Annotated in this window: 40 protein-coding genes (1 of these 40 cut by a window edge); 20 read left to right on the top strand and 20 right to left on the bottom strand. The window is 50.6% G+C overall.

The features are described 5' to 3' along the window. Nucleotides 1-1,338, bottom strand: the 5' portion of a protein-coding gene (locus tag SH451x_RS05755; RefSeq protein WP_479361491.1) for a sensor histidine kinase. Its footprint begins 330 nt before the window's first position; 1,338 of the gene's 1,668 nt are visible here — the first part of the coding sequence; it begins with the start codon at nt 1,336-1,338; its stop codon lies beyond the left edge, outside the window. Nucleotides 1,339-1,439: 101 nt separating this feature from the next. Continuing rightward, the gene (locus SH451x_RS05750) at nt 1,440-1,754 is read right to left on the bottom strand and encodes a DUF202 domain-containing protein (RefSeq protein WP_479361490.1); all 315 of its coding nucleotides are present in this window, start codon (nt 1,752-1,754) and stop codon (nt 1,440-1,442) included. 174 nt (nt 1,755-1,928) lie between these two features. On the opposite strand from SH451x_RS05750, the gene SH451x_RS05745 reads away from it, so the two are divergent. Beyond that, entirely contained in the window at nt 1,929-3,125 is a 1,197-nt protein-coding gene (locus SH451x_RS05745; RefSeq protein ID WP_479361489.1) for an LptF/LptG family permease, read from the top strand. A 3-nt stretch (nt 3,126-3,128) separates the two neighbouring features. Here SH451x_RS05745 and SH451x_RS05740 read toward each other — a convergent pair whose 3' ends face one another. Then, nucleotides 3,129-4,439 carry a PP2C family protein-serine/threonine phosphatase gene (locus SH451x_RS05740; RefSeq protein WP_479361488.1) on the bottom strand — a complete coding sequence of 437 codons (1,311 nt, stop codon included), beginning with the start codon at nt 4,437-4,439 and terminating at the stop codon, nt 3,129-3,131. A 252-nt stretch (nt 4,440-4,691) separates the two neighbouring features. Between SH451x_RS05740 and SH451x_RS05735 the strand changes: the two genes are divergently transcribed. Beyond that, nucleotides 4,692-5,315: a PEGA domain-containing protein gene (locus SH451x_RS05735; protein ID WP_479361487.1), complete on the top strand. Its 624-nt coding sequence runs from the start codon at nt 4,692-4,694 to the stop codon at nt 5,313-5,315. A 78-nt stretch (nt 5,316-5,393) separates the two neighbouring features. Then, the gene (miaB, locus tag SH451x_RS05730) at nt 5,394-6,866 is read left to right on the top strand and encodes a tRNA (N6-isopentenyl adenosine(37)-C2)-methylthiotransferase MiaB (RefSeq protein WP_479362886.1); all 1,473 of its coding nucleotides are present in this window, start codon (nt 5,394-5,396) and stop codon (nt 6,864-6,866) included. A gap of 84 nt (nt 6,867-6,950) precedes the next feature. Here the strand turns inward: miaB and SH451x_RS05725 are convergent, their stop codons facing one another. Beyond that, the gene (locus SH451x_RS05725) at nt 6,951-8,675 is read right to left on the bottom strand and encodes a sensor histidine kinase (protein WP_479361486.1); all 1,725 of its coding nucleotides are present in this window, start codon (nt 8,673-8,675) and stop codon (nt 6,951-6,953) included. 748 nt (nt 8,676-9,423) lie between these two features. On the opposite strand from SH451x_RS05725, the gene SH451x_RS05720 reads away from it, so the two are divergent. Continuing rightward, a complete protein-coding gene (locus SH451x_RS05720; protein ID WP_479361485.1) occupies nt 9,424-10,506 on the top strand; it encodes a hypothetical protein in 1,083 nt (360 codons plus the stop codon). Between the two features lie 128 nt (nt 10,507-10,634). Here the strand turns inward: SH451x_RS05720 and SH451x_RS05715 are convergent, their stop codons facing one another. The 3 genes from SH451x_RS05715 to SH451x_RS05705 form a co-directional block, all read right to left on the bottom strand. After that, nucleotides 10,635-11,759, bottom strand: a complete 1,125-nt coding sequence (locus SH451x_RS05715; protein ID WP_479361484.1) for a hypothetical protein — start codon at nt 11,757-11,759, stop codon at nt 10,635-10,637. A 931-nt stretch (nt 11,760-12,690) separates the two neighbouring features. Then, nucleotides 12,691-13,839 (bottom strand): trans-sulfuration enzyme family protein, encoded by a 1,149-nt coding sequence (locus SH451x_RS05710; protein ID WP_479361483.1) that lies wholly within the window; start codon nt 13,837-13,839, stop codon nt 12,691-12,693. Between the two features lie 78 nt (nt 13,840-13,917). Next, on the bottom strand, nt 13,918-15,177 hold the full coding sequence (locus SH451x_RS05705; protein ID WP_479361482.1) for a trans-sulfuration enzyme family protein: 1,260 nt from the start codon (nt 15,175-15,177) through the stop codon (nt 13,918-13,920). Between the two features lie 446 nt (nt 15,178-15,623). Here SH451x_RS05705 and SH451x_RS05700 point away from each other — a divergent pair, with 446 nt between their 5' ends. Further along, nucleotides 15,624-17,003: a hypothetical protein gene (locus SH451x_RS05700; RefSeq protein ID WP_479361481.1), complete on the top strand. Its 1,380-nt coding sequence runs from the start codon at nt 15,624-15,626 to the stop codon at nt 17,001-17,003. Between the two features lie 42 nt (nt 17,004-17,045). On the opposite strand, the gene SH451x_RS05695 is transcribed toward SH451x_RS05700, so the two are convergent. Continuing rightward, on the bottom strand, nt 17,046-17,900 hold the full coding sequence (locus SH451x_RS05695) for an HAD-IIB family hydrolase (protein ID WP_479361480.1): 855 nt from the start codon (nt 17,898-17,900) through the stop codon (nt 17,046-17,048). A gap of 174 nt (nt 17,901-18,074) precedes the next feature. Between SH451x_RS05695 and SH451x_RS05690 the strand changes: the two genes are divergently transcribed. Beyond that, nucleotides 18,075-20,231, top strand: coding sequence for an HAD-IIB family hydrolase (locus SH451x_RS05690; RefSeq protein WP_479361479.1), 2,157 nt, complete (start codon nt 18,075-18,077; stop codon nt 20,229-20,231). Continuing rightward, nucleotides 20,218-22,179 (top strand): alpha-amylase family glycosyl hydrolase, encoded by a 1,962-nt coding sequence (locus tag SH451x_RS05685; protein WP_479361478.1) that lies wholly within the window; start codon nt 20,218-20,220, stop codon nt 22,177-22,179. Before SH451x_RS05690 ends, SH451x_RS05685 begins: the two co-directional genes overlap by 14 nt. 3 nt (nt 22,180-22,182) lie before the next feature. Here SH451x_RS05685 and tsaD read toward each other — a convergent pair whose 3' ends face one another. The 3 genes from tsaD to SH451x_RS05670 are packed head-to-tail and all read right to left on the bottom strand — an operon-like array spanning nt 22,183 to nt 26,778. Then, the gene (gene tsaD, locus SH451x_RS05680; RefSeq protein WP_479361477.1) at nt 22,183-23,247 is read right to left on the bottom strand and encodes a tRNA (adenosine(37)-N6)-threonylcarbamoyltransferase complex transferase subunit TsaD; all 1,065 of its coding nucleotides are present in this window, start codon (nt 23,245-23,247) and stop codon (nt 22,183-22,185) included. A gap of 3 nt (nt 23,248-23,250) precedes the next feature. Continuing rightward, nucleotides 23,251-25,779 carry a DUF4159 domain-containing protein gene (locus SH451x_RS05675; RefSeq protein WP_479361476.1) on the bottom strand — a complete coding sequence of 843 codons (2,529 nt, stop codon included), beginning with the start codon at nt 25,777-25,779 and terminating at the stop codon, nt 23,251-23,253. 45 nt (nt 25,780-25,824) lie between these two features. Beyond that, on the bottom strand, nt 25,825-26,778 hold the full coding sequence (locus SH451x_RS05670; protein ID WP_479361475.1) for a lysophospholipid acyltransferase family protein: 954 nt from the start codon (nt 26,776-26,778) through the stop codon (nt 25,825-25,827). A 350-nt stretch (nt 26,779-27,128) separates the two neighbouring features. On the opposite strand from SH451x_RS05670, the gene SH451x_RS05665 reads away from it, so the two are divergent. Both SH451x_RS05665 and SH451x_RS05660 read left to right on the top strand, forming a co-directional pair. Then, nucleotides 27,129-32,198: an Ig-like domain-containing protein gene (locus SH451x_RS05665; protein ID WP_479361474.1), complete on the top strand. Its 5,070-nt coding sequence runs from the start codon at nt 27,129-27,131 to the stop codon at nt 32,196-32,198. Nucleotides 32,199-32,424: 226 nt separating this feature from the next. Next, nucleotides 32,425-33,351 (top strand): sugar phosphate isomerase/epimerase family protein, encoded by a 927-nt coding sequence (locus SH451x_RS05660; RefSeq protein WP_479361473.1) that lies wholly within the window; start codon nt 32,425-32,427, stop codon nt 33,349-33,351. A 78-nt stretch (nt 33,352-33,429) separates the two neighbouring features. Here SH451x_RS05660 and SH451x_RS05655 read toward each other — a convergent pair whose 3' ends face one another. Next, complete coding sequence (locus SH451x_RS05655) at nt 33,430-34,356, bottom strand: AAA family ATPase (protein ID WP_479361472.1); 927 nt, start codon at nt 34,354-34,356, stop codon at nt 33,430-33,432. A gap of 147 nt (nt 34,357-34,503) precedes the next feature. Here SH451x_RS05655 and SH451x_RS05650 point away from each other — a divergent pair, with 147 nt between their 5' ends. Continuing rightward, nucleotides 34,504-36,204 (top strand): glycosyltransferase family 39 protein, encoded by a 1,701-nt coding sequence (locus tag SH451x_RS05650; protein WP_479361471.1) that lies wholly within the window; start codon nt 34,504-34,506, stop codon nt 36,202-36,204. Between the two features lie 32 nt (nt 36,205-36,236). On the opposite strand, the gene SH451x_RS05645 is transcribed toward SH451x_RS05650, so the two are convergent. Further along, entirely contained in the window at nt 36,237-36,851 is a 615-nt protein-coding gene (locus SH451x_RS05645) for a methionine-R-sulfoxide reductase (protein ID WP_479361470.1), read from the bottom strand. Between the two features lie 395 nt (nt 36,852-37,246). On the opposite strand from SH451x_RS05645, the gene SH451x_RS05640 reads away from it, so the two are divergent. From SH451x_RS05640 to SH451x_RS05625, 4 genes are all read left to right on the top strand, one after another. Continuing rightward, complete coding sequence (locus tag SH451x_RS05640; protein ID WP_479361469.1) at nt 37,247-38,356, top strand: hypothetical protein; 1,110 nt, start codon at nt 37,247-37,249, stop codon at nt 38,354-38,356. Beyond that, nucleotides 38,343-39,737, top strand: coding sequence for an MBOAT family O-acyltransferase (locus tag SH451x_RS05635; RefSeq protein WP_479361468.1), 1,395 nt, complete (start codon nt 38,343-38,345; stop codon nt 39,735-39,737). The genes SH451x_RS05640 and SH451x_RS05635 overlap by 14 nt, the downstream gene beginning before the upstream one ends. 26 nt (nt 39,738-39,763) lie before the next feature. After that, nucleotides 39,764-40,888: a GNAT family N-acetyltransferase gene (locus tag SH451x_RS05630; protein WP_479361467.1), complete on the top strand. Its 1,125-nt coding sequence runs from the start codon at nt 39,764-39,766 to the stop codon at nt 40,886-40,888. Nucleotides 40,889-41,012: 124 nt separating this feature from the next. Beyond that, nucleotides 41,013-41,678: a hypothetical protein gene (locus tag SH451x_RS05625; RefSeq protein WP_479361466.1), complete on the top strand. Its 666-nt coding sequence runs from the start codon at nt 41,013-41,015 to the stop codon at nt 41,676-41,678. A 115-nt stretch (nt 41,679-41,793) separates the two neighbouring features. Here SH451x_RS05625 and tsf read toward each other — a convergent pair whose 3' ends face one another. Both tsf and rpsB read right to left on the bottom strand, forming a co-directional pair. After that, nucleotides 41,794-42,777: a translation elongation factor Ts gene (gene tsf / locus SH451x_RS05620; protein WP_479361465.1), complete on the bottom strand. Its 984-nt coding sequence runs from the start codon at nt 42,775-42,777 to the stop codon at nt 41,794-41,796. A 201-nt stretch (nt 42,778-42,978) separates the two neighbouring features. Further along, on the bottom strand, nt 42,979-43,761 hold the full coding sequence (gene rpsB / locus SH451x_RS05615; RefSeq protein ID WP_479361464.1) for a 30S ribosomal protein S2: 783 nt from the start codon (nt 43,759-43,761) through the stop codon (nt 42,979-42,981). A 350-nt stretch (nt 43,762-44,111) separates the two neighbouring features. Between rpsB and SH451x_RS05610 the strand changes: the two genes are divergently transcribed. Next, the gene (locus tag SH451x_RS05610; RefSeq protein WP_479361463.1) at nt 44,112-44,696 is read left to right on the top strand and encodes a DJ-1/PfpI family protein; all 585 of its coding nucleotides are present in this window, start codon (nt 44,112-44,114) and stop codon (nt 44,694-44,696) included. A gap of 23 nt (nt 44,697-44,719) precedes the next feature. On the opposite strand, the gene mqnE is transcribed toward SH451x_RS05610, so the two are convergent. Both mqnE and SH451x_RS05600 read right to left on the bottom strand, forming a co-directional pair. Further along, nucleotides 44,720-45,880, bottom strand: a complete 1,161-nt coding sequence (gene mqnE, locus SH451x_RS05605; RefSeq protein ID WP_479361462.1) for an aminofutalosine synthase MqnE — start codon at nt 45,878-45,880, stop codon at nt 44,720-44,722. A gap of 28 nt (nt 45,881-45,908) precedes the next feature. Then, nucleotides 45,909-46,829, bottom strand: coding sequence for a UbiA-like polyprenyltransferase (locus tag SH451x_RS05600; protein WP_479361461.1), 921 nt, complete (start codon nt 46,827-46,829; stop codon nt 45,909-45,911). Between the two features lie 292 nt (nt 46,830-47,121). Between SH451x_RS05600 and SH451x_RS05595 the strand changes: the two genes are divergently transcribed. After that, a complete protein-coding gene (locus SH451x_RS05595) occupies nt 47,122-47,892 on the top strand; it encodes a metallophosphoesterase family protein (RefSeq protein ID WP_479361460.1) in 771 nt (256 codons plus the stop codon). A gap of 36 nt (nt 47,893-47,928) precedes the next feature. Here the strand turns inward: SH451x_RS05595 and SH451x_RS05590 are convergent, their stop codons facing one another. Further along, complete coding sequence (locus SH451x_RS05590) at nt 47,929-48,876, bottom strand: alpha/beta hydrolase (RefSeq protein WP_479361459.1); 948 nt, start codon at nt 48,874-48,876, stop codon at nt 47,929-47,931. 378 nt (nt 48,877-49,254) lie between these two features. Between SH451x_RS05590 and SH451x_RS05585 the strand changes: the two genes are divergently transcribed. The 4 genes from SH451x_RS05585 (at nt 49,255) to folE (ending at nt 54,260) form a co-directional block, all read left to right on the top strand. Beyond that, nucleotides 49,255-49,641: a CBS domain-containing protein gene (locus SH451x_RS05585; protein ID WP_479361458.1), complete on the top strand. Its 387-nt coding sequence runs from the start codon at nt 49,255-49,257 to the stop codon at nt 49,639-49,641. 500 nt (nt 49,642-50,141) lie between these two features. Next, nucleotides 50,142-50,456 (top strand): histidine kinase, encoded by a 315-nt coding sequence (locus tag SH451x_RS05580; protein ID WP_479361457.1) that lies wholly within the window; start codon nt 50,142-50,144, stop codon nt 50,454-50,456. A 347-nt stretch (nt 50,457-50,803) separates the two neighbouring features. After that, nucleotides 50,804-53,107: a TolC family protein gene (locus SH451x_RS05575; protein WP_479361456.1), complete on the top strand. Its 2,304-nt coding sequence runs from the start codon at nt 50,804-50,806 to the stop codon at nt 53,105-53,107. 535 nt (nt 53,108-53,642) lie between these two features. Beyond that, a complete protein-coding gene (gene folE / locus SH451x_RS05570) occupies nt 53,643-54,260 on the top strand; it encodes a GTP cyclohydrolase I FolE (RefSeq protein WP_479362885.1) in 618 nt (205 codons plus the stop codon). 69 nt (nt 54,261-54,329) lie between these two features. Here the strand turns inward: folE and SH451x_RS05565 are convergent, their stop codons facing one another. Together SH451x_RS05565 and SH451x_RS05560 are read right to left on the bottom strand one after the other, a co-directional pair. Continuing rightward, the gene (locus SH451x_RS05565) at nt 54,330-56,714 is read right to left on the bottom strand and encodes a serine/threonine-protein kinase (RefSeq protein ID WP_479361455.1); all 2,385 of its coding nucleotides are present in this window, start codon (nt 56,712-56,714) and stop codon (nt 54,330-54,332) included. A 174-nt stretch (nt 56,715-56,888) separates the two neighbouring features. Beyond that, a complete protein-coding gene (locus SH451x_RS05560) occupies nt 56,889-57,617 on the bottom strand; it encodes an RNA polymerase sigma factor (protein ID WP_479361454.1) in 729 nt (242 codons plus the stop codon). Nucleotides 57,618-57,671 lie beyond the last annotated feature (54 nt).

Below are 57,671 nucleotides of genomic sequence, written 5' to 3'. Positions count from 1 at the left end.
CATTGCATCCAGCGAATTAGTAAGCAAGTTCAACACGACTTGCTTCATTTCTTGCGGCGATGCCCACGCAATTGCTTCCTCTGCGTGTTCAAAATCAATGCGACAATTGCGATACTGGCCAAGGTGCCGTACAAGTTCGATAACGTCCTTTACAACTTCAACCATATCGGTCGCTTGCTTGCGTTCCGCTTGACTAAGGCGCGAGAAATCGAGCAGCCGTTCGGTAATACCCTTACAACGAAATGCTTCGTCTTGAATCCGACGCAAATACGTTTTCAGCGTTTCAAGCTCAGGCATCTCTTCGCCAGTTTGCTGGGTAATCGGATGCAAGATTTTGTGAAGCCGTGATTCGAGCGCTTCTGCGCTCCAGGCAATCGAAGCGAGCGGATTGTTGATCTCGTGCGCAACCCCTGCGGCTAAAAAGCCGACGCTTGCAAGTTGTTCGTTACGTATCACTTCACGCGATCGTTCCATCACTTCCTGATTCAGGTCGTTTTGGATACGCAAGAATTTTTCAGTTCCACGATTGATTACCGAAGCAAGCTCTGCAATCTCGTCGTTCGATTCAATATCGATTTTGTGATCGAATACTCCCGAAGCGACCATCCGCGCACCTTCAAGCAACCGCTTGAACGGGCGAATCACTGCCAGTCTCGCATAAACAATCAGCCCAGTGAGCAAGCAAGCGGCGATTGCAAAACTCAACCACATCAGCGCAATGATTACGCGGTACTGCGAGCGAACTTTCTCGCGGAAACTCGCCATCCTTTTCTGCAGCAGAGTTGGCAAGCGATGAACTTCGTCAGACAACTCCCCAAGATCATGCAACTGCATTGATGCGGTTGTTGGGTCCATCATGAGACTGTCGCCACGATCACGCTTCGTAATAATGTCCAGCCGCCGCTGAATCGACTTAACCAGTTCTTTCTCTTCAGCGTTTTCAGCTAGGTACGGATTCTCGATAGGCGTCGACTGAAGTCGCGACTGATACCGGCTGAGCGTTTCTCGGGCCGACTGCAATGCTAGGCTGTACTGCATTCGTTCCGCCCACTTGTCGGTCGGCGGGAAGATCTCGGCCACGACCACGTGTTCGTTATGCAGTTGACGGAAGGCGAATCGCAAATCGTCGACTTGTCGCGTCAGATCTGTTGTGATTGGGATTTCGGCCGCGCGATGACTTAACGTCGCTGCCAAATCGCGGTACGAATAGACACCGCGAAACCCCGTGTAGCCTAAAATTGCGACGACAATACCCAGCACGATCGTACCGATCAGCAGTTTCTTGCGAATCGTTCGACGATTGTCGTTGATCTTGGACTTTGCCGTATCGTTGGACATGGCTAGCCGATGCCGCTAGGTATTGTTGTGCTGATTAGGGAATTCATCACGTCAGAACGTGTGCTACCGTCTCTAACAAAACAGGCCCAGCCAGCAACAGATCAGTTCGCTGGTAGCTGAGGAGTTCCGTCTGGAGTACTGACGGGAACGGCGATCTGTCGCAAACGATTTGCTATCGAGATAAAACGATAGATCCCGCCGACAAAGATCAGAATTGCCAGAGTACAAAGCGCAATTCCTAGTGATAGCAATGCGGCATCGTTCGGAAATAGTTGCAAAAGCGTCGCCCCGGCAGCCCCAAAACCCAAAGCAGTACGTAAATATGCTAGCAATGTTCGTTCGTTCGCCAGCACCGTACGATCGCGCGCTAGCAAATCACGAAGTATCAGTTGATCGGAAGAAAATTTCGAATACATGTTGTTCGTGTACCTAGAGTTCCAAAGTTTACTTTTGCCATCAGGCCCGCCGCATAAATTCATGCGAGCCTCACACGACGTCAACGCTCTTGCGACATTGGGATCAAATGCTCTAGAACTAACCGTCATTACAGCAGCCTGATCTTATACGTTCGCGAACATCAAAGCAAAAGTATGTGGCCTCGACAATTCTCCCGCTACATTCTCAGCGAAGTAATTATCCTCTCCACGATTACGTTGCTCGCTCTGACGACTGTCATTATGTTGGGCGTCGTCATGCACCAAGTCATCGCAGAAGGGCTTGGTCTACCTGCATTTATCAAGATGCTGCCCTATGCGACGTTGGTCTCGCTGCAATTTGCAACGCCCAGCACGCTGCTGTTCGCGGTTTGTAGCGTCTACGGAAGAATGTCGGCAGACAATGAGATCATCGCCGTCAAAGGCGCGGGCGTGCATCCCTTTCGAGCTATTACTCCAATCTATATATTTGCCCTCATTTTGAGTCCGATGGTGGTGCTCTTGATCGATGTCGCCGTTTCATGGGGACAACCTGGCTTGAAGCGAGTCGCCTTACATTCGCTCGAAGAAATCGTCTACGGCTACCTCAAGACCAACGGCTCGTACGGGTCCAACAGTGGCTTGCTAATTCACGTCGAAGATGTTCAAGACCGTTGGCTTATTCATCCAACAATCATGATTAATGGCGGAGCCGAAACGAACACGATTGTTGCTGAAAAAGCTTCGATCAGCCTGAATGAAGAGAACGAGACGCTCTCAATTGAACTTGTAAACTGGGAATCCGACAGCGGAAGTCGTTGGCAACTGGATGGTGGTGACGATTCCATTCGGCTAGAACTACCGCTCGAAAAAGCTGCCCGAAAGGGCGGTTCAGGTTCGCAAAGCATCGGGCAAATCGCACTGAGCGACATGCCGGTGGCGCGGGCCGATCTACAACGGGAGGCGCAATTGCATGAGCAAGCGCTGTTGTCTCGCAACTCGGTCGCCATGCTTTCCGGACGATTTGCATTGCTCGAAGACGGCATCAACCACGACCATAATTTCTATATTGGCGATGTAGCCAAGCGTCAGGCGAGACTGAAAATGGAGCCCTGGCGTAGATGGGCGTTGGGATTCAGCTGTTTCAGCTTCGTCTTTATGGGAGTGCCGCTGGCAATCATCAAAAAATCAGCCGACTACTGGACCAGCTTCGGTGTCTGCTTCCTGCCGGTCCTTATTCTTTACTACCCGCTGTTTGCGTTGGGGGTAGACCGAGCGAAGAACGGCATCTGGCCCGCTTACACACCCTTTCTAGCAAACCTTGTGATGATCGTTGTCGGCTGCTTTTTGCTGCGTAAAGTTTATCGATCGTAGGGTCTATGTCCGCAGCGGACCAGTATCTTCGTCAGGCTTTAAACGCGGAATTTGACTAACAATCTCGCTGACCTTGAGAGCATAACATCGTATTGCCTTCTGAAAGTCGCGATTCTTCAAAGCGACGTTGGCTTCACTTTGTTCGTCATCCAAAATCGACCAATCCAAATTCCAATTATTTTCTGTCGCCGCCTCACGCAAACCTTGCAATGTTCCTGCAAGCCCATCGGCCATCGTTTTGTCAGGTCGACAATTGAATCGTCGATAAGGCCCTTTGCCATATCGACCGTGATAGTCGCTGGACCGATTCCGATTGCTCATCATCTGAACAATGCCCGCAAGCAACGCCAAGGCAGCTAAGGCAGTGCTGATGATTGCCAACGACGCTTGGTCAAGCAGCAATAGAAAGATTGCAGCCAGCGCGCAAATGGCACAGGTGATACCAAATGCTAAGGAAAACCGGATCGGCTCATGGCTGCGCATTTCACTGGCTAGCGCGGTCGGATTGGACGCAATACAATCGTTGACCACTTCGGCCACAACTGCCGTGATGTTGTCGGGACCCCCGCGTAAGTTGGCTAGATCGATCAAAACTTTTGTCGCTTCGTCCGGACTTAGCAACGACATGATCACGCCGATTTCCTCGTCCGACAACTGCCCCGTCAATCCGTCGGAACAGAGTAAGAACTTGTCCCCGATTCGCAGCGGAAAGGGGCCTTCCAAGTCGATCAGCACTGACGCATTGGGACCTAAAGATCGCGTAATCACATTTTTGGGAATGACAGACGCGCTCAACGCCTCTTCGCTCAGATCGCCCGACGCCTGCATCTCCCACACCAAGGAGTGATCAAATGTCAACTGCTCGAGCACAGCGTCACGAAGCCGGTAGACACGCGAATCCCCCACGTGTGCACAGACGGCTCCCTCGGGAAGCATCATCAAAGTGCTAACCGTGGTCCCCATGTTACGAAATTCAAAGTTCGCTTGCCCGCGCCGAAAGATCTCATTATTTGCATCGATCACCGCGCGATGCAAACGTTCAACGGCCAGGCCTTCCTTTTGCTTTCCAAAGTGATGCGGAATGCCTTCGGTCGCCATCTTGCTGGCCTTTTCGCCCGCCGCATGAGCGCCCATGCCGTCGGCGACGATCAGCAGGTGACCATTCTTGCGCCAGTTTTGCTGCCCGTCACTCATTACGCCTACGTACGAATCTTGATTGGTACGTCGGCGCATACCAATGTTAGTCAACGCCGATACGCGAACGGCTTGTGCGTAGATATCGTCGCTTTGATAGATCGATAAATGCTTCGACAATGCTGCACTTCTCACCGAGACGCCAATTCGACTGCGAAGCGAACTCGGTTGCTAAGAATGGAAATCTGGGGCAAATAGGAAACGATTCGGCGAGGTTTTAACCCGTTCCAAGGTGGATTTACAACTATACACCATCCAATTGCCCTAGGCTTGGGACTAAGGGAAATTCTATACAGGATTCTGACGAACTCATTACTCAGTCGTGGCCAGTTTTGACCTCCGATCGAAACGCAGTCCAACCTGTCCCATCGCATGAAGAATCAAAACATCACGCTCCTGCTGATTGGAACCTTGTGCCTGACAAGTCTAACCGGTTGCGTTCGCCGCCGATTAACTGTGCGCACAAGTCCGCCGGGTGCAATGGTGTATGTCGATCGCCAACCGATCGGAATGACGCCTGTTTCTACTAATTTTACCTACTACGGTACGCGTCACTTCGAAATTGTCAAAGACGGTTACCGCACCGAAAAATTCCTGCGACGTTTTAACCCACCTTGGTACGAATTTCCCGGCGTCGCGTTCGTAAGTGAGACGCTTTGGCCATTTGAAAAACGCGATGAACGCGTCGTGGACGTCCAGATGTCGGTCGATCCCGTCGTCGCAACCGAAGCGATCATCGCAAGTGGACAAGAGCTGCGCGACCAATCGCGAATGGGTGTGGCCATTACTTCGCCTCCACCTCTGGCGCCTTTGGGAGCCCCTATTACCGTACCCTCGACCAGCCCGAGCGACTTTCCGACTAACAATGGTCTAATAAACGCCGACCCGACCAATCCTGATAACTCAAGTCCCTTCACTTTCCCGATCCCCAATCGAATACCGGCGACCGAAGTTACGCCGGGCGGATCGTTCCGACCTGTCGAAGGCTACCAGTAGAAGACAACTCGTTATCATCGCCGCCGCCGCAATTTTTGCTGCTTTCACAGTCGCCGATTTGCCGGTAGAATCGGCATGATGAACAACGAATTCTCAAACAACGATAGCCAAAGCCTGCCAGCCAAACATCTTTACATCGAAACGGTCGGATGTCAGATGAACGTGCTCGATAGCGAGATGGTTGTGGCTGCGCTGCGCAAAAAGGGCTACGAGCTCACATCGGACCCAGCGCTGGCCGACACGATCCTGTTCAACACGTGCAGTGTTCGGGAGCACGCCGAAGAGAAAGCTTACAACAATCTCTATCGCCTCAAGCAACTGAAGCTGGCGAACCCCGAGAAAATCATCGGCGTGATGGGCTGCATGGCTCAGAAGGATCAACGACAAGTCTTTGAGCGTGCGCCGTTTGTCGATCTCGTTGTTGGGCCCGGCCAGTTGCATCGCATTCCAGAACTGATGGAAAGCGTCGGCCGCGGCGAAGGCCAGCAACTTGCCGTCAGTCTTTCACGCAAAGATGGCTCGCAAGAAGACATCCGCCGCAGTCATGAGACATTCGATCCGCTGCGAGATCCGCAAATGCGGCCAACACCTTTTCAAGCGTACTTGCGCATTCAGATCGGTTGCGACAAGTTCTGCACGTATTGCATCGTGCCAATGACACGCGGGCCAGAACAAGGGCGTGCACCTGATGAGATCATTGCGGAAGCTCATGAGCTCGCTCGTCAAGGTTGCAAAGAGATTGTGCTCTTAGGCCAGACGGTGAACTCCTACCGTTATCGCCAAGGCGACAAGACGACGCGCTTGGCCGACTTGATCGAGCGTTTGCATCCTATCAACGGGATCGAGCGGATCAAATTCGTTACGAACTATCCCAAGGATATGACATCAGAACTGTTGCGGACTGTTCGAGATTTACCTAAATGCTCGCCATACTTACATGTGCCAGCGCAAAGCGGCAGCGATGCCGTGCTTCAGCGGATGAAGCGTGGTTATACGACGGCTGAATATTATGACATGATGGATCGGATTCGTGACATCATGCCAGACGCTTCCGTAGCAAGCGACTTCATCGTTGGCTTCTGTGGCGAAACCGAGGATGATTTCCAACAAACGATGGACATGATCGAGCGTTGCCGATTCAAGAATTCATTCATCTTCCAATATAGCGTTAGGCCCGGAACCAAGGCTGCGGGTTTGTTGCCCGACGACGTCCCTGAAGAGGTCAAGCATGACCGGAACCATCGTCTGTTGGAGGTCCAGAACCGCGTCAGCTTGGAAGAGAACATGCGTTTTCTTGGCCAAACGGTCGAAGTACTGGTCGAAGGTCCCAGCAAATATTCGATCCGCAAGAAAGAGGAAGGCCCAGTCCGCCAGATGACCGGCCGGACTCCGTGCGATCGAATTGTTGTGTGGTCAGGAAACGAGCGTCAAGCTGGCGAGTTGCTTCCAGTTGCGATCCATGACGTATCTGCCTTTACAATGTTCGGCTCAGTTGTAACTATCGACAGTACACCAGAGCTCGTCCCCTTAACACTCAGCCGGAGTGTTTGAGCCGAAATTGGTCTAACGATGTGCTCTTAAGCGGCAAGAGCCAGAGCGGCTCGCGCGGCTTCTGTTCGCACAGCTCCGATCACACTATTTGGTTGCGGCGCGAAGCGTGAACCAGAAAGTAGCCCCCTCATTCGTTCTGCAGTACACACCGACCGTGCCGCCCTGTTTCTCGACAAGCCGTCGGACTATCGATAGGCCAAAACCGCGAAGGGGTCCTCCATCACAAAGCTCCTTTGGCTCAACACGAAATAGAGATGACTGCTGTTCGGGATCGATGCCCAATCCATTGTCCGTCACCACGAACTTTATGAAGTCCCCCTCGAATTCGTATCCGATCCTAATGCAAATCTTATCTTGATTTCCATGCTCAACGGCATTGTTTAATAGATTATTGAAGATGACGTCGATGAGTGCCGCCTTGCCGAGTACCATTGGCCAGTGTTCATCGCCGCATATCTCGATTTTCGCGTCCTTCCTCGTAATCCCAACGCGTTCCACTGCAGCGAGGACCAACTTCTTGACATCCACTACATCGTTGGTCTGTTTCTCACCGTGATCTAAACGACCGACCAACAAGAGATCGCTGATGATAGAATTCATAGTATTTGCAGCCCTTAGAATTTCTTGATGAATCTCATCACTCTGTGCATCTCGAGTTCTCAAACTAAGCACTTCGCAGTAAGTGATAATCGCAGACAAAGGATTCTTCAGATCGTGGGCGACCGTAGTCGAATAGGCGTGAAGGTCATCGATGAGCTCATATAGTCGAGTTTGATCACGGCATACCAGCAGAGAACCTTGACCAATTCCGCTTGCGAGCGAAACCACTTGTATGTCGAGAATCTGGCGCGGAGCAGACTCCCTGACTACCATTTGATACTTTCCAGACTTAGGAGCTAGTACGAAGGGACGCAATTCTGATTCTTCGTTAAGCATTTTATCTAGCCTACGATTCAGAACGCTCGACGTCGTTTTGCCTTTCGGAAGTTGCGTTGATAACAGGTTGAGTCCATTTGAGTTAGCTTCTGTTAAATATCGATGGTGGTCGAACGCCAAGATTGAATCTGGGATCGTATTCAAAAGTGCATTAAGCAGCACCGGAGTGGAACGCATAAATCCGTGCTTGAACAGAGCTATGGCCAGAATCGACACTGTCACAGGCATCGCAAATACTGATTTATCGAGCGTCGGGAGTCCTAGCACTCCGTAGCCGTTGAGGAATGCGAATAAAGTCAAGAAAGCGACGCCTCCCACGAGTAAGAGTATTTGTCGTCGGCCGTGGGGAGCAACGTGGTAAATATAGATTGCCAAGACACACATGCCGAACAGACTGCACACAAGCGGAAAGTAGAAAAAGAAGTCGTACCACGGGCCAGTCACTCGCGTTACCGGATGCCAAAGCCATCTGTGTGGTTCAAACTTAAGTTCTGCAAATATTTTATGCTGCAGCGGAGACCACATGAGGATGGCTAGCCCACCAGCGACGACCGACGTCGCGACTACGGCGAGTCGTCCCCAGAGCTGCGAATCGCAACGTGCATAGTGGAGGCAAAAAGAAACCCAACAAGCACTCGCCGCACAGATGGCCGTTGTTCTGACATTTGCAAACCAAAATCGACACCATTGCTCCGTGGGTCCCAATAGCTCAAGCACATCCGCTATAGACCAAACGGAAAGACAGGCCACAAATTGTATGAACCGCGAAGATGCATGGTGGGAACTCAGTGCGAAGATGGCAAACCCGAGCAGGATGAGCAGGATCGTCGAAGTACTACCGAAGAACAGATACGCATTCAAGAAATCAAACATTGGCTTTTCGTTCGTCGGTAAATTTTTAGCCTCTTGATCAGATGGACGCATAGCAGGATGCAAGTTCAATCGTTATCCGAACATTTTAGCCTGTGTCTAACCACAAGCTATTCTGCCTAGTGAAAACACGATAAAAATTCAAACCGACTGAGAGATGGAGCGATTGCCTTGGAAAAGCTCACAACACTGCAGTATTAAATCGAGCGATCAGACACGATGACACACAAGGTTTGAGGTTGAGCTTAGCCACTGAAGAAACTGAGACGGCTGGGCATCATCGTTAGTGGGGCCGACATAATGACAAAAGAATGATTCATAATCCATTCTTCTGCCTTAATTCTTTTTGCCAACTGAGCTCACGTGAGGTTGAGCTGTTCTGTCCGAGAGTCAGGCCGGTGCGAAAAGATCTGGAAAACTTCTGATGATTGGCTCCACCGCCAATTCGCGAACCGCCGCCCGTCCTCTTATTTCTACCTAGCATTATGCACGAGCAATCCTAGGGGAAGAACATAGGTTTCCACTGAAATGACTTCTGGAATCAAGCCATTCACAAAGCCATAGTTGACTCAAGCGTAACGATTTATCGACCGCAACGACACGGTAGAGCAACTTTGGATTTCTCCTCGCGAGGAAGACCTTAATATGCGCTGTCAAAACGCTCAGTGTCGAACGCTCGAATTGCTGATCGACTTTATGGTACAATATGCTCTTCGCGTTCAGCGTCAATTTGCGTTTCGGAGATCTTTTTGTGTCATTCTGGGACTTGCATTATCGTTGTATTTTCTTGTGCTGTTTCTTTCTGATTGGGCTTGAGCCGGTCTTTTCTTCAGATCCACTCATCCCAGCCGATGTTATTGCCGCTCATCAGCAGTTGAAGCGTTACAGGGAAAGCATTAGCGGCCAAATAAAGCGTTATCGAACAGAGAAGATAGTTACGTTGCTTGATGTGAATAATTTCTCAGAAGCATTCACTGACGAAGAATTGCTCGTTACCGGACACTTCTGGAGGGATCGCAATTTTTTCCGAACCGACTTTATTTCTTTGGCGCAATCCAAGGTAAGTCCGTACGTCCAGTCATATGGGATAGACTTTACAGCTAACAAGACTTTTTTCTATACACCAATGCTGATGGACCCTACCAGGGCGGTGCTTTCGGTCGAAGATTTCCACAAGGAAAACGGCGTTCAGATCTCGGTTGAAGTAGACTACTTGAGAGCTATTGAATCCCTCTGGAAATTGAACGGCGAATCAATCGCCGATTTACTGCAGCGTCCTGGCACAACTCTGGAATCGGTCGAAAGCGATGGCGTAAGCAATGCTATTTTGTTGAAGGTTTTTTATGACGACAACGCTGAATCGTCAATCATTCTCGATCCCGCAAGAAACTTTGCTGTCAGGATCGCCCGTTCTGTGACAAAAATTGGCAACTATCAAGTAAAGCAGAATGTTCAGATTGAGTTGGCGGATGTCCCTGCCATCCTTCCGGCGAGCGTTTTCGAGACGGTGGAGATCAATGCCTCTGGCGTAGGGTCATACTCCACTTTCACAACTTTTGACTGGGCAGTGGATCAGGAGCAAAAGGAAAAGTTTAGTGCAGGTTTGTCCGAAGATTCTTTTCGTGACTTGAAACGTGACATCGAGGTTTATCGAAAAGAGCGTCAGGATATAGTCGATCCACCGACGAATATTTCCATAGCCGAAAAAATTCGCCGAAGCTTTGAGCAGTTCAGTCTATCTTTCCTCTTTAATTCAACCGTGGTCGCATTGGGGATGCTCGCGGCTTTGGCCTGCGGACTGATGCTTGTTATCCGAAAACCACGGCATAGCTGACAACCGGAACATGAAGCTAATTCCAGTGACGCAATTCACTTAAAAACTGACGTTCCGCGAGCTTTTACTTCTGACCCTGCTAATCCTGCTCCCTCTTCGTCGCTGCTTTTTGAACCTAAGCCAGGGAACTAGTCCCGACTCTTTTCATTCTCGTGGCGTAGACGCATCACGATCTTGAGCGTGGATCGTAACTTGTACTGGTAATACACGATTGCGCCGGTTAGACCACATGCGAGTGAAAGGGCTATGGTGCGCCATGATATAAAACGTCCACTCGGATTATTATCAATCGTGTGTTCTGACATGCTTTGATTAACCAAGAACGGATCAAAATGCCGCATTCTGATTGTAAACAATTGCTCGTTCTGAAACCTGTCGGCTAGAAGCGGCTGATGGTACGCAGCGATCTTCCAATAGCGCTTCGTTGAATCAACCGGCAAAATATCTAACTCGCTCAACTCGAACCGTTTATGTCCGTCGATTTCTATAAAGACGCCACCAGATTTTTCAAATCCGGGGAGGCTTCGATTTAAGGTAAAAACTCCTGCTTTTTCTTCATCCGGAGCAAGTATTTGCATTTTTTGCAGCCAGGGTTCGTCAAACTGGAGAACGAATCCTTTCGAAAGCAACTGATTGGCAAGATACTCGCCGCTATCGTAGTCGTAACCTTCGCTGGTGTTTTCCAGCACCACTTTGTCGTGGACATGAATTCGCGTTGTTGAAGTCCTCAGCAAAAGTTTTGGAGCAAATTCTAGATTTAGAATTCCGTCGTTAAAATCCTTGTAAAAGAAATCACGGTTGCAACGGAACCCGTCATGCATCGCAAACTTTTCGAAACAGCGCGCGCTCTGAAGCACGGTAGCAAGGATCGCTTCGTGTTGATTTCTATTCACTTTCCACTTGCTTCTGCCATGCTTTTCACGAACCCAGTTTATGGTTAAGACATCTAGTTTTGCTTCAAAGAAAACGCCAGCAATTGTGACATCGGTTAGCTCTATCTGAGATTCACTGTGGTCGCGAGAAATCTTTTCGAATTCACTTTGAGCAGTAAACTCGCATTCGAAAAGCAACTCGATTTCCTTCGCAATAATGTCATCCAACTTTAAATCTTGATAGAACAGTTGCTCCGCCCCATCTCCCGATGCGAGGATGATGTCATCGCCACTCTGAATGCATACGACTCCTTGCCAGGCAATTGCCGCGTTGACTTGAACCGAGACGCTATGCAGCAAAACGAAACAGAATAGCAACATTATGCATAAGCATTTTTCTCTTAAACTACTACACGTTCGCACGATAAGCTCCTTCATATTTCCTACCCAAGCTGAGAAAAATGAGACGACTGAGGAATGTAGGACGGCGGTAAAATTGACGAGTGTCTGATCATTTGTCATTTGACCAGCCTCTCCCTATTTCTCGGCCACTCAACACGGCTCATCGTGAATAAGAGTCCAACCTCTTTGCCACCTCGACCGTTCTAAGACCGCCAGCAAAAAGTTGTCCTCGTTAGCTCAAGTACAAGTGAAGGCTAGCTACTTTTCAACGTAAGGTTCAGTAACATGCTGAATCGAGTTAAGTGAACGGTCAATCCGCGGTGGCGTAATGATCTTGGCAAAAAATTTCGTTGAACAATTACTTCTCTAAACGGCGAAACTGCAGCCGAGCAGTCATTCTAGCAAAAAACCAATCCGATGCACTCAGCCCCAAGTGATGAATTTTAAGAACTTAGCCTCGCAGTGGGCACACAGAAAATCGCTCGGCCTGCTCTCGGCGTTTTTATTTTGGACAACAGGAATACTCAAGGGCAATTGAAGTGCATTTGTCCGTTGCTACGCTGCCGAACCACGCATCCCGCTTCCCGAATCTTTGTGCCACTCTGGCATTCCAATTCAGAGACGGACGAGCATCATCGTCAGTTGGTCCGAAAAAATGAGAATGGGCAAGTGAATGTTACACGATCCATTCCTTTGGCTTCATTCTTCTGCCAGCAGAGTTCGCGCGGTGATAAGCGATGCTATCGGAGACGCGGCACTATGCGAATCGACCTTGGAAAGAACTTCTATTGTTCGAAGCCATCGCCGACCTGTGTATGTGGTCCATCCCATTCGTTTTAATTCTAAGGTCGGAAATTCAATTGTTCAACTCGACCGCCAAACGATGAAAAGTTGACCGCCCCATTCCTACTTAGCTATAGCTTCCAATTGCTTGATCAAGGTCTTCGATAAGATCTTCAGGATGCTCTAAACCAACGGATATGCGAATAAGTGAATCGGTGATCCCAAAGGCAGCGCGGGCTGCGGGATCGTAGCTCGCATGCGACATCGATGCCGGTTGCTCAATTAGCGACTCCACAGCGCCCAGACTGACGGCTAAGCCAAAGAGTTTAGTTGATTCGCAGACTTGCTTCGTTGCTTTTAAATCGCCATCAATCTCAAACGATATCATGCCACCGCAGCCATTGGGCATCTGCTCATGCGCAAGCTCGTATTGAGGATGCGAAGGCAGGGCCGGGTACAAAACACGCTTGACTTTGGAATGCGATTCCAAAAACCGAGCTACCTCTAGCGCATTCTTGCAATGCTCGCGCATACGCAATGAAAGTGTTTTCAAGCCGCGCGACAGTAGAAAACTTTCCAACGGGGACAATACCGCGCCGGTTGCGTTCTGTACAAAATAAAGTTTGTCTGCAAGCTCTTTGTCCTTGGCCACCAGAACACCTGCCAAGCAATCGCTATGACCGCCAAGGTACTTTGTTCCAGAGTGCATAACGATATCAGCGCCCATTTCCAACGGTCGCAGTAACGCGGGAGTCGTAAACGTACTATCAATCCCAAACAAACAGTTGTGCTTCTGAGCTATTTGGGATATCGCAGGAATATCGGGAATTGTCATCCGCGGGTTCCCAATCGTTTCAGTCCAGATCATCCGCGTTTTGGAAGTGATAGCGTCTTCGATCTGAGTTACGTCGGTTCCATCAACTAACGTGACGTCAATGCCGCTGCGATTGCAGATCTTGTGTAGCAGTCGATAGCTGCCGCCGTAGATATCGCTGCTAGCAACCAAATGATCACCAGTGGAAAGCAACATCGTCGCGCAGTGAGTCGCTGCCATTCCCGATGCAAACGCCAGCGCGCGAACTCCACCTTCGAGGTCTGCTAACGTCTTTTCAACGGCAGCGCGTGTCGGAGATCCGCTGCGCGCGTAGTCGAATTCGCCCCACGTCCCAGCGCCAGGCTGAATAAACGTCGTTGCCAAATGGATTGGCGTAACAACAGCTCCGGTCCGAGCGTCCGGTTCGTTCCCCACATGGATTGCGCGCGTCTCAAACTTCATAGCTCAGCCAACTAACAACAGATAAAGAAAATAGTTTGGTGCCGCTTTTCGCACAGGAAAAGCGTCTTGCTTGGAAGCTTAGCCTTCGAGGGCTGCTTCCAAATCTGCAATTAGATCCGCAGTGTCTTCAATCCCACACGCCAGCCGAATCATATTGTCGGGAATACCAAATCGTGCACGCTGATCCGCCGGGTAGCTAAAATAACTCATAACATACGGTTGCTCAATCAGCGACTCGACGCCTCCGAGCGACGGGCCGATGCGTGGAATTTTGCAACGATCGACAACGTCCGCTGTTGCACGCCAGTCTGCATCCTTGACCACAAAGGTAACTAAGCCGCCGAAGCCACGCATATACTTCTTGGCGATCTCATGTGTCGGATGCGTTTCCAAGCCAGGGTAGTAGACATGTTCTACACGAGGATGCTTCGCCAAAAAGTGGGCGATCTCCATCCCATTGCGGTTATGCTGCTCCATTCGCAACGCGAACGTCTTCAGCCCTCGCTCGAGAAGATACATGTTATGCGGCGAATTGACCGATCCCATAATCCCACGCAAATTGCGCACAGATTCAAGTTTCTCTTTGGAGCCAACGATTGATCCTGCCAGCAAGTCGTTGTGACCGCCTAGGTACTTTGTCGCTGAATGCCAGACATAATCGACGCCCAGATCGAGCGGCTTGAGATTGTAAGGCGTCGCCAGCGTGGCATCGATCAAGGTTTCGACTTTCTTTCGACGCCCGATGTCCGCAAATCGTTCGATGTCAATGCACGTCAGATGCGGATTGGTCGGCGATTCGCTGATAATCATTTTCGTCCGCGAGTTGATGGCGGCTTCCATCGCGTCGTAGTCACCCGTGCGCACTTGATGCGTTATGACGCCAAAACGCGACAGATGTTTGCCGCAAAATTCGCGACTCCGGTGATAACATTCATCAAAGAAAACGATCTCGTCGCCCGAATTCAGCTTGCTCATAAACAAGCCGACGACCGCCGCCATACCGCTGGAGAAGATCACAGCATCTTCCCCATTGTCGATAGCGGCCAGCTTTCGTTCGCACACTCGCTCGTTAGGATTCCCGTAGCGACCGTACTCTTCGCGAGCCTGACCTTGCTCGATGAAATCAATGACGGATTGTGTCGAGGTGAAGGTGTAAGTGCTAGTGCAACAGATTGGATCAGTGATTGCGTCGGCGTTCTTCTGCCTCGCTTCACCGGCATGGACACTCTGAGTACTACGGCCCAATGGCGTACTGGGGCCCGATGACGAAGATGAAGCTGACGTCCCAGCTGTTGCGGATGTGGTCGATGGATCTGTCTCGGTCGGTTTCGTTTTCATCGCGTTAAACCAAAAGGCGGCACGTGGCAATCAATAAAAGTTGAGCCTGTATGCGAGAAAGGCGGAACCGCCGTTGCAGAGCCAGCGTAAATGGTCCAAGCTTGAAACGCTTTGAATTCATTCATCGACGCGGAGAATTATCTGTATCTTTTCAGGCCAAACGCGGCAGGGATACAGTACAATTCGTGTAGGCTCTTTAGCAGTGTTGGCTGCAAGCGGCCGCAAATCCCAGTGCTGCTATTGTATCTGCAGTCGACCGCAAGGCGAGGGGGATGTGGCTCTTTTGTTACGATTGTTTCTACCGTTCGCCAATGATAAAAAGGCTGTCCCGAATATTCGCAACCGTTGCTGAAGAGCCTCTCCATTCGCTAGCTTCGACGCCACGAATGCATTCGCCCCGCTCAGATATTTTTAGACTTGCCGGAATTCGCCTTACCAATCTGACCATGCATAGCAATCGTTACACGGCACAATCACACGGAATTAGCCAGTCCGTCACCTGCTTTAGCCTGTTCCGCTATGCCGTCATCACAGCATTATTCATTGCTCAGTCCACTGTGGTGAGCTTTTCCCAAGACGCCACAACTGCGGAGGAGAATCCTCCGACGTCGGCCGACACCCCCAGCGAAGCAAGTCCTCCCGAAGATTCTCTGCCCGGTGACGTATTAGAACCGCTAAACGACGTGGACACCTTGGATGAGGACTTGGACGAAGCAGGCGGATTAGACGATGAAGAACTGGCCGAAGAGAAGGAACCAAAGGTTAATCCGGCCATTGAAAAGCTTGTTCAGCAACTGGGGGATAATAATTTCGAGAAACGCGAGGCGGCCACCAATCAACTTGTCTTGATGGGCATGGAAGTCGTTCAACCTCTAAAGGCTCACCAACGGAATTCAAGCGACCCGGAAGTAATCGCTCGGATCGCCATGATCGTGCAAACGCTGGAAACCTCCGAATTGCCAGGTCGCATTGATGCTTTCATGCAGCATCCCGGCAAGTTGGACGATCATGAATTTTTCGGGTGGCCGGAATTCTCGAAATATGTCGGCACCAATCGCGCGTCGCGGAGATTTTTTCTCCAAATGCTCGAAAACCACCCGAGGATTTGCTTTGAGAATTTGCAAGACCCAGCAGTCTTGAAAGAAGTTTCAGAAGCCACCATAAAATCTGTGCTCGAGAGATTTAGCTCACGCATGGAGACAACCGTCGGCGATGCAATCGCACTCCAATACATGATGTTACTCCTGAGCGACCAAAGTACTGGCGACCTAGAGACCGCCGCAGTCGCGCTAGTTGGAACCTATCCGTATACAGCGGAACTTAAAGACGAAAGAGTTTCCAAGGTCGCCAAGCGATTTACTGGAAACTGGTTAGCCACCATCAAGCTTGATCCTGTGCGTCCGCTTCTAATTGGACTAGAGTTTAAGGTCCCAGAAATCAAAGACTTGGCTAGTCGCTTGTTACAAGACAGGCAAGTCGGCATTGACGCCTACACGCTCGCCATGCAAACACTCCTAGTGTTTGGCAACGAAGAAAACTTGCCACTCGCAGAGAGTTGGCTCAAAGACGATCGCTCAATTTTCAAAATGAACACAATCGAAAACAACGAAGTTGTTATGCTCGAGCAGAAATTCCAAGACTTAGCTTTGGCCGCGTGTGTCAGCATTCGCGGGCTGGAAATGCGTGAATTTTTCCCTACTGCCCTCCCACATCCAATTCGTGGTTACATGCCTAACTCAATCGGTTTTACCGAACGGACGGGAGAACGGATAGGCGCTTTTGCAAAATATCAGGCCATCGTGGATGCCGAGCAGTCTTCAAACTGATTTTTCTTAAGGCAACTTGTTTCGAGGTTTCGCCACTCTCCGTCAAGAAGCTTTTGACTTGTCCAAAAAGTGCCTCACGCCATCAAGGACTCCGCTGGTAGCCGGCAGTTTCGAGATGTGCAAACGTTGTGTACTGCTGAACTCTTTCAAGTGCTGTTCGGTCACGACTTTTTTCAGGTCGTCCGCTGCATTGCCCACGACAACCGCGTTAAATCCAGAGATCAACGCGTGCAGGTCATTCCCGGAATCCCCCGCGTAGATGATCTGTTCTTGATCAAACGCTTGCTCCTTCGACCACCATTCAACAGCAAAGCTCTTGTTGACTTTCGATGGAAGTAGATCAATCAGGCCATCTCCCGTAAACGGATCAACGCTTGAAACAATTTCAAAATTGTGGTTTGAAAGCCCCAGTCGTCTCTCGATCTGGATGACGTAGTCTTCAATCTGGGCTGCATCACAATAGTAACTCAATTTATGGTGGCCTTGCTTTGCCTCCTCCTGCACCTGCAGGCCAGATATTTCGCTAAGCCCCTCGCGAAGTGTACCGGCAGGCACATTGCCAGTGATTGCATCCAAGCACCATCGGTAGTCTTCCACAAGCTGGTAACCACATCCGGAATCACCAACATGTTTCATACGAACGGCACTATTTGACTCTGTGACGTCAACCTTTCGATAGAGTTCAGTTCCGACGTTGGCAAATATGTAATCGGCCAGTGGAAGTTCTGCTGTGGCGATCACGTCGACCACAGACTCAATATGCCGGCCCGTAACAAAGACTAGCACCATTTTTTCCGAATCAAGCAGACGGCTTAGTAGTCGCAGATCGTCTCGATTTCTAGACTGCCCAACAAGGGGCAATAAAGTTCCGTCTAAATCGGTGGCTAGGACTTTCATAGGATTATTTTTAAGCATGAACTACGTAAGGCATGAGGGTTGCTTCATCATAGCGTTGGATGTTCTGCGAACAATCCATAGTTTTGATGTAGCAAGTGCCGTCAACTATTGAAAAAAGAGTAACGCTGCGACTTTTCTGAATAACTCGACGACTGTAGCAAATTCGATGAAGCAATGAGCCAAGCACCACGTGAAGCTGGACTTCACATCGTCCTGATAAGTTTGCACGGATTGATTCGTGCCTCAAACCCTGAACTTGGCCGCGACCTTGACACTGGCGGACAAGTAAAATACGTCTTAGAGCTCGCTGCGGAACTTGGTCGCCGTGAAAACGTCAAGCAAGTTGACCTTGTTACACGTCAAATTGTTGACGACCGTGTTAGCCCTGACTATGCCCAGCTAACAGAGCCGATCAACGATAAGGCGAGGATAATCCGCATTCCGTTTGGGCCACGCAGATATCTACGCAAGGAAAAGCTCTGGCCGTACATGGATATGTTCGTCGACCAGATGACACAACACTTTCGCCGGACGGGCCTGCCCGATCTACTCCACGGACATTATGCAGACGCAGGTTACGCCGGAGCTCAGCTGGCGAGAATGCTGCACATTCCTTACGTGTTCACTGGACACTCTTTAGGGAGAGTCAAGCGGCAAAGGATGAGCGCGGCAAAATATGATGAAACTGAACTTGAAGAAAAATACCGCTTTGGAACACGTGTTGAGGCTGAAGAATTAGCCCTTGAACTCGCTTCGATGGTCGTCGTAAGCACCAATCAAGAGATCGAAGAACAGTACGAACTCTATCAGCACTACACGCCAGAGCGCATGGAAGTCATTCCGCCGGGCGTCGACCTGACACAGTTTCGACCAGCCAATAACGGCGATTGCAACAAAGCGATTGCCGCGAGTCTTGCACCGTTTTTGCGAGAGCCGGAAAAACCGATCATTCTTGCAATGGCAAGGCCCGACGAACGCAAGAATACCAAAATGCTGGTCAAAGTATTCGGTGAAAGTAAGGAACTGCAGGATCTGGCAAACTTAGTCCTGGTCATTGGCACACGCAAGGACATAGGTCAGATGGCTCCGGCGCAGCGGTCAGTTCTCACGGAATTGCTGATCTTAATCGACAAATATGACTTGTACGGCAAGGTTGCCTATCCTAAGAACATCCTTCCCGAATTCGGTCCCGACCTTTACCGTTACGTTGCTCATACCAAAGGCGTGTTTGTCAATCCTGCCTTCACCGAACCCTTCGGGCTAACGCTCCTCGAAGCCGCAGCGTCCGGCATCCCGATTGTTGCGACTAACGACGGCGGCCCGCGTGATATCATTGCGAATTGCCAGAATGGAGAACTTGTCGATCCGCTAGCCCCAGATGAAATCACTCGCGCGCTGCTGATTCCACTAACCGAGCCCAAACAATGGGATGAGTGGTCGAAGAAAGGTGTCGCCGGTGCTACGAACTACTACTCATGGGCAACCCACGTCGATAGATATCTTCGGGACGTGAGCGAGATCATCAAACTGGCAGCCAAACCCGCCCTAGCCGAGAGAGGGCGTAATAGACGCCTGCCAGAATTTGATCGCCTGATTATTTGCGATATGGATTGTACGTTAACGGGTGATGACGATTCCCTTCGTGAATTTTGCGAACTTATTAACAACGAACCGCGAGTCGGTTTTGGTTTGGCAACAGGTAGGGGATTGGAAGATGCCATGAAAATGGTTGAAACCTTACAGCTGCCTGCACCTAACCTATTGATCACGAGTGCCGGCACAGAACTTTACTACGGTACCGAGCTCACACCTGATACTTCTTGGCAAAAACAGATTGGTTTTTCCTGGGAGCCAGACCGCGTTCGAGAAGTACTGTCGGCCATAAAAGGCTTGTTTCCGCAAGACGAATCTGAGCAGTCCGCTTATAAAATCAGCTATACGGTGGACAATGAAATCGCGCCGTCAGTTCCCGAGATCCGCCGCATGCTGCGCGAGGCAGGGCTGCGGACCAAGGTGATTTTCTCGCTCGGACTATTCTTGGACATTTTGCCTGTCCGAGGGGGCAACGGTGTTGCCCTGCGACATCTGCTGTTCAAATGGGGATTCCCTCCTGAGCAAGTCTTGGTTGCTGGCGACTCCGGAATCGACGAAGAGATGCTACGCGGGAGAACGCTGGGAGTTGTAGTGGGCAATCACGGCCCCGAACTTAAGAAGCTGCGTAAACAACCACGGATCTACTTCTCTCAGGCCCACCACGCGCGCGGAATATTGGAAGGCATCGAGTTTTATCAGTTCACTAAATCAATCACTATACCGAATGACCAGCCCTAGGACAGCAAAGGAAAAGTCTCGCTACGAAGCACAACTATCTCTCAAACGTCTGATGCCACGTGTCGTCGCCTTTTGGGATAGTATTGATGCCCCCGAAGGCGAACGCGAACTTTTCTCAGAACGACTCGACCGGCATTTTGAATCGCTCTTTCTGTTGCTGCGCGAACTTTACAGTGACCGCTTCGACTTTTTCTTTCATCTGGAAGAGACGATTGCAGGCTTGGCGAACGCCTCGCTCCAACGGCCGAGTGAACTGAAGGACCAGGACAAGTTCCGGCTGAATCACCCGCAATGGTTTCTGTCGCAAGAGGTAGTTGGCGGGGCTTTGTACGTCGATCTGTTTAGCGAAAATCTTGGCAAACTTCGCGAGCATATTGGGTACTTCCAAAAGTTAGGCTTGACCTATCTGCATCTCATGCCGCTCTTCGCAGTTCGACCTGGCAACAGCGATGGCGGCTATGCGATTAGCAACTATCGGTCGGTCGACCCACGTATCGGGACAATCTCAGACCTACAGTTGTTAGCGAACGATCTACGAGAAGTCGGCATTTCCTTGGTACTTGACTTTGTCTTCAACCATACCGCGGATGATCACGTGTGGGCTCAACGTGCGCTAGCCGGTGAGTTCGAGTATGAAGAATATTATCGAATATTTCCCGACCGCGAAGTGCCAGACCAGTATGAACGCACTCTTCGTGAAATCTTCCCGACAGTTCGTCGCGGGAACTTTACGTGGCACGACGGAATGAGCAAGTGGATCTGGACAACGTTCAACAGTTTTCAGTGGGACCTCAACTATTCTAACCCGGCAGTGTTTCGCGCTATGATGGAAGAGATGCTCTTCTTGGCAAACATGGGTGTCGATATCTTGCGTCTAGACGCGGTCGCATTTATTTCGAAGAAGATGGGCACTAACTGTGAGAATTTGCCTGAAGCGCACACCCTGATTCAAGCTTTCAATATTGCTGCGCGCATTGCATCGCCAGGCCTGCTTTTCAAATCGGAAGCGATCGTCCACCCTGATGAAGTCGTGCGTTATGTTAGCAGCCACGAATGTCAAATTTCTTACAATCCGACCCTTATGGCGCTCCTCTGGGAATCCCTGGCCACACGCAATGTCAAACTTTTGAATCAATCACTCTCACACCGCCATCATCTACCACAGCTCACCACGTGGGTCAATTACCTTCGCTGCCATGACGATATTGGCTGGACATTTGACGATGCAGATGCTAGCGCCGTAGGTATTAACGCTTACGACCATCGACAATTCCTGAACAAGTTCTACACGGGCCAATTTGAAGGTTCGTTTGCGCGCGGAGTCCCGTTTCAACATAACCCCAAGACGGGCGACATGCGAATTTCAGGGACGATGGCTTCTTTAGCAGGGTTAGAACAAGCTATTGAGGCCGAGGACCCTTATTTGATCGATATGTCTTGCCGTCGCATTATCTTGTTGCATGCGATGGCACTGAGCATCGGAGGAATACCGCTCGTTTACCTAGGCGAAGAGTGGGGTATGCTCAACGACTACGACTTCGTGAAAGACCCAGCCAAGGCGGGCGATACGCGATGGATTCACCGACCAAAATTTCGTTGGGACTATCTCGAACAACTTGAAGACGGCGATGCGACAAGGCGGCGACTTTACACTTCGATCAGCAAGATGATTAAGTTGCGAAGGCAGACCGAAGCATTTGCGGGGCTGGAGATGGAACTGATTCACCAGGAAAATGATAGTGTCCTGAGCTTCATCCGAACTAATGGCGGTCACCGAATGTTGGTGGTGGCAAACTTTAGCGAGCAAGCTCATGCGATCGACGGCAATAAGCTTCGACTACGCGGACTAGGACGCTTCTTCCAAGACATCGTAACAGAGCGTACCTTCAGCACGTCCGTAAATGTCACGCTCGATCCTTATGAATTCCTCTGGCTCAAACGTGTGTAATAGCTAACGACGAACCAGTCCTGGTGTTACATCTAGATCCAGGCCATCGAATACACCTGCTTTGACTTTCTCCCATGCAATCGCGCCCATAATGGCGTTGTCCGTGCATAATTCCGGTTCAGCAATAAGAAGCTCGAAGCCTCTTTTCGTCGCCAACTGCTGCAACGCGGATCTGAGCTTTCGATTGGCCGCAACACCGCCTCCGACACACAAGCGGTTGAGTTTACTTCGTTTCATCGCCAGCGCACACTTCCCCACAATGCAGTCGACGACTGCTTGTTCGAAGGACGCGGCAACATCGGCCTTTTGCTGAACACTTAGATGGCTAGAGTCGACAGTGGCTTGCTGTGGTGCTGAGATTTTGTACCGCACGGCTGTCTTCAGTCCAGAGAAACTAAAGTTCAGCGTTGTAGAATCGTTCATCATCGGACGTGGAAAGTCGAATGCCGCCGCATTACCGTCCATCGCTAGCTTTGAAAGTTGTGGGCCGCCTGGGAACGGCAAGCCTAGCATCGCAGCAACTTTGTCGAACGCCTCGCCCGCCGCGTCATCGATCGTGCAGCCTAGCAAGGTCCAGTCTGTTGACGTCTCGCACTGATAAAGGTGCGTGTGGCCGCCACTCACAACTAGCCCAACACAAGGAAACACCTTTTCCGCGTTACCTACGCCGCATGCATAGATGTGAGCATGCATATGATTTATTGCCACCAGAGGTTTATCCCAAGCCAAACACAGTCCCTTTGCCGTCGACAGTCCTACCAAAAGTGAACCAGGCAGCCCAGGCTGTGTAGCAACCGCTACCGCGACTAAATCTTCAATCGAGATATTGGCGTCGTGAATTGTCTTGCGAAGAACGGGAAGGAAATTCTCTAAATGTGCACGAGCAGCAATTTCGGGAACAACTCCCGAGAACTCTTCATGCAATTTTTCCTGAGTCGCTAAAGCACTTGCGAGCACCTTTCCGTCACGACGAATTATTGCCGCCCCAGTTTCGTCACAGGTGCTTTCAAGTGCTAGGATGCACTGTCGCTTGGGAGGAACTTTTGAAATTGCATTAGGAAGGGACAATTATTACTCGCTCATGGCTGCAAGGATCATGTTGATGCCGATCCGAGCGGCGTCTTCGCGAACATAACCTCGGCATTGTGTCACGCCGCTCGATTCCAACGCACAACTCAAATCGTACGGCGAAAATATACACACTGTCCGTCCGTTGTAAATCAAACGCTCTAGAACCGGAGGGCCTTCGCGCTTCGCAATCGCGACCGGCCCACCTGCCGTCGACGGGTCCAGCATGGTAACGCTACGAATATCGAAACCTTGGAACTGGTTCGTCAGCATGCGATCATTCGCGGAGACCTGCTCCCAAGCGGCGTCTGGCAAAATTTGTGCAAGTTCGGCTTTTAACGAAGTCGAAAATGATTCGTTGGCGCAGATACTGTCACCCAATAGAACTCCGCCATTTTGGAAATACTGGCGGAGCGCTTCACGATCAGCATCGGAGTACTCAAATGCATTCCGGCCATGAATATAGACGACGACGCATTTTTTGAGATCATCGCTAGTCGGTGTAATGAGTGGAGCTGTCGTATCGATTTGCGTCGGCACGCTCGCTTCAAACGCAGTTAGTAGTCGCGGAATCGCCCGCGGAGTTTCATCGTCTCCGCCTGCATGTCGCAGTCGTGGCAACCGCAAAGTACCGCGATCGACTTCAATCCCCTGAGATTTCTCAAGCGCAACTTGGGGGACTTCCAGTCGCTCTTTCAATTCACGGCCGGTTGCGTACGTCACAACGTTGATCCCTACCGCCGTCGCCTCATCCAGTTCCGCCAATACTTTCGCACTTACCTTGGGGGGAAGACCGTATGGACGATTTAGTTCCCAACGGCAAGCCAGCGAGATGGGAGAGTAGACTACGGCAGTGCGACAACATGCTTCGACGCCGTAGAGCCAAAAATCTTTGGGCAGGTTTTTTACATCGATTGGAATCTGCGCCGACCAAACTGGGTGCGTCGTGCTCAACTTGTGCATTTCAGATTCGAACAATTCAGCCATTAAGGCCGCAAACGATTTTTCAAATTCTTCGCCATTACAACCGTTCCCGTTTCGCGCCTCGGCAAAAATGAAGCCCCCATTTTCTACGTATTCTTTAATCACGGCTTTGGTACGGTCATCTAACAGCAGTCGCTGAGAGCCGCTGATGAACAGCACAGGACTCTCCATCAGGTCGGTCACACTCGCCTCGGTTAATGCAATGCTCTGCCACGAAAGATCGCGTTTCCAGGCCTTTTCGATGTGACCGTTCAAATGGTTGACGGCGTGATCGTGAAAAGTGAAGGAGAACTGATTGGTTAGTTGCGGAACATCATCTTCCGGCAGTTGCGCTCGAGCGATGACAATTTGTCGTTTGCCTTTGGAAAGAAACAGCACTCCCAGCGCAGTGGACGTAACTGCGTCTCCTGAGGTCGGGTCATTAAAAAAGCCTTGAAAAGTGCTTTGCCGGCTTACAATCTCAGCACTCCCTTCGCGGTACCAGTCGTGACCGCCGATCAAACGTTGCCCCGTCAAGCGACCTACACGCTCAATACCGTACAAATAGTAGAACAAGTATCCGCCACCAGGATTCTGACTGCTCGAGAAGTTTCGAGCTAGCCACTCTAGTCCATATTGTGCATCGCGAACTCGGTTGTCTTGCCCCCCACAACAAACTAATTGGTCGTCTTGAGCCACGACGTCGGCAATGTTCGCTGCGTCTTCGGCCATTAGCAGCGACGCAATCCCGGCCGCAGTCATGGAGCCGGAAGCACCGCCATCGTTGTACCCCCAACCGCCACTGTTTTGAGCGAGACGATCCCCTGGGTTCCCCGGATCCTGTTTCTGCCTCGCGCGCCAATACGCAGCTATGCCCCGGAGTGCATCTGTTGGGATTTTGATTCCAACGCGCTGCGCCTCCCACAAGGCTAGAGCAGCAAACTGGCTGTTGGATTGGTCTGGTCGATTGCTGAATTGGTCGTAGGCCCAACCACCAACCCCATTTCCTTTCTTCACTTGTGCGTCCAGCAACCATTGGACGTTACTTCGGATCAGCGGAAGATCCTGCTCAGGTTCCGCCGCACAGTAGACCATCGTTTGCAAGGAAGCTTCGTACACATGCGTTGGCTTGTTCGATCGCAGGTAGTTCAGCGATTTGGCAACTACTGGGTCGTCGGGCTCTCGTCCGGCATTAAGTAGCGCCAAAACGACAAGCGCCGTTTGGCCCGTCGCTTGACCTTCATAGCCGCTCCAACTGCCATCATTTTTCTGTGAAGCTGCGAAGAAATCGTAAGCACTGTTCAACGATCGCTCGACCATTTCCGCCGTGATCTTTTTGCGATCTTGAGCCTCGCTGGGCATTGCCAAACCGACGACGGCGGCAAACATGACTAGCAGCTTGCGCAGCATCGATTTTCTCGTGATTTTTAAGATGAATACTACAGCCATTTTAAGCACGGCCGTCGCACCTACAGTTGTTCCATCCAATCGAGGGACCTCAGCGTGTTTATGAAAAGATTCGCCCTCCAGACGTACGACTTTTATTCTACCATCGTTCGTCTTCTGCATGCTGTCACTAAAAGGTCGCTGACGAGACTTTTGATGCTCAAGCAATTAAGCCGCAACTTGCTTGGCCTTCTTTCGTAGGCGTGCTGGCGGCTCTCTCCAACGGCGATGAACCCACCAATATTGGTCAGGGTATTTCCGAATGCTCGTTTCCAGGCATCTGTTATACCAGTTCGTAATGGCTTCAACACCTGCCAGCCGATCATCAGCTTCGTTTTTGGGATCAATTCGGTCAATCCACTGCAACTCGAACTGCAAAGGGGCGTTCAGACGGCGATTCGAGACGACCATTGTCGGAGCGCCGCTTGACAGGGTGAAGAGCGCGAGAGCTTTGTGGCAAGAGGCTGGATGCCCCAGAAAATCGACCCACACACCGCGCACTCCGGCGTCTTGATCCGCCAACAACGCGAGGGTCCCTCCGTTATTAAGGAGTTCTTGAACTGGTTCGGCACCGCTGTTTTTCGACAGAAAGTGCTGGCCCCCTGTGGAGCGAAAGTTGGTGATATAGTCATGTAAAAAGCCGTTGTCCAACTCGCGAGCGATCGTTGTTGAGGGTAGTCCGAACACGCCGTTTACAAACCCTGCTAGCTCGAAATTCCCCAAATGCCCAGTCACCAGCAGTTTTGCACGAGAATCGAAGACATGTCGCAGAATTTCGCCGCGGTTGGGAATCCGGAAGTGCTGGTACCAGTTCGTCCGATGGATCTTGCGTTTGGCGTGTGCGATTTCACATACCATCAAGAGCAAGTGAAACCACATCCGCTCTTCTGTCTGTTCAATCGCAGCCGTTGACCAATGCGGAAAAACTCGCTTCAGATTCTCACGGATCAGACGCCGACGAAGCTTGAGAGGCTTGGCCAGAACAAAGGCCATCAGCCGACAAATGCGTTCCGTCCGCTGCAGATCTGTCGATTGGATTAAACACATCAACAAGCGGAATGCTAGAAAAGCGAAATAATCCACCCACGTCCGTGTCTGTTTACCGTTGGCTCCATCCTGCATGTAAAACCGCTTGTCCTTCGTATTGTGAGTGCGAGTTCCCGCCGCTTGCAGGTCTAGATTCTGCCGAGCGGCTGTTGTGGCATTGATGCGAAGTATCGAATTTCACGTGTATCGATGTCTGTGTCTAGACCATTTCGCCGCCGCAACTTAACTCGCTGGCTCACATTCCAAGCGGAATCCTGCTTTCCAAGGAATTAGAGTCACAGGAGCAAAAACTGCTTTAGTCTGGGAACTTTGCGCGCCCCAAAGTCGTCTTAGCGGCGGAGCTTCGTTGACACACGTAATGCTCCAACTAGAATCGAACTCGCTCTTTTCCTTGTCAAACCTTTGATCTCTCCAGAACTACCCCGATGGTCAAGAACAACAAAAACGTCGAAAAATCCCGCGGAAACCGCTCACTTTTGCGACGTTTGCTACGGCAAGAAAACGAGTCCGGGGCGAAGCGAGACAAGCCCGGCTTGCAGATCGAACAGCTCGAAGACAGAAAGCTTTTAGCCGGAATTTTTATTCCTGCGATTGGCGTCCAGACGGGTTATTTTAAGGATGCGGCCGCTTACGAAGAATACTCGACGCATCTCACGAGCTACTACGGGGAATTATACAACCCCTACGGTCCAGAATACGACGGCGGTAGTGGAAGTGGCAGCGGTTATGGCCCTGGTTACGGCAATCCGAGCTACGGAGGCAGAAGTGGGCTGCAAGCCGAGGGAGCTTCGAATTCCATCGTCACGATGGAATTCGAGCCAAACAACCGCTCGGGCAGCGGTCAAGTTCTTGGAATTGACTCGCGTAATCCTGAAACGTCCGTCTCAATCATCAATGGTAATTTGGCTAACACGCCTGCCGGAAACGATACCGACTATTACGGGATGAATTTGCGCGGTGGTGATATCCTGGATCTCCGCGTTTCTGGAACGAATGGTACGACGCCCTTCATTGAACTTGTGGATCAGAATGGGCAATTGATTGTTACGGCTTTTTCTCCTGAAGAACTGATTTCAGGCTACCCGAGAAACGGCACCAGCCCGCTCACCACGGATGGCGGGATTTCATTTGCTTATGTCATTCCTCGGGACGGATTTTACCAGCTTCGAGTTTCTTCGGGCCAAGGAATTTATCAGGTCCGAGCTCAGGCCTTCCGAAACACTATTGAACAGGAGCCAATCGGTACGGTTCCTGAACTCTTCCTTGATTTTGATGGCACAGTTCTGGATCGATCAATCTACGGTATTGATCCTTCCATCCCAACAACCCCTTCAGTAATTCCAAGCTTCTTTGACTCCGTCCGCAACTTCGGATTCACGGAAGCCGATGTCGATCGAATGATCGATCAGATTTTGGAAAAAGTCGCACGTGACTTCAATGCGAACATTCCAATCTTGGGCGCCAATGGCGATTTTGAGAATGACGGTATCCCAGGCAACTTCGCGTTCCGACTGACCAATAGCAGGGATCATGGCGAACGTTTTGGACTGCCTAACGTATCTCGCGGAATAATTGGGGGAAGTTCGCTCGACTTCTTCGGTACACCGATCTTTGGTGTTCTCGGGATTGCCCAGCATATTGATGTTGGAAACTTTGACCGTGAAGACACGTTCATTGCTATGCCAGAAAACTTCCTGCAACTGGGTATACCTCAATTTACACCACTAGCACCTGGAGTATCGCAAGGGGATTATCTTGCCAGCCTTTTGGCGACGACAATCTCGCACGAATATGGTCATATCATTGGCCTGTGGCATACCAATCCGTTTAACAACATCGACGGAATTATGGACCCGTTCCTTAACACGGGCGATGGTCCAGATGGAATACATGGCTCAGAAGATGACGTTGTTGTTACGTTCGTGCGAGAGGCCTACCGCATCGCAAGTCCTCTATTCCCTGGAGTTCCGGGCGAGTTCTTGTTAGGTATCGAAGATCAAGCAGCAACGGTGTCGTGGAACCTCGCTTCTGGAACTCGCGGCGGCACCATTGAAGGTACCGTTTTCAGTGATACTAACCGCAATGGTGTTCGTAACACGGGCGAGTTTGGGATCGCCGGACAGACCGTTTTTGTCGACATCAATAACAACGGACAACTCGATACCGGTGAACCACGAGCGATCACCGATGCCGGCGGTAATTACACACTGCGAACTCCGCCAGGATCGCAAGTAGTTCGCTTGGCGGCAGCAGCGAACATGGCTGCCTCCGTGGGAGCAATCACAGTTAATGTCGGCTTGGATCAAACTCGATCGAACGTAAACTTCGGTCAGTTTATCACCACACAGAATATTACTGGTTTTAAATGGGCGGACATCAATGGAAATGGTGCGCGAGATCCAGGTGAACCTGGAATTGGCGGTGTTTACATTTATGCTGACCTAGACGGCGATAATCGCCCCGACTTGGCGGAGCCGGCCGCGATTACGAACGCTGATGGTTCGTACGTTTTATCATTTGTTCCTGTCGGTACATTTGCTATCCGCGAAGTCATCGAACCGGGCTTCCTGCAAACTTACCCAGCCAACGGCGAACACCTGATCACGCCTGAGACGGCTCGACCCTTGCAAGGTTTGGACTTCGGAAACCAGCCAGCACGCGACTATGGCGATCTCCCACCACCATACCTGACTTTGGCGGCTGAAAACGGTCCTAGCCACGGGATTCGCTTGGCACTATCGCTCGGTGAGACCGTCGATCTCGATTTTGATGGCCAGCCAAGCTTAACTGCGACTGGTGATGATGAGAATGGCGTCGACGACGAAGACGGTGTCTTCCTACTGGCTCCTATCGTAGCTGGTAGTTCGACTAACCAAATCCTCGTTAACGTAACCAATACCACGGGATCGGTTGCGTATCTTCAAGGCTGGATCGACTTCGACGGCAATGGTAATTTCAACGGACCGAACGAACATATTATCAACGATCAAATCGCCACAAGCGATATTTATGAGTTCTTTGCTCCGACTACAACTGCCATTGGAAATGTTTACGCCCGTTTCCGTCTAAGCACCGAACGCGAAGTTCGACCAACTGGCCCTGCAGTGGATGGCGAAGTAGAAGATTATCGTTTCCAAAGTTTAGAAACACTTCGATTCACGCTTTCCGATGACTTGATTGTAGAAAGAAATTCCGGGCCAGTCGAAGTCGACGTATTAAGCAATGATCCAGTTTTCACTCTGGAGAATTTCACTGCTAGGCTTGCTGACGTAAATCCAGGGAATCGAGGTACTGTCACGCTTGAAGATGGCGTCATTACTTATACGCCAGATTCCGGTTTTGTCGGGATTGACATCTTCAGTTACGTCCTCGAAATTTCAAACGGAATACCAGGCTCGACACCTTTCCTCCGATCGGAGACCGTGACCGCCTTTGTCGACTACCGATTCGACGATCCTGTTGCTATCGATAACTCCTTTGACGTCGCCGTCAACTCCGATACGCTCTCCTTGAATGTTTTGGCAAATGACGTAGAAGGTAACGGTGGTCAGCTGCTGATTCAATCTGTCTCGGCCGGAAACGCAAATGGAACTATTGCCCGGTCCTCAAACGGTCGGCAAATCGACTACAAGCCTGCTCCAAGCTTTGAAGGCACAGAAACGTTTACATATACGGTCGTCGATAGCGATAACAAAACGTCTACCGCAACCGTAACAGTGCACGTTCTACCTGGTGATCGTGATAATGATGATGTCGTTTTCTCGCTCGCTTTCCGAAACAGCCGAGGCAACGCAGCTAGTCAGATTCCACAAGGCCAAGATTTCTTTGTCGACGTGTTCGTTGAAGATATTCGCCAAACGCCAGGTGATAACGCCGGAGTGTACGCGGCTTACCTCGACCTCCTCTACAACAGCGATCTTGTCCTACCAGCCGGACAAATGCCCGGCAGCGCCTTCGATTTCGACGTGACCTTCTTAAACGGCTACACCGAAGGGCAAACCGGATCTTCTGCGCTCCCAGGCGTCATCGATGAACTCGGTGCCTTTAACGCTAACGCGACGCTCAATCAGTCAGGACGAGTACGACTGGCTACTCTGCGATTCAATGCACGAGCCGCTGGAATCGTAAGCTTTGTTCCGAACCCTGCCGATGTCGCTCCAGACAGTGACGTTGTACTCGCCAATAATTCCGACCAGCCGGTCCCTGGAATTCGAATCCGTTACCTGCGATCTGCCATCGAAGTCATTGCCAATCCTTCTGAATTCCCTCAAGCAATCGACGATTCGCCAGGCGAGTTCACCGTAAACTCGGTTCGTAATGAAATTCGAGTACTGGCGAACGACGTAGTCGGTGCAAATGGCCCGCTTCGCATCGTAAGAGTGACACAACCAGCAAATGGGTTCGTTTCAATTAACGACAATGGTACACCAAGCGACCCAACCGACGACTTCCTCCATTTTAACGCAGGAGCAACTCGGGGCGTCGAAACGTTCCAGTACACGATTATCGATGGCCTCGGTTTTGAATCGATCGGTAATGTAACAGTTCAAGTTGGACGGGTGACTCCCGACATTCAATTGCGGCTCGAAGTAACCAATACTTCTGGTCAGCCAATTACTAGCATCGGCGTTAACCGTCCTTTCCAATTGCGTGGTTATGTTAAGGATCTTCGAACAAACTCGAGTGATACCGGTGTATTCGCGGCCTATCAAGACATTCTCCTCTCAAATCCAAACTTGGCGACCATCAATGGTGCGAGCAACGATCTAGGTTTTGCAGTTTCCTTTGGAGCAAATTACCGTAACTTCCCAACGGGCGACATTCGCATTCCAGGTTTGATTAACGAAGTCGGCTCGCAACAATCGACCCTGCCAGGCGACGATTTTGAAGCACTCGGTTCCAACGAATTCTTGCAGTTTATCATTACGCTAACTGCAGGCTCTGAGACTGGGATCTTGACGTTTGTTGGGGATCCAGCAGACCTTTTCCCGTTCAGCGATACGCTGCTATTCGAGACAGTTGCTCCAGTTGATCCTTCACGCATCGACTACACCGACGTATCGATCTCGATCGTCCTTGCAGGCGGATTGGTCGGAGCGGGCGAGGGCTTCACAAACGAAATCAATCGGTACGACGTCAACAACGACGGACACGTTTCCCCAATTGACGTGTTATCGGTTATCAATGCACTGAACTCTAAAGGCATCGGTCGCATTTCAGATCTTTATGGATTGCAGGCCGAAGGTGAACAGCCCTCGGCGATTCGACGCTCGTATATTGATGCCAATCAAGACGGCATCCTGTCGCCGCTGGACGCGTTGACTGTAATTAACTACATTAACGCAAGAGCACGGCAAGGCTCGGGCGAAGGCGAAGCTGCCAGCAATGCCACCGACACCGTCATGGCTTTTGTCGCAACTGATGATTTCGACAGCGTTCTTTCCGCGGTTGCTATCGATGTCGATGTGATCAAAAAAGGTGGCACCAGAGCGTAAAGCATCTTGGTTGGCAACAAATCAACTCGGCTCATCTATCGGATGAGCCGTTTTTGTTGCGCTTTTGCCCAAATGAACGAGTGTAAAATCGTTATTGAGGTTCTAGCGCCCGCTCGCAGAATGACTTGGCTTGCGCTATAATTTCTGATTCCGGCAGGCAACCGCAGTTATCTTCGTCGTGTTGCACAGTTACGAGTTTTCCCCCACCTATTGAAGGCCCCCTTCCATGTTTAGTACATCGCTCGACCGTCGCAAATTCCTACGCAACTCCGCTTATTGCTCGGCTGCAATGGCTGGTTTAGCTTCTTTCGGGTTTAACAAAGAACTTTTCGCCGACGATGACAAGGAAGCGTTCAAAATATCCTTGGCACAATGGTCGTTGCACAAGTCATTCTTCGGCAAGCAACTTGATCCGATGGACTTTGCAAAGATTGCGAAAACTGAGTATGACATTACAGGCATCGAGTATGTGAATCAGTTTTACAGCGGCAAGGGCGAAGACAAGAAGACTCTGCAAGATTTGAAAACTCGCGCGGAAGACCACGGCGTGCAGAGCCTGCTGATAATGGTCGACGGAGAGGGTGAACTCGGAAACAAAGACGACGCAGAACGAAAGAAAGCCGTCGAGAACCATTACAAATGGGTGGAAGCAGCAAAATTCCTCGGTTGTCACAGTATCCGCGTAAACGCTGCCACGAAAGCTGATTTCGAAGAAGGCATGAAGCTTGCCGCTGACGGACTTCGCAAACTGAGCGAATTCGCTGCTCCGATGGAAATAAATGTTATCGTCGAAAATCACGGCGGACTTAGCAGCAACGGCGAATGGCTTTCCAAGACCATTCGCATGACGGAAATGCCTAACTGTGGAACGCTTCCCGATTTCGGCAATTTCTATGAGTATGATCGCTATCAAGGCGTTACCGACTTGATGCCGTTAGCCAAAGCGGTTAGCGCAAAAAGCTACGACTTTGATGCGGAAGGCAACGAGACAAAGATCGACTTCCAGAAGATGATCGACATCGTTATGGAAGCCGGCTACCACGGTTACATCGGTGTCGAATATGAAGGCAGCCGCTTGGACGAAGCCGCCGGTATTCGTGCTACCCGTGACTTGCTGATTAAGTGCCGCGAAAACGTCCACGCACACAGCTGATTTTGATTTGTTTGCTTGATAGAACAATAAAAACTGCCCAAACAATCGATTGGTTGTTTGGGCCTATTGTTTAGGAAGCTAGCCTGGGTGCATAGGATCATCATCATCCATAAAGAAGTCTCCCAGCCCAAGCGAAAGCGAATCGCTTCCCAAAGACTGTGACTTTCGTCTGGCAGATGCTTCTAGATCCAAAGCCTCGTCGCCCAGACAAGCATGCAACGATTCTCGCCACGCCGCGTCGTGCGCAATCGGATGATCGGCTGACTGGGCAAGTCGCTTCAGTGCATATCGCAATACTTGAATCCCGTCCCGCGCAGAAAAATCTAACCGCAGCGAATGCGACTGCTGCAGGAAATCTACGGTCAAGTTAAGCATTTCTGCCGGAGCAAACGGCAAATGGTACTGAAGGATCCGAAGCTCGTCGTCCCGCGTTGGAAAGGCGATCTGCAAGGTCGGCTGCAGGCGGCTAAGAATGTAATCGGGGATCTCGTAAGTCGAATCGTCCTGATTCATGGTTACCGCACATCGAAAATCTTTCGACGCCCGAATGCTTACCCCTGCCACAATCGATTCAATATAGCGGCGATGATCTAGCAACGGAGCTAGGGAAGCCCACGACTTTTCGTTCATGCGGTTTCCCTCGTCCAGCAAACATATTCCACCTTTGATCATGGCGGTTACCAGTGGCGATGCGTGGTAAGCAATCTTACCATTCTGCGCCAACACGGGCGTGATCAACAAATCCTCAGGCCTCGTATCCGCCGTGCACTGGAATATATAGAGCGGTTGCTCTCGCTGCTTTGCTGCAGCCATGCCCAATGCCGTCTTGCCGATCCCCGGAACTCCGACCAATCGTGGTGTAAGGGGCTGATCTTTCGCATCAACCGTAATCCAACACGCCGACAGCTGCCGCAGCACTTCATGCTGACCGATCCATTCGGTTTCGTCTATAATCGGCTTGCTTAGCGAAAGCTGTACGCCTTCAATTTCTACAGACTCTTGCATATTTCCAGATCCACTCCAGCCTTACCGGCTTGCCCAGCTAGTTTCAGTTCCATCTAGTCAATCAACTACCTGAATCACCGGTCGTTTAATGCTATATTCGTACGAGATTGAAATTGATGTTCTACTAGAGATCGCCAACATTCGCAAATGACCAAGCTCGCAAGAACCAAAGAGCGACTTTTTTGGCTCATGTCGGCCGCGTTATTAGCCTTTCTGGCTTTCCCCGCAGTGCATGGATTCTTACTGAATAGGATCTATCCTTCCGCTCTATGGAGTGACTTTAGCCGAGGATTACCGCAAGTCTTCTCGTTTTATGCGGCTTGTGCACTGGTCGCGGCAGTCGTATCCGAAACGAAAGTCGTGTCCTATAAGTCTTCGGTCGCATGGCTATCCCGCATCCCGGGCCGCATGACTAACGAATTGAAAGAACTCATACGAATTGTTTGGGAAGAATTCTCAACCGCTCGAAATGCAACGAAGGTCGTGCTAGCCACTTTGATCGCAACCTTCATTCGAATTTACTTCCTGCACGATCCACTGCGGTACGACGAAGCTTATACGGTCAATCAATACATCGCGCAATCACCACTTTTCGTTTTCCACTACAGCGATCCAAACAATCATGTTTTGTATACGCTGCTGGCCAAACTGAGCACCATTTTGTTAGGCATGCACGAGTGGTCAGTTCGTCTTCCCGCCTTCTTGGCTGGCATTCTAACGGTACCGGCAGTCTTCTTCGTCGCTCAAATCACTTTCCAGTCGCGCGGCTTTCTGCCCGCAGTTCTGGTAGCATTCTGGCCATACCATGTGTTCTTTAGCGTAAATGGAAGAGGCTACACACTGGCAACTTTATTGGTCACATTGCTTGCTCTGCTCTGCCACCAACGAAGCTCCTGGACACCTAATCGCGTTCTCATTTTCGGATTCATCGCCGCGGCTGCCAATTTTTGTATCCCAACATCGATCATCCCCGTTTTAGGCATCGTGCTCTACGTGACTCTTAGTCAAGAAGCTCACCGTTCCTTTTCAACATCACTGAAAACTGCAGCATTTCCGCTTCTCGCATCCACGGTCGCATTCACAGCCTTTTTGTACTCGCCCGTAGTCGCAGCATCAAATGGTTTCCAGTCGATCACGGCCAACAAATTTGTAGCCTCGCGACCGATAGCTACTTTCAGCGAACAAATTGTTGCGCACGTTCAACAATCTACAGCTGCTTTATTCCAAGACATTCCCCCGATCTTGATTCTTCTGCTAAGTGGACTCGTAGGACTCACTATTTTTCTGGACCTGCGAAGCTCTGATCGTCCATCGGGCACCATTCGAGTTATCGGACTAACCGCCTGCCTATTGCTCGTGGGACTCTTTTCCATAACAATGTTAAGAGTTATTCCATACGAACGAACTTGGCTTTTCCTTGTCCCATTTTTCGCACTTTGGACGCATGCCTGGAATCGACGGCTAGCACAACATCGCTCGCTCAATGTTCGCTTTGCGTGGAGCATTTTTTCAACGACAGCAATGGTTGTGATGGCCTTAATTTACCTGTTAGTGCAGCCGATTTCCCGCTATCAAGAAACGGGCTACGCGCCATCGTCCGCCGAATGTGCAAACTATCTCCTTACGAACGATATTGCATGGGAGCAAGTCGTGGCAGGAGTTCCGGAAGGACCGCCTCTCCATTTCTATTATCATCAGAACCAGCCGCAGCCTGTAATTACTGCCATGTCTGATCGAGCGCCGAGATATCTCGTCATCGATCGCCTCCACCATGATCCCGACACGGATCACGATGCAGAACTAGTGTTTACGGCAGGGTCTGCGGAAATCTATCGGCTTGCTCAGTAAGAACAGAACCAGCGTTTGCACTGAACTGCAGTTTATTCGGTCGCCTCGTCTTCGGCTCGTATAACTTTGGGAAGCTCATCACCCTTTGGGATAAATTTGACGGAGATTGAATTCACGCAGTGCCGCGTATTCTTCGCCGTCATCCGCTCACCTGTAAACACGTGCCCGAGATGCCCTTCACAATTGGAGCAGACAATCTCGACGCGGTATCCGTCGGGATCAGGGAGCTGCTTAACCGCATCTCCCAACTGATCATCAAACGACGGCCAACCACAATGGCTGTCGAACTTAGCTTCTGAAGTATAAAGCGGGGCATTGCACTGTCGACAAATAAAGGTGCCTTCCGCCTTCAAATCGGTATATTCGCCTTTGTACGCTCGCTCAGTTCCTTTATGAATAATGACGCGTTCTTCCTCGGCGGTCAGTTCGTTGTAGCGGGGCATAGTTTTTTTGGAAACCATCGGCGTTACTTCCTTTGTCGATATAGCTGCAGATTCATTAGCTTCGTCGCGTGCATCTACGCTCCCGAACGGCTCGGCTGTCGCTTTGCTACCATCAGAGACGACCGACTCGGAAGCCACTTCCACGCAGCCACCTAGCCCTAAGCTAAACAAGGTAATTAGTACTGTGAAACTTCGAACTTTCATAACTGGCTCACTCTAAATCCTACTTGAGTTGCACACTTCGCCAACTCTTTGTGCGAAGTCCTATGATCTGCCGCCAATGGCAATACGAAATCTAGTGAAACACGTAACGATTCACCGATGTCGACCACATCAAAGTTCGAACTGTGTTCACAGTCCGTATGAAGTGGGCAAAGCAGCCAACTCATTATAACAGCTGGTCTACATATTGTTTTGTGACGAATTTAACGATTTTGCCAGTTCTCGTCGTCGACCGCAATCTTCTTGATCTGTCTTTTGCGACTATTCTGTGCCGCGGAAAATGAAAATGGCCTACGTTTCGGTACCGAAATGCGCGGAAATGTTTATCCCGCCTTCCATCGTGCCCCTCATAAACAAACTCGTACTCTGAAAAAAAAGTGCTGCCCGCGAGAAGGTCAAATATTCGGTCTTGGATCGGGACGCTCTCCCTGGCGTTTACCAAAGAGCTTTCGCCACGCAAATTTTGCTGTGTCGTTGGGTCGCTGCTGCTCACAGGTTTGCTGTTGGTAGCCACACTGAATACCCTTGTCGACCCATTCGCACAATACGGCACCGCTGTTCTCCCTCCGGCTATCCAGCTGACTCGAACGGAAAAAGTCGAGTCGTTCAAACGAGCCAAAGTTCCGCCGACTGGCATTATTTTGGGTTCGTCACGTGTGCTGAAGTTCGAGCCAGACTATCTACAACAACTCACCGGCCAACAGTTCTTCAATGCTGGAGTAACCTATGGTCGTCCCGAAGACTTTTTAGCCTGGACTCGATTTTACAAACAATCGCACCAGAGTTTCCCGAAGATTGCCATCATCGGTCTCGATGTCGCTGCTTTCAATGAGCACATTCCGCCTGATAAAGGCCTATTCAACACCCCCGAGTTAACGAACAACATCCCTGAGGTCGCTTCACTGAGTTTTCGTTTCCAGCGATTCAGCGATCTATTCAGCTACCAGCAGTCGACGGCAAGTGTGAAATCAGTTGTGCGAGGTCTCAGCCAAACTCAAGTAGGTGCGGTTGAATCATTTCGTGATGACGGTCTTATTGTCTATCACCAACGCGAAACGGAAATCAGCCAGGGGCGATACGATTTTCAAGCCGCAATCGACTTCAACTGCGCTGAGTACAAACGAATCTTCCAAAACTTTGATCGCCTCTCCTCCAGTCGTTTGCACTGGCTTCAGACGACTGTAAGGTTGCTTGCTGACAATGGTTGCAAAGTCTATCTTTTCATCACGCCAAACCACCCGCAACTGCAGACCACTCTGACCGCCGCGACGCATTATACTGCGCGGGAAGCAGAATTGGACGACTACCTTTCGCAGCTATGCGAGGGCGACTCAGTGACCTACAAAAATTTCAGCAATATTGCGAACTTTGAAGGCGACGCAGCCGAGTTCTTTGATGGCATTCACCCGAGCGAGAAGAATACGCGACGCATGATCTCGCGTTTGCTGATGAATGACGAAGGGGCACAAAAATATGCTCTTCAATAGTTATATCTTCATGCTCGTGTTTCTTCCAGCAGTTCTTGCCGCTTGGTGGTCGCTCGCATCCAAGCCATCGCTACGGCTATCGGTTCTCGTTTTCGCAAGCTACTTGTTCTACGGCTGGAATCGCTGGGAATACGTTATCCTCCTTGCAATTTCTACAGTCGTCGACTATGAAGTCGGGCGACGACTGCACGGAGAGATTAAACCATGGAAACGAAAGTTTTGGCTTGGAACATCGCTCATAAGCAATCTTGGCATGCTGGGTTATTTCAAGTACAGCGGTTTCTTTGCCGAATCGCTGAACGCCGTTCTCATGTTCCTACGCACCGGAGATGCCATTCATGTCCCTCAGATTGCGCTGCCAATCGGCATCAGCTTTTACACTTTTCAAACCCTGACTTACTCGATCGATCTTTATCGGCGAGAAATTAGGCCCGCCACATCGCTCTTGCATTTTGCAGCATACGTGTCGATGTTCCCGCAGCTAATTGCCGGACCAATCGTTCGTTATAAAGATATCGAAGAGCAAATGACCAATTTGGCGTGCAAGGTCGACTGGCGCCAGATATCATTGGGGATCTGGTTTTTCGTGATTGGAATGTCGCAAAAAATCCTCGTTGCCGACACAATTGCGGCAGCGATCAACCCACTACTAAGTGATACCACGTCTTTGCAGTTCGCAACTGCATGGTTCGCTTTGATAGGTTATTCCATTCAGCTGTACTTTGATTTTGCAGGGTACAGCAATATGGCTATCGGTTTGGGATTCTTCCTCGGATTCATATTTCCCACGAACTTCAACTCGCCTTACAAAGCTGTCAACATCCAAGATTTCTGGCGTCGGTGGCATATCACGCTGTCCACGTTCTTGCGGGACTATCTATACATCCCCTTGGGTGGAAATCGATATGGACGCCTGCTATCCCTAAGAAATTTGCTCATTGTCATGCTCTTGGGCGGTCTCTGGCATGGGGCTGGGTGGACTTTTGTGTTGTGGGGCGCTTACCACGGCTTGCTTCTGGTGAGCTATGCAATCTATCGTTCCCAAGTCTCTTTTCAAATGCACCGGCCGATTGCCACAGCACTGACTTTCTTCTGCGTAATATTCGGTTGGATGCTGTTCCGTTCGCTCGATTTGCAAATGGCAGAACACTGGGCGGCAGCACTGATCGGACTTCAAGGTTTTGGTTTACAGCCGGAAAGCATATCGTATTTTAGCATTTTCATACTAACAGCGTCGCTCGGCGTTTGCTGGTTTTCTCCCAACGCTTCACAGTTCCAACCAAAGGCAACATTGCGATCAGCAATCGCAGTGGCCGGACTACTATGGTTTTGCATCCTGCGTTTCGATGCCGAAAGCCCATTTCTCTACTTCCAGTTCTAATCTTGAATCGTCGAACAGTATAAAAAGTGATCACCGTAACTACCATTACAGACGTTAGAGCTTGGGCCGACGAAGCCCCTCAGTTCGATCAGCTTGCAGGCACGTATTTTACACGCAGCTACAACTGGCTTCGAAGCTGGTGGGATTGTTATCAAACGTCAGACAAGCAGCTTTACATCCTGCGTGCCCAAGAGGATGATCGCGTGATCGGCTATTTGCCTCTCTACCTGCAAAACGATCCAATTCGTGGCCGATTGCTCTCTTTCATCGGCAGCGGGAAAGCCTGCTCCGACGACATGCAACTGCAGACGGCTGCGGTTCACCGGCCGGATGTCTCCCGCGCAATCGTAGACCATTTGCACGCAACTGGAGCGGCTGGAGAATGGGATTATCTGCAACTGGAAGGTGTGCGAATGGCAAGCCCAACCATGCGAAGCTTCTTGCAAGATTTGCGTCATTACTTTGACGGCTCGTTAAGTGAGCTGCGCGATCAAAATTGCTGGTCGATTCCGCTTCCTGGAACCTGGGAGGAATATCTGCAAGCTCGGTCAACTAAGTATCGAGCTCATTTCCGAAAGCTCGACCGCCAGTATTTTCAAACTGGTCGTGCACAAGTGCAATTTGCCTCGGACTATGAGGAAGCCAAACGGCAGCTGACGTTCATCACTGAAATGCATGATCAACGTTGGAAGTCGAAAGGAACCGCCAGCTGCGTTGCCCACGAAGGGTTCTCGAACTTCTTGTCATCAGCGTTCGATCGGATGTGGAGCCAAGGCAACTGGTACTCCATGTTGTTAGAAATCGACGGCCAGATCGCCTCAGGTGCAATAGGTGCCAAATTTGAAAAAACAGTTTGCATCTATTTAGTAGGCATGTCACCAAAAATGGCTGAACATCGACCTGGCACGTTGATGAATCTTGCTTCCATTCAGGACGCATTAGCCAGTGGGTTCAACAACTTCGACTTGATGCGTGGGGATGAGGAATACAAATCGAAACTTGGAGCGATCGCTGTGCCGCAATATGTTTGGCAAACTTCAGCTCCACGCTTTATACCGCGCCTCAAAGGATCCGTGCTGCACAAGAGTCAAGCCCTGAAACTTTGGCTAAAAGGCACTCTTGCCCCGATTTCCGATGTTTCAGGAAGTTGAATTAGAGGCTTGAACTACTTCATACGCCAAGCTCAAAAATAAGATACAACCGATTGAATCGACACCAGCTTATTGCTTATACTCGGGTGCACTTTTTTCTTGAACGTCTTTTCGGAGTCTTAAAATGAATTTTGCCAAAGGCTGGATGCTAGGCTTGATCGCCGGCACCGTAGGGGCGATCGCCTGGGCGGTAACGATAGTCTATGCAAACATGGAAATCGGTTACCTTGCCTGGGGAATCGGCGGCTTGGTTGGTTTTTGTGTGGCATATGGGCATCGGGGTGGAGGAGCGTCGGCCGGTGCAATGGCAGTCCTCATTACCGTCCTTTCGATTTGTGCCGGGAAGTATGTAGGATCCTACTGGCAAGTAGAACGAGCTTTTGGAGCTGACTTCGGAGGACTCGATTTCGCCGACGGCCCAATGACTGCCGAGCAGCAGATCTCACTTCTGGCCGATCAGTTTTTTGCCGATGCAGCGGAAGAAGGAAAGTACATCGACTTTGAACCGGCAGATTCAGACAACATCGAGGACGCTTACCCCGCTGAAATCTGGGCATCGGCCAAAGAAGCTTGGACGGCAATGCCCCCCGCAGAACGCGAAGCTCAGGCAGCCGCCAATCGCGAGTCTGTTCAAGCTTTTGCTGCATCGTTCAAGTCGCAGATGGCTTGGAGAGCATTCATGGATAGCTTTGGAATGATCGATGTGATCTTCCTCGTGCTAGGAATCGCGACCGCTTGGCGACTTGCCTCTGCCGACGGCATCAACGAGACGGCGGCGCCGGCCGTTTAGATTTTTACGTCGCGCCAACTGTATGTGGTGCTCAAACTCGTGTCCTCAAACGAAAATAGGCTTCCATTGCTGGAAGCCTATTCAAATTTGTTTTTCTAGCAGCTTGCGTTGCTAGTTAGCTAACCGAAACTCGCTTGAACGCAACGATTTCCGCATTCGGGCTGAACGCTTTGATCGCTGCTTCCACGGTCTTGGTGTCGTCTAAAGCAAAGAACTGGCTGAGCAGGCATCGCTCCTGGTCAAGCAATGTGTTATCGGCCACAAAGCGTTCTAGTTTGCCTGGGATAATCTTGTCCCAAATCTTCTCAGGCTTACCTTCCGCCTTCAGTTCGGCCTTGATAGCGTCCTCTGCTTGCTTCATAACTTCTGGAGTTAATTGTCGCTTGCTCGCGTATAGAGGAACGTTCTTTTGGGGCTTGCCAAGGTTTTCGCGAGCGTTAGTTTCGTTCTCAGCGATCAACTGTGCACGCAAGGCTTCCGCTTCCTTGATAACAAACGCTTCGTCAAATTCTTCTGGTCGCAAAATCGAAGGACTCATCGCAGCGATGTGCATTGCGACGCTGCGGAAGAACTGAGGAGCTTCAGCGTTTCCACCATCTTTGTAGGAAACGATGACACCAATCTTACTACCAGCGTGAATGTACGAGGCAATCTTTTCGCCAGTCAGCGTCTGGAAGTCCGAAATCTCAATCTTCTCGCCAATAATGCCGGTTTGATTGATCAGCTTTTCGCCAACGGTAGCGTTTTCGAAAGGTAGAGCCAGAATCTCTTCTTTCGCCGAACACTTCTTATCTGCAGCAAGCTTGGCGATCTGGTTAGCTAGTGCGATGAAGCTATCGTTCTTCGCAACGAAGTCCGTTTCGCAGCTCAATGCCAATAGCTGGCCAGTCGAGCCTGCATCGTTCACGGTCGCAACAACAACCCCTTCGGTCGTCTCACGATCGGCGCGTTTGGCTGCAACCTTTTGCCCCTTCTTACGAAGGTAATCCATGGCCGCTTCCATATCGCCATTTGATTCTGCCAATGCGGCCTTGCAATCCATGATGCCGGCGCCCGAAGCTTTTCTTAAATCATTAACGTCTTTTGCTGAGATTGACATTCTCTTCCTTCACTTCACTTCACAGAAACAATACAGATTGTGTTAGCGCTGCCGAGCAACACAAGTTGAGCTGTGCTCAACAAGTTGCTGAGCGAATTTCGTCGCGGCGTTTGCTAAAACGCGGACTGGTCTTTCGGGTTCACCGCGCTCAAATGAACGCAGCGTCCCAAGATTTATTCAAATATGCAGTAACCGGCGTAACTACGACTTCGAAGCTTCCATCTCGGCTGCTTCAGCATCTTTGTCAGGAGCGACATCGGACGCTTGCGTCGAATTCTTCGCAGCCTTGATCAACTCTGCCGAATTACCCTTGCCTGCCAATACAGCGTCGGCAAGTTGCTTCATGATCAAATCGATCGAGCGAATACCGTCGTCGTTACCTGGAATAGGCAAATCGATCATCGTCGGATCGCAGTCGGTATCGATCAACGCAACCGTTGCGATACCAAGCTTACGAGCTTCCTTAACCGCGTTGCGTTCTTTGTTTGGGTCGATCAGAACAATACATTCTGGCATGCGGTTCATCGTTCGCAGACCGTTCAAGTTGCGATAGATCTTGCGATGCTCACGAGTCAAAGCCGACTGCATCTTCTTGGAGTACGACTTCAGTTCTTCGCTGTTCAGAATACGCTCGAGTTCTTCCAAACGAGCCAGACGATTTCGAATAGTGCGGAAGTTTGTCAACGCACCACCCAACCAACGCTCGCTGACGAAGGGCATGCCGCAACGCAGTGCTTCACGTTCAACGACTTCCGAAGCTTGACGCTTGGTGCCAACAAACAGTACCAGCGAACCGCCGCCTGCAACTTGGCTGAGATACTTCTTTGCACGGAGGATACCGCGAATCGTTTCGCGAATATCAATAATGTGGATAAGATTCTTGCGGCCGTAAATATACGGCGCCATCTTGGGATTCCAGCGACTGACACGGTGGCCAAAATGCGCCCCCGCTTCGATCAATTTCTGGACGATTTCATTCGCCATCACAAATACCTTTCATCACACTCGACCAGCATGCACATGCTTCGCAATTGCGACAGCACAGGTTCCCCTTCGGCAAGTTGAGCTCGGAAAAGCTCGGCTAGTCAAAAAACAAGTTAAAGCAGAAAACTCAACGGATTCGCGGCTGACAGCCACTTTTTCCCACATCTTGGGTTTTCAAGAGCGTAAGACGATAACCGCTAAGCCTTTAAATCGCAACCACAAAACCGCGGTCACCCCTAATCAAATCGGCCCTCCGAACCGGTTACTATGCGACAACTTGCCCAATTTGTTAAGCTGATGACAAAACGGCCCTCAGTCCCTCCCTTTCATCCCAGAATTCAGAATATTCGATGACCAAACGCAAGATTCTTTTCATCGTCGGTGACTTTGTCGAAGACTACGAAGTCATGGTGCCATATCAAATGCTACTAATGGTCGGCCACGACTGTACGGCAGTTTGTCCTGGGAAAAAGGCAGGCGATTATGTAACGACCGCGATTCACGATTTTGACGGCTACCAGACTTACAGCGAAAAGCCTGGTCACCGTTTTTCGTTGAACGGTGATTTTGCCTCAATTCAACCGGAAAATTTTGACGCCTTGGTCCTGCCCGGCGGTAGAGCGCCTGAATATTTGAGGCTGAACGACCAAGTCCTAGAGCTCGTACGGCATTTCTTCAAAGCCGATAAACCGGTGGCCGCAATCTGCCACGGCCCCCAAATCCTGGCCGCCGCAGGAGTCCTCGACGGTCGCCAGTGCAGCTGCTATCCCGCAGTAAAATTCGAAGTCAGCCAAGCCGGCGGAAGCTACGTCGAACCCGCAGCGACCATGGACAGCGTTCACGTCGATGGCAACCTCGTCTCCGCCCCCGCCTGGCCAGCTCATCCAGCATGGATGCGAGTCTTCATCGAAAAACTCGGTGGCAAATTCGCGTAAAGGTGTCTGCCTAACCCGCCACGCTACCCAACGGCAACTGGTTCAGTCGTTATCGCCTCTCCGACGCTCCAGTCCGAGAAGTTATCAGGGTTGCGCACGATCTTGTTGTAAATCGTGTCACGCTCGATCGGCGTAAATCCAGCTTCAGAAATTAAACCGCGGATCTGATCGACCGTCAGCATCTGCGGCGTCGTCGCTCCAGCATCGTGGTAGATCAGTTCGTGCCGCACCGTGCCGTCAATGTCGTCAGCACCATAAGCAAGCGCCGTCTGCGCAGTGCCGATTCCCAACATTATCCAGTACGCTTTGATGTGCGGTACGTTGTCCAACATCAACCGGCTAACGGCCACCGTTCTCAAGTCCATCATGGCGGAAGGCTTACGAATTCCAGTCAATTTTGTATTTTCAGGATGGAACGCCAACGGAATGAACGTTTGGAAACCGCCCGTAACGTCCTGCAGTTCCCGCAACCGCATCAGATGATCGATGCGATGATACGCTTGCTCCAGATGCCCATACAACATCGTGCAGTTGCTCTTGATCCCCAGCTCGTGCGCAGTTTGGTGTACTTCGATCCACTTGTGCGAGTTCGCTTTGTGTTCACAAATCTGATCACGGACTTCAGGATGAAAAATCTCGGCACCACCTCCTGGCAAGGACCCAAGTCCCGCCTCGCGCAGATCAGCTAGAATGTCGCGCACAGAACGTTTGGTAAGAAACTCAAACCAACTGATCTCTACCGCCGTCCAAGCCTTCAAGTGCAATTTTGGATATGCATCGCGCAGCAACGTTAGCATGTCCCGATACCAGTCGTAGCCCAACTGGTGATGCAAGCCACCGACGATATGCATCTCCGTACAGCCATTTTCGACGGCCTCGCGCCCGCGGTCCAAGATCTGTTGATCGGTGAAAACGTAACCCTTCGGATCGCGCAAATCGGATCGGAAGGCACAAAAGCGACAACGATAAATGCAGACGTTAGTCGGATTGAGATGCGTGTTGATGTTGTAGTACGCAACGTCGCCATGCATGCGACGCCGTACAAAATCGGCTAATTCGCCAATCGCATGCAGCGATACGTCTGGCTCATAGAGGAATATGCCATCATCCATGGATAGCCGAACGCCATGTTCAACCTTGTTTCGTATCTCGCGAAAACGTGCCTGGATATCTAAATTTTTCATGCTCTTCACTCAATCGTAATTTTTGTGGCTACCACCACGCATCTAAACCGCCAGCGACCAGGAAAACTAAACCGACGATTGCATTTGCTTGAAAAAAAGCTGCATTTACACGGCTCAAATCGTTCGGATTCACGATGCAGTTCTCGTAAATCAAAACGCCCGCAATAATCGCCACCCCGGCTAGATAAAACCAGCTTAATCCTAGCTGCGGGCACAAAAACGGCAGGCAAACGGCTGGTATTAGCATAAGACCATGCAAAACCGCGGCTAGCCTTAACGCTCCCTGAACACCAAGTTTTGCCGGGATCGAATAAAGTCCTCGGGATTTGTCGTAGTCAAAGTCCTGGCAAGCATAAATTAAGTCGAAACCGCTAACCCAAAAAAGTACGACGCCCCCCAGCAAGACAGCCGGTAGCAAGTCCGCGGGCTGCTGCAACACAATTTCACCTCGCAAAGCCAACCACGCACAGACCGGAGCGATCATCAGCGACACACCCAAATAAAAGTGAACTCCTGACGTAAACCTTTTTGCATAGCTATAGCCCGCCAAGAAGATCAATACTGGCACCGCCAACACAATCGGCAACCAGTTCGGCAGAAACAGGAGGCAGCTTGCTATAAACCCCGCGGCGTTTAAAACGGCGAAAAACGAGGCGTTTCGCAGCGATATGAGCCCGGCTGGCAAATGCCGCATCGAAGTTCGTGGATTCTCGGCATCAATCTGTCGGTCCGCGATCCGGTTGACGGTCATCGCAAAATTCCTGGCCGTGACCATACAAATTCCAACGGCGAGCCAGCGGAGGGGCGAAAGGGTAGGGGATTCCCAGCCGCTTTCCGTCCAACCCAAAGCGACGCTCCACACCGTCGCAAGAATCGCGAACGGCATAGCAAATATCGTGTGGCTGAACCGGACCATTTCCAAGTACAACCGCAGTCGACTTGGTCGCATTTCCGATTGTTCAATTGAAACCACTGGAATTTCCTGCTATCTAATGCATCAATCTCGGTAAACTATCGCGTCGATCAGAGTTGCCCCTGCCTGCAGGAGTAGTGCAAAACAATAAACTTTTCCGAAAGCAGTTTCATTCGAAACTTGTTGCACGGTTACACATATTGTCAAACCACATCAACTGGTCGGGGATTATCGCTCCAACAAACGTGGCTCGCCACCCGTAGGGCAGTGCTCCGTATAACTTATCGTCGAAACCGTTTCTTCCAACGCTGGATAACAGGGGCAAAGTGTGAGAACCATCGCGATTGGAGACGTGCACGGTTGCTATTCTGCCTTGTCAGGGCTGATCGATGCAATCCAGCCACAGAAAGAAGACCGGCTAATATTCTTAGGCGACTATGTAGACCGTGGCCCCGATTCGCGAAGAGTGCTGGATCGGCTGATCGAACTGAAAGACGAATGCTCTCCTGTATTTCTCCGCGGCAACCATGATTATGTCATGCAGCAATGGGCCGACGGTTTTATCGATCAGGCAATGTGGGAAACGATCGGCGGCGGTACGACACTTGAGAGCTACGGTTTTGCTAAGCCCGAAGAGATTCCGCTTACCCATCTTCAGTTTCTTGACCAATGCGAGAACTTCTTTGAGACCGACACACACATCTTTGTCCATGGGAACTATCGAGCGAATGTCCCAATCTCTGAGACAGACCTCGAAACGCTGCTATGGTGCCACCTTTCCTGGCCACTCCCCAAGCCCCACATCAGCGGCAAGACCGTTGTTGTTGGTCATACGCCGCAGACCAGCGGCCACGTAGCAGACTTTGGACATCTGGTTTGTGTCGACACGTTTTGCTTTGGCGGTGGAAGGTTGACTGCTTACGACGTCGACCGGCGTTCGGCCTTACAAGCTGATGCAAACGGGCGAATCGTCCACGACTGGAATGATGTGCGTGCCAAAGGCTGGCTCGGGCGCATGGCGATGAAGATTTTCGCGCCCCGCAGCAATTCTGAATGCGACGAAAGCCAGCCCACCAACCTCTCCGGTCAAACAATTTGAACGGAAAGTTTCGTGTGTGTTTTAGCCGTCGGCCATTTATTTCGCAGGCGTAACGTCAGACCACAGCCAGCGCAGAATATCAGGAAAGATCGCCGCTCCATGATTCGCAGTATGCCCGCCGTCGCCCCATTCGTACTTTAAGCCATACTGAACTTCTGAACGATTACGCGCGTTCGCGTTCGCCCATTCGATAGCCGATACCATGCGTTGATTCGCGAGCCACCAGCTACCAAACTGATTGTTAAGGTCGTTCGAGCCATCCTGGAAAAACACCTTAATCGGCTTGATCGGACTGCGGCGGATTAATGTCGGATACATGTCCCCGCCAATGCGAAGCGGCGAATCGTCCGTTGCCGGGCGATAACCGATCGATGTGAAACTGCCGAAGCAACTTACGACTTTGCGAAATGCATCTGGCCGTTCCCAAGCTACCGTGAATGCGCAGATAGCACCTGAAGAGAAGCCTGCAATCGCGCGTTTGTTTGGATCGCTGCTGAGTTTATATGTCTTGCCGACTTCCGGCAAAACTTCGTCGATGACAAACGTTGCATACCGATCTGACATCGTATCGTACTCATCAGCTCGCGTTCTCCTGGAACTGGGATCGATAAAAATTCCAATAGTTACGGGCATTTCACCTTTGGCGATCAAGTTATCAAAGACGACCGGCATGTGCCACGCGCCTGGTTCGCGAACCCAATTGTTCCCATCCTGAAACACCATAACACACGCTTCTGCCGAAGCATCGTATTGCGCTGGGACGTAGATTTGATAGGCAAACTCGCGCCCTTCATAGACAGTACTCGTAATGGTTGATGCACTGAGCGTACCTTTTGGAACTCCTTCCTGCGGCTTCGAATCAGGCCCAATTTCGTATTGATCTGTCTGCTTTGCGACCTCATCCTGCGCACGCAGAGTCCCACTAGGAACCGGAAAAGCCAAGAGTGTCAGAATGGTTGAAATAACCAATTGCCGCCGCATCATGAAGTGCCTCATATTAACTTTTGTTCGTCGATCTCATGGATCAAAATGGATCAAAATTGCATCTCGGGATATCCAGCAGTTTACCAAAATCTGAACAAGGCCGCGGCATAGCGGAAATGAACTCTGCGTACGACTCAACCGGTTAGCTTAAAACGCAGCTTGTACCCCAACTGTGCTCTTTCGACTTCCGCTAGGTGCGTTAATGCACGAGTGTGCAAAGCGAAGAAGCTAAAACGCAGTGATTTGCAGTGTTTTCACTGGTATCTCACTTGCATATAGCTCTGTTAATGGATTTGAACTCTGATCCAACTGGGCAAATACAACAAGCGAATATAGAAAGTTACTGCTGTGAAGAAGAACGAACCTGTCTCAAAAATAATGACTAAGAACCTGGTAACAATCCATGAAGGAGAACCGGTTTCGAAGCTTAGGAAGATCTTCGATGAAGGTTCTATCCATCATATCCCGGTCGTGAGCGGCGAAAAACTGGTCGGCATCATAAGCTCTTCGGACTTACTGCGGGTCTCTTTTGGAGAGTTAGGCAATCAAGATGGTCGGGAACTCGATGCGATGCTTGACCATACGTACAAGATTATCGACATCATGAACAAGAACCCAGTGACCGTTCCTGCATGGAGCACCGTCCGAGACGCAGCACGCATCTTGGCTCAGGGGAACTTCCACTCGGTTCCCGTAGTTGATGAAGAGAAACTTGTTGGCATCGTTACGAGTACTGATTTGATCAACTACCTGCTCGACATCTAAAGTTGCCCTTGTCTGGCAAAACTCGCTTTCATTTACGCCATGCAACTTGGCATATTCCAGCTCCTGGATAAGGGCATCCTTCAGAAATCGTAAATTTTTGAAGGGCCCCGTGCCAGAACGTGCCAAAAAGTCTCACTCGTGCGACTTGAGGCCAGCCGCAATCTGGCCTCAGTTAGAGACTCGCCTCCAAAAGCCGCGAAACTCAACAGAACGGGCGAATACGCACTCTGTCGCGTGTCCATGTGGCACACAATTTGTGCAGTCGCAAGATCGATGGCGGTCTTCCTTGGCATACGGGCAAAACGACGCAGAATTTGCGGAAATCCGCTAGCACAAAGAATCGGATGTTATTTTTGAAGCTAGTTCAGACTGAATCTCGCGGTTAATACGGTGGAAATGTTTCGTCGGGTGCGTCCTCTCGAAATTTTATTCGGGAACGGTTTAGAACTTGCCTTGTTGACATCCTCTAATAGTTCGACGGAGGACTAGGAATTGGAAACTTGGCAACTGCATTTTGGGAGCGATATTCAACAATGAGCGATGTACCGGACATGCCTAAACCCGCCTTGGATAAACAAAGGCGACAAGTCCGGCAGCTTGCTCATGATATGAGGTCGAGTCTTTCGATCATTTCCATGTGCCTTCAACTTTTGGATGATGCTCGACAGGATGACGCCGACTTTGGCGAGTTGTGCGAGATGATGCAATCCAAGGGCGTCGATTCGCTGACCAAGTTAATCGACTCGATGGTCGAAATAGCAACTACTAGCGAAACAGGGCCTGGTAGCCAGATTTCCAATAGCATCGACGTCTAGTCGACATCAAAGCTTGGCGAGATTCTGCACTCTCGCGATTTGATAGCATTATGTAAGACTTGGCCCAAACTTTCTTCCGGATAATCTGCTTAATCGTCAAAGTCAGCAGCAACATTAACCGATAAGACCTGTGGCGTGGTTCGTTTTGAGTTACCAAAAAAGCCGGGGGGCTTGGTCTTGAACGAAAAACGTCTACCCGGGGGGGTATGTAGAGCTTTGTCGTAGCACGTCACCACAGCAGTGGTGCAGTCACTAGCCGCAAAAGTTTTGCGGAATGCTGGCATCCGAATCGGATCGGATACGCAGTACAGTGGCGAGCGTGAAACACCAAGTCGAGTCCCCCGGAAATGAATAAAACAATCGTACGCTGGATCGCTGGTTTGCAAATTGGCACTGTGCTATTCACAGGATGCCATCCGACTCAGCCATTCTATCTTTCTGACAAAGGCGATCTGTCCCACTATCTGGACCGAGCGACCGAGATCGAATATCCAGACTTGGCACACGAGCCACTGCCAGAAGCGACGCAGACATACGAGCCACTTTCGATCGATAACCATGACTATGAGTTCATGGACATCACTTTGGAAGAGTGTATTGCGTATGCTTTGAAGAACTCCAAACTCGTCCGCGCTGTTCCTGGCAGTTCTGAACAGGTAGGCAATATTGCTGCATCGATTCTGTCGAGCCCGTCATCTCAACTGATTACCGCTTTGGATCCAGCCATCACCGCAAGTAGCGCGAGCACTCAGCCGTTGACGATCGACCAAAACGGCAATCGAACTCTGCCGCGTGGTGCCAGCCGAGCCAATCAAGTGGGCGGTGTGGAAGTCGCGCTGGCCGAATTCGACGCTCAATACTCGAGCTTCGTATCGTACAACCAAACAGACCGAGCTCGAAACGTCGGACCTAACAATCCATTTAACCCACAGCAATTTCAAGCTGACGATGTAACATATCAAAGTGCCATCAGCAAACGCCTTGCAACGGGCGGAGTCACCACCGTTCGCTCGCAAACGCTGTATGGACTGAACAATATTCCAGCCCCAGGCACAGGTCGTCAATTCCCGGAAGACTATACGCAGATCTTCGAAGTGCAGTTACAACATCCGCTGATGCGTAATCGCGGTGCGATGGTGAATCGTATACCTGTCGTTCTTGCTCGAATCAACGAAGACATTGCTCTTCACCAATACGAAGAGCGAATTCGCAACTTAGTAGTTCAAGTAGAACGGAACTACTGGGACCTCTACTTTGCTTACTGGAACGTTGAGACGTCCAAAGTCGCTCGCGATAGTTCGCTGGATGTATGGCGTGTAGCCAAAGCCAAATTCGATGCTGGTCAAGGCCAGGCATTTGCCGAAGCACAAGCAAACGCTCAGGTGCATCAGTTCCAAGCACAACTTGAATTAGCTTTGTCCGGCGGAAACATTCCAGGCGCAGATGCAGGTGTATTCGGTCGCGAACGTGAACTCCGTTATCTGATGGGTTTTGCCGCGACCGACGGACGATTGCTGCGTCCAAGTGACAAGCCAACCACAGCTCGTATTGATTTTGATTGGTGGGAAGTTCTGGGCGAAGGTTTGACTCGCAACGTTGATTTGCGTCAACAACAATGGGTCGTAAAACAACGGGAGCTGGAATTAATCTCTGCCAAGAACCAAGTACTACCTGAAGTGAACATTTCTGCTCTTTATCGTTGGTTAGGTGTAGGTAATTCGTTATCGCGTCGTAGCGGTGGCAACCCGTCGTTCCCATCTGGACCAGCCAGTGCGTTCGAAGAATTGCTTGGCGGTGATTATCAAGAAGCATCCTTGCGACTCGAATACATTCCGCCAGCGTTTGGTGCTCGCAGCCAGCTATCAACCGTCCGTAGCAGCCAACTTCAGCTTGCACGTGAAATCGAAGTCCTTCGTGAGAAAGAAATTGCAGTTTCGTTTCGACTTAGTGAAAGTATCAACCTGCTCAAGAGTCATCACGAACAAACGCAGATCAAGCTGAACCAGTGGGCGGCAAGCGAAAGAGACGCTCAGTCGTGGCAAGATAAGTTCGAGGTTGGCGATACGAACTTGGATCAGATCCTCGACAACCTCCTGCGAGCTCAAGAGCGTCGTGCTAGGGCACAGCAAGAATACTATCGTGCACTATCCGAGTATAACAAATCGTTGGTACAAGTTCACTTGCTCAAGGGTTCCTTGCTTGAATACAACAACATCGAACTTGCTGAAGGTCCATGGGTCGAGAAAGCCTACTGGGATGCGAAGGGACATGCTCGTGAACGAGCTGCAGGAATTCCACTTCCCAATGGAGCGAGTCGTCCAGGTGTAATTTCGCAAGGCCGCTACGATCAGATGTCTGGCTTGACGCCCGATAACGTAGTCCAGCCGTTGACGTCGCTGAGCAACCTTGGTCCAACGACCGCAGCGTTTGGCAAGTCGCCGACTGCTCCGGAGAGTAAGTCCGAGCCAGAAGCCGTGGAACCAGATCTCGATTTGGGTGATCCTCAAGTCGCACCAGAAACGACCGAGGAATTGCGTCCGCCGCAAGCTTCCAATCAGACAAAGCGTCGGCTTTCCGATGGCACTTCGAACGTTCGTCAAGCCACTGCGGCTCAGCCTCGAGTCGTTCGGCAACCGCAAATGATTCGATAGGTGAACCTCAGCGAATTTACAAAACTTATAAACTGCCTTCCCCGAACCAAACGTTCATAGCTAACACGCAGCGTGCAATCTACAGAGCAACTGCGACATACTAGTACAGCAATAGCTGTGAACGAGAAACAGGGGAAGTTGAAACGCGAGCGGCGTCGCGCGGTGAAGGTAACACTTCAATCGCACGAATGCCCCTCGCGTTTCGGCATTTCCGAGCAGCGGTAAGTAACCGCGTCGCAAGTGGGTTTGATGCAGTTTCTGAAGGAAGGCGAAAGCTAGAATCGCGAAATTTCCGTAGAAAAACCCTGTATTTCTGGCTCCCCATGCCAACGACGCTCGTTAGCGGTTGGGGATTCTTGACTGCTTGCTTAGAATGTCATGTCCCATTTGCGATGGGTGTTAAAAGCCATTGTCGGCCAAGGCTCAATTTGAATGCCGGACGTCGACGGCTGTGTTGGGCGGGTCGCGAACGAAGACCGCTGTGTCTCGTGAACTAGAAAGTTAGGATAGTCCAATTTCCAAATCAACAAATAAGATTGTAGCACAACGGAAGAGTCGTTCATCGGATAACGGTGCTATCAGCACGCCCGTAGACCATGATCGTATCGAGAAAGCCGTCCGAGAAATCCTGATCGCCGTCGGTGAAGATCCGGATCGTGAAGGCTTGCTCGAAACTCCTGCTCGCGTTGCACGCATGTATGCCGAGGTCTTCTCTGGGCTACGAAGCGATCCCGCCAAACATTTGAAGCGGGTCTTTAAGGAGCCTTATGATGAAGTTGTCCTGGTGCGCGATATCGAATTCTGCAGCATGTGCGAGCATCACTTGCTGCCGTTCACAGGTCGCGCTCATATTGGCTATCTGCCAGACGGACAAGTTGTAGGGCTAAGCAAACTGGGGCGAGTCGTTGACGAAGTGGCTCGTCGACCGCAAGTTCAAGAACGAATGACAGAAACAATCGCAAACTTAGTAGAAAGTGAATTGTCAGCACGTGGTGTGGCGGTTGTCATTCAGGCCACTCACTCTTGCATGACGATTCGCGGGATTCGAAAGCCGGGCAGCTTGTGTGTAACAAGCGCAATGCGAGGAGTCTTCCGCGACAACGAATCAAGCCGCGCGGAAGTTCTAGGGCTGATCTTAAACCATCAACGTTAAACAGTAGCATATGCATCGAGGCTATATGGATCGGCGATCGTAGCAATTTGCACGAACGACTGAAAGAACTTATGTTTCGACCGTCGCGAGACTTGGCTGGGCAACTTCGCTACGCCGCGCAGAACTTTTTGCGCGATGACGTGCATACCACACGATGATGATGAAACCCAAAATCGCTAAGCTGATAAGTACGACCCCGTAAACAGCGACAGCCCAAAATTGCGGCGCGACGACGGACCTGCGATAGTTCTCTGTCGTGCGGAAGAGATCTTTGGAAAGGCTTTTGCTAAACGACGTAGTCGCGTTCTGAAAATGGAGGCCGCTATTTACATCTTGCGACCAGTCTTCCGCAGCATCCATGAGAGCTATCGCAGCACGCGTGCTTAACTCTGGCTCCAGACCAGCATTCGCGAAGATATCGGCCAATTCGTCAGCGCTGCTTATTGGCGAATACACGTTCTCGTAGTACGCAACGTCCAAAACCGAAGTATTCGCCAGCGATCGACTACGTGCTGCCACGGAATACTGCAAACGTAGGTCGGGGCGCATATGAATGTCCATTACACTTGGTTTTGACGTCCTAAACTGCCAATCGCCGCCACGTTTACGATAGAGCTCGATTTGTGGTGAACAGATTAACGCTTGGCCATAATGGTTAGTTAAAGCTTGGCTTGAATAGCTAAACACCTCGCCAGCTTGGATTTCTCGGTCGTAAACCAAGATGCCAAAATGGTTATCCTCGGTCGACACCAAGTCCGGCGTGCGAAAGCCTCGAGTATTCGAATTTCGCGTGGCACTCAAATTCAGACCAAAGCGTGCATTGTCTTTAAACGTAGCATCGACATGTTCCGTCAATCGAGTCTGTGTCGGAAACGTGTCGATCGAATATCCGAAGAATAGCACGGCCGTTGCCAAAACGAGCCCACACAGCCAGGCGATACACCCAAGTGTACTTTGGTAAATCCAGCGTAAATTGATTCGCTTCAATCGCTTGAGTTGAACCGAGCTAAAGAGCCATGATTTCTTGGCGACTTGGTTCGCAACAGATTGAACCACGCTCGCTACTTCCGATGTCTTATGACTTAAGTCTGACATCGTTGGTCGTGAACTATCGGCAGCAAACGAATATCGTTCGTTACGTTTTACCAGCCGATAAATGGCAAACAGCGAAGCCAAGCTTGCGACGAGGAATCCATAATGGACTGGAACGAGCCCTGTGACGACAGCGGCGACCACCCATCGGAGTGAGTTTCGTGTAAGGTAATTCCAAGCTCCATAGCTTAATAGCAAGGCTGCTAAACCATGAAACAAGAGCGCCCATACATCTTCGGTTCGCGGGTTGTCAAACAGGCACCTATGGAGAAACACTAAGGCAAAAAAGGCGTCTATCACAGCGGCCGCCGCCCAAGCAATTGCAATTCCACGTCCGGCAACGTGATAAACTGGTTGGACATGAGCCTTGCGAACGCTACAGCCAACCAGACTTTCAATTTCGGTTTGGATTTCACTTGCATGCTGGTAACGCCGTTCTGGCTCCTGCTGAAGCGTTCGAAGAACTACGTCGTCGAGCCGAACATCGACTTTGAGCCGATGACTTGGCAATTCAAAGCGACCTAACGGAAGATTTCCCGTGAGCATTTCGTACAAGACTACACCTAATGAATAGATATCCGCGCGATGGTCAATCGTCGGCGAGCTCTTCAATTGCTCAGGTGCCATGTAGTGCGGCGTGCCGACAACTTGACGCGTACCCGTGAGTGTCCAGTCTTGCGGACTGCGGAGTATCAGCCGAGCTAAACCGAAGTCCGCAATTCGCACGCGGCCGCGTCGATCGATCAGAATATTCTCGGGCTTGATATCTCGATGCACAATTCCTGCTTCGTGAGCGAACTGAAGAGCGTCGCAAATCGCAGGGACCATCGCCAGCGCCTTCTCAGGGGTCAGCGTTTTGCTTTCGATCATCTCTCGCAATGTAACGCCGTCGACATACTCCATCAAAAGATAGGGGCGGTCGGCGACCTGGCCGAAATCATGCACACCAATAATGTTAGGATGTGCAAGCTTGGCGAGCGCACGCGCTTCACGTGTGAACCGTTCCGCAAAAGTGGGATCCGAACCAAATTTGCTTCGTAAGAGCTTTAAAGCAACGAAGCGATCAAGATGTTTTTGTCTTGCTTTGTAGACAACGCCCATGCCTCCGCGACCGATGACTTCCAAAATCTCGAGTTCGGCGAACAACGTTTGAATCTGCTCGATCGATTCCTCCGGCTCCTGGAAATCGTCCACGCTGGTAGGATTGGTTTCCGATGTCTGTTCTGATCCGACATCACTTTCGAAGCCAATTTTCAAGAGACATGCAGCGCATATGTCCGTTGGTTCATCGTCCCCCAGCAACTTGGAACAAGAGCGACATTGACGAGGTGACGGAGCGTTCGAGTTTTCATCGGTAGTCATACTCAAGAACCTGTTGAAGAGTGCGATAGTCTACCGAGTTCTATGCAGTTCATAAGCAAGCGTTACAGAAGATCAAAAAATTTTGCGCGAAAAAGTCGCAACGGTGAGATTTGACGAAGGAATTTGAGCTAATTCGACATATCAGAGGCGTGAGGCTTGTGCGAATCTAGCGGTTCAGTGCACCGTTAAGCAGTGCAGCAGGTACCTCAGTTCTTCATCGATTTCGCTAGGATCCGCCAGGGTATCGGCGACATTTCTTCGCAAGAGTTCGCGAAACTTTTTGCGTAAGCGATGAACTTGCACGCGTAGCGCCGACTCTGCGACGTTCAATTCGAGAGCAATGTTCGCGTAGCTGAGATCGTCTGCAGGGTTAGCAATGAAATTTCGCAACCGCTGATAATATTCTGTTCGCTCCGGACACTGATTAAGCTCGTCCAGTTGCCGCAACGTGTCGGCAATCAATTGTTTGGCCCAGCCTTGATCAAACGCTTGTTCCGGTGTTTGTTCACAAGCAGCTTCCCTTGCCAACAGCGACTCGACTGATGTTCCATCGATCGAAATATGAGTGAATGCACCGCCGCGCTTTTGAGCATGCTTACTACGCTGATATTCTGCTAGCAGGTTCTTGGCGGCGGCTAGTAGAAAGCATCGGAACCGCCCTTTGTCTTCGTCTACGCTCGCCAGACCTTCCCGAGCGAGCAGGTTGGTGAACAAATCTTGCGTCAAATCCGCAGCGTCGTTCGCTTGATAACCGCGTCTCCGAACATATGCATAAACCGGAGCCCAGTACTGCTGACATAGCTCTTGCAAGGCCTTCTTGGTGTCACCGTCCGACGACTGCGCGGTGCGGACGATGCTCCAGCGGGTAGATTGAAATCCTCGTTGTACTGAAGACGCCGGCATGTCCGTGCGAGACTGTGATAAGGTTGGTACGCGTTGCCAACTACATGATAGTCA

The sequence above is a fragment of the Njordella aestuarii genome, assembly GCF_056494165.1.
This window is presented reverse-complemented; position numbering and strand designations above follow the sequence as displayed.

What these genes read in the sequence shown, in the direction of transcription:
- SH451x_RS05735 (WP_479361487.1), top strand. Translation starts at nt 4,692, where the DNA reads ATGAAGAATCAAAACATCACGCTCCTGCTGATTGGAACCTTGTGCCTG.
- SH451x_RS05705 (WP_479361482.1), bottom strand. Translation starts at nt 15,177, where the DNA reads ATGAAAACGAAACCGACCGAGACAGATCCATCGACCACATCCGCAACA.
- SH451x_RS05715 (WP_479361484.1), bottom strand. Translation starts at nt 11,759, where the DNA reads ATGTTGCTATTCTGTTTCGTTTTGCTGCATAGCGTCTCGGTTCAAGTC.
- SH451x_RS05590 (WP_479361459.1), bottom strand. Translation starts at nt 48,876, where the DNA reads ATGATGCGGCGGCAATTGGTTATTTCAACCATTCTGACACTCTTGGCT.
- mqnE (WP_479361462.1), bottom strand. Translation starts at nt 45,880, where the DNA reads ATGAAAAATTTAGATATCCAGGCACGTTTTCGCGAGATACGAAACAAG.
- SH451x_RS05625 (WP_479361466.1), top strand. Translation starts at nt 41,013, where the DNA reads ATGAATTTTGCCAAAGGCTGGATGCTAGGCTTGATCGCCGGCACCGTA.
- rpsB (WP_479361464.1), bottom strand. Translation starts at nt 43,761, where the DNA reads ATGGCGAATGAAATCGTCCAGAAATTGATCGAAGCGGGGGCGCATTTT.
- SH451x_RS05565 (WP_479361455.1), bottom strand. Translation starts at nt 56,714, where the DNA reads ATGACTACCGATGAAAACTCGAACGCTCCGTCACCTCGTCAATGTCGC.
- SH451x_RS05575 (WP_479361456.1), top strand. Translation starts at nt 50,804, where the DNA reads ATGAATAAAACAATCGTACGCTGGATCGCTGGTTTGCAAATTGGCACT.
- SH451x_RS05700 (WP_479361481.1), top strand. Translation starts at nt 15,624, where the DNA reads ATGCATAGCAATCGTTACACGGCACAATCACACGGAATTAGCCAGTCC.
- SH451x_RS05675 (WP_479361476.1), bottom strand. Translation starts at nt 25,779, where the DNA reads ATGCAGAAGACGAACGATGGTAGAATAAAAGTCGTACGTCTGGAGGGC.
- miaB (WP_479362886.1), top strand. Translation starts at nt 5,394, where the DNA reads ATGAACAACGAATTCTCAAACAACGATAGCCAAAGCCTGCCAGCCAAA.
- SH451x_RS05685 (WP_479361478.1), top strand. Translation starts at nt 20,218, where the DNA reads ATGACCAGCCCTAGGACAGCAAAGGAAAAGTCTCGCTACGAAGCACAA.
- SH451x_RS05745 (WP_479361489.1), top strand. Translation starts at nt 1,929, where the DNA reads ATGTGGCCTCGACAATTCTCCCGCTACATTCTCAGCGAAGTAATTATC.
- SH451x_RS05610 (WP_479361463.1), top strand. Translation starts at nt 44,112, where the DNA reads ATGACCAAACGCAAGATTCTTTTCATCGTCGGTGACTTTGTCGAAGAC.
- SH451x_RS05585 (WP_479361458.1), top strand. Translation starts at nt 49,255, where the DNA reads ATGACTAAGAACCTGGTAACAATCCATGAAGGAGAACCGGTTTCGAAG.
- SH451x_RS05650 (WP_479361471.1), top strand. Translation starts at nt 34,504, where the DNA reads ATGACCAAGCTCGCAAGAACCAAAGAGCGACTTTTTTGGCTCATGTCG.
- SH451x_RS05665 (WP_479361474.1), top strand. Translation starts at nt 27,129, where the DNA reads ATGGTCAAGAACAACAAAAACGTCGAAAAATCCCGCGGAAACCGCTCA.
- SH451x_RS05635 (WP_479361468.1), top strand. Translation starts at nt 38,343, where the DNA reads ATGCTCTTCAATAGTTATATCTTCATGCTCGTGTTTCTTCCAGCAGTT.
- SH451x_RS05690 (WP_479361479.1), top strand. Translation starts at nt 18,075, where the DNA reads ATGAGCCAAGCACCACGTGAAGCTGGACTTCACATCGTCCTGATAAGT.
- SH451x_RS05560 (WP_479361454.1), bottom strand. Translation starts at nt 57,617, where the DNA reads ATGCCGGCGTCTTCAGTACAACGAGGATTTCAATCTACCCGCTGGAGC.
- SH451x_RS05750 (WP_479361490.1), bottom strand. Translation starts at nt 1,754, where the DNA reads ATGTATTCGAAATTTTCTTCCGATCAACTGATACTTCGTGATTTGCTA.
- tsf (WP_479361465.1), bottom strand. Translation starts at nt 42,777, where the DNA reads ATGTCAATCTCAGCAAAAGACGTTAATGATTTAAGAAAAGCTTCGGGC.
- SH451x_RS05725 (WP_479361486.1), bottom strand. Translation starts at nt 8,675, where the DNA reads ATGTTTGATTTCTTGAATGCGTATCTGTTCTTCGGTAGTACTTCGACG.
- SH451x_RS05695 (WP_479361480.1), bottom strand. Translation starts at nt 17,900, where the DNA reads ATGAAAGTCCTAGCCACCGATTTAGACGGAACTTTATTGCCCCTTGTT.
- SH451x_RS05710 (WP_479361483.1), bottom strand. Translation starts at nt 13,839, where the DNA reads ATGAAGTTTGAGACGCGCGCAATCCATGTGGGGAACGAACCGGACGCT.
- SH451x_RS05645 (WP_479361470.1), bottom strand. Translation starts at nt 36,851, where the DNA reads ATGAAAGTTCGAAGTTTCACAGTACTAATTACCTTGTTTAGCTTAGGG.
- SH451x_RS05600 (WP_479361461.1), bottom strand. Translation starts at nt 46,829, where the DNA reads ATGCGACCAAGTCGACTGCGGTTGTACTTGGAAATGGTCCGGTTCAGC.
- SH451x_RS05660 (WP_479361473.1), top strand. Translation starts at nt 32,425, where the DNA reads ATGTTTAGTACATCGCTCGACCGTCGCAAATTCCTACGCAACTCCGCT.
- SH451x_RS05655 (WP_479361472.1), bottom strand. Translation starts at nt 34,356, where the DNA reads ATGCAAGAGTCTGTAGAAATTGAAGGCGTACAGCTTTCGCTAAGCAAG.
- SH451x_RS05670 (WP_479361475.1), bottom strand. Translation starts at nt 26,778, where the DNA reads ATGCAGGATGGAGCCAACGGTAAACAGACACGGACGTGGGTGGATTAT.